Source organism: Candidatus Omnitrophota bacterium (genome assembly GCA_028717245.1).
Lineage (GTDB): Bacteria > Omnitrophota > Gorgyraeia > Gygaellales > Profunditerraquicolaceae > JAGUYA01.
The window spans coordinates 230,686-271,845 of sequence record JAQUOD010000002.1; the positions used below are offsets into that span (position 1 = coordinate 230,686).

The 41,160-nt window shown below is 44.6% G+C and carries 36 protein-coding genes (1 of these 36 only partly in view); 31 read left to right on the plus strand and 5 right to left on the minus strand.

The window, feature by feature from the left end; genetic code table 11:
- Positions 1 to 1,496, plus strand: the 3' portion of a protein-coding gene (locus PHV44_02160; GenBank protein MDD5592087.1) for a hypothetical protein. It extends 127 nt beyond the left edge of the window; the window shows 1,496 of its 1,623 coding nt (coding positions 128-1,623); its start codon lies beyond the left edge, outside the window; the stop codon is at positions 1,494 to 1,496.
- A gap of 63 nt (positions 1,497 to 1,559) precedes the next feature.
- Here the strand turns inward: PHV44_02160 and PHV44_02165 are convergent, their stop codons facing one another.
- Positions 1,560 to 2,042 carry a transposase gene (locus PHV44_02165; GenBank protein MDD5592088.1) on the minus strand — a complete coding sequence of 161 codons (483 nt, stop codon included), beginning with the start codon at positions 2,040 to 2,042 and terminating at the stop codon, positions 1,560 to 1,562.
- A gap of 225 nt (positions 2,043 to 2,267) precedes the next feature.
- Here PHV44_02165 and PHV44_02170 point away from each other — a divergent pair, with 225 nt between their 5' ends.
- From PHV44_02170 to PHV44_02190, 5 genes are all read left to right on the plus strand, one after another.
- Positions 2,268 to 3,503, plus strand: coding sequence for an ROK family transcriptional regulator (locus tag PHV44_02170; GenBank protein ID MDD5592089.1), 1,236 nt, complete (start codon positions 2,268 to 2,270; stop codon positions 3,501 to 3,503).
- Positions 3,504 to 4,616: a hypothetical protein gene (locus PHV44_02175; GenBank protein MDD5592090.1), complete on the plus strand. Its 1,113-nt coding sequence runs from the start codon at positions 3,504 to 3,506 to the stop codon at positions 4,614 to 4,616.
- 2 nt (positions 4,617 to 4,618) lie between these two features.
- Positions 4,619 to 5,647: a LacI family DNA-binding transcriptional regulator gene (locus tag PHV44_02180; GenBank protein ID MDD5592091.1), complete on the plus strand. Its 1,029-nt coding sequence runs from the start codon at positions 4,619 to 4,621 to the stop codon at positions 5,645 to 5,647.
- 174 nt (positions 5,648 to 5,821) lie between these two features.
- Positions 5,822 to 8,116: a vitamin B12-dependent ribonucleotide reductase gene (locus PHV44_02185; GenBank protein ID MDD5592092.1), complete on the plus strand. Its 2,295-nt coding sequence runs from the start codon at positions 5,822 to 5,824 to the stop codon at positions 8,114 to 8,116.
- 53 nt (positions 8,117 to 8,169) lie between these two features.
- Complete coding sequence (locus PHV44_02190; protein ID MDD5592093.1) at positions 8,170 to 9,453, plus strand: alkaline phosphatase family protein; 1,284 nt, start codon at positions 8,170 to 8,172, stop codon at positions 9,451 to 9,453.
- Between the two features lie 55 nt (positions 9,454 to 9,508).
- Here the strand turns inward: PHV44_02190 and PHV44_02195 are convergent, their stop codons facing one another.
- A complete protein-coding gene (locus PHV44_02195) occupies positions 9,509 to 9,985 on the minus strand; it encodes a transposase (GenBank protein MDD5592094.1) in 477 nt (158 codons plus the stop codon).
- 98 nt (positions 9,986 to 10,083) lie between these two features.
- Between PHV44_02195 and mnmG the strand changes: the two genes are divergently transcribed.
- The 24 genes from mnmG to PHV44_02315 all read left to right on the plus strand — a co-directional run bounded on the left by mnmG (position 10,084) and on the right by PHV44_02315 (position 35,308).
- Positions 10,084 to 11,982 (plus strand): tRNA uridine-5-carboxymethylaminomethyl(34) synthesis enzyme MnmG, encoded by a 1,899-nt coding sequence (gene mnmG / locus PHV44_02200; GenBank protein ID MDD5592095.1) that lies wholly within the window; start codon positions 10,084 to 10,086, stop codon positions 11,980 to 11,982.
- The gene (locus PHV44_02205; protein MDD5592096.1) at positions 11,975 to 12,646 is read left to right on the plus strand and encodes a hypothetical protein; all 672 of its coding nucleotides are present in this window, start codon (positions 11,975 to 11,977) and stop codon (positions 12,644 to 12,646) included. The genes mnmG and PHV44_02205 overlap by 8 nt, the downstream gene beginning before the upstream one ends.
- Positions 12,643 to 13,338 (plus strand): response regulator transcription factor, encoded by a 696-nt coding sequence (locus tag PHV44_02210; protein MDD5592097.1) that lies wholly within the window; start codon positions 12,643 to 12,645, stop codon positions 13,336 to 13,338. Before PHV44_02205 ends, PHV44_02210 begins: the two co-directional genes overlap by 4 nt.
- A 66-nt stretch (positions 13,339 to 13,404) precedes the next feature.
- Positions 13,405 to 14,520 (plus strand): ATP-binding protein, encoded by a 1,116-nt coding sequence (locus PHV44_02215; protein ID MDD5592098.1) that lies wholly within the window; start codon positions 13,405 to 13,407, stop codon positions 14,518 to 14,520.
- A gap of 197 nt (positions 14,521 to 14,717) precedes the next feature.
- A complete protein-coding gene (locus tag PHV44_02220) occupies positions 14,718 to 15,371 on the plus strand; it encodes a DUF2490 domain-containing protein (GenBank protein ID MDD5592099.1) in 654 nt (217 codons plus the stop codon).
- Positions 15,372 to 15,502: 131 nt separating this feature from the next.
- The gene (locus PHV44_02225; protein MDD5592100.1) at positions 15,503 to 16,357 is read left to right on the plus strand and encodes a phosphate ABC transporter substrate-binding protein; all 855 of its coding nucleotides are present in this window, start codon (positions 15,503 to 15,505) and stop codon (positions 16,355 to 16,357) included.
- An 87-nt stretch (positions 16,358 to 16,444) separates the two neighbouring features.
- Positions 16,445 to 17,311 (plus strand): phosphate ABC transporter permease subunit PstC, encoded by an 867-nt coding sequence (gene pstC, locus PHV44_02230; GenBank protein ID MDD5592101.1) that lies wholly within the window; start codon positions 16,445 to 16,447, stop codon positions 17,309 to 17,311.
- Positions 17,308 to 18,156, plus strand: coding sequence for a phosphate ABC transporter permease PstA (gene pstA / locus PHV44_02235; protein MDD5592102.1), 849 nt, complete (start codon positions 17,308 to 17,310; stop codon positions 18,154 to 18,156). Before pstC ends, pstA begins: the two co-directional genes overlap by 4 nt.
- Positions 18,150 to 18,896, plus strand: coding sequence for a phosphate ABC transporter ATP-binding protein (locus PHV44_02240; protein MDD5592103.1), 747 nt, complete (start codon positions 18,150 to 18,152; stop codon positions 18,894 to 18,896). The genes pstA and PHV44_02240 overlap by 7 nt, the downstream gene beginning before the upstream one ends.
- Positions 18,897 to 19,030: 134 nt before the next feature.
- Positions 19,031 to 19,834: a phosphate ABC transporter ATP-binding protein PstB gene (pstB, locus tag PHV44_02245; GenBank protein ID MDD5592104.1), complete on the plus strand. Its 804-nt coding sequence runs from the start codon at positions 19,031 to 19,033 to the stop codon at positions 19,832 to 19,834.
- 73 nt (positions 19,835 to 19,907) lie between these two features.
- The gene (phoU, locus tag PHV44_02250; protein ID MDD5592105.1) at positions 19,908 to 20,576 is read left to right on the plus strand and encodes a phosphate signaling complex protein PhoU; all 669 of its coding nucleotides are present in this window, start codon (positions 19,908 to 19,910) and stop codon (positions 20,574 to 20,576) included.
- Positions 20,577 to 20,651: 75 nt separating this feature from the next.
- Positions 20,652 to 21,638, plus strand: coding sequence for an inorganic phosphate transporter (locus PHV44_02255; protein MDD5592106.1), 987 nt, complete (start codon positions 20,652 to 20,654; stop codon positions 21,636 to 21,638).
- A 2-nt stretch (positions 21,639 to 21,640) separates the two neighbouring features.
- Positions 21,641 to 22,309, plus strand: a complete 669-nt coding sequence (locus tag PHV44_02260) for a DUF47 family protein (protein MDD5592107.1) — start codon at positions 21,641 to 21,643, stop codon at positions 22,307 to 22,309.
- 127 nt (positions 22,310 to 22,436) lie between these two features.
- Positions 22,437 to 23,153: an NAD+ synthase gene (locus PHV44_02265; GenBank protein MDD5592108.1), complete on the plus strand. Its 717-nt coding sequence runs from the start codon at positions 22,437 to 22,439 to the stop codon at positions 23,151 to 23,153.
- Positions 23,154 to 23,275: 122 nt separating this feature from the next.
- Positions 23,276 to 23,761: an Lrp/AsnC family transcriptional regulator gene (locus PHV44_02270; GenBank protein MDD5592109.1), complete on the plus strand. Its 486-nt coding sequence runs from the start codon at positions 23,276 to 23,278 to the stop codon at positions 23,759 to 23,761.
- An 87-nt stretch (positions 23,762 to 23,848) separates the two neighbouring features.
- Positions 23,849 to 25,000, plus strand: a complete 1,152-nt coding sequence (locus tag PHV44_02275; protein MDD5592110.1) for an aminotransferase class I/II-fold pyridoxal phosphate-dependent enzyme — start codon at positions 23,849 to 23,851, stop codon at positions 24,998 to 25,000.
- A gap of 4 nt (positions 25,001 to 25,004) precedes the next feature.
- The gene (locus PHV44_02280; protein MDD5592111.1) at positions 25,005 to 26,363 is read left to right on the plus strand and encodes a glutamine synthetase family protein; all 1,359 of its coding nucleotides are present in this window, start codon (positions 25,005 to 25,007) and stop codon (positions 26,361 to 26,363) included.
- On the plus strand, positions 26,363 to 27,094 hold the full coding sequence (locus tag PHV44_02285) for a GAF and ANTAR domain-containing protein (GenBank protein MDD5592112.1): 732 nt from the start codon (positions 26,363 to 26,365) through the stop codon (positions 27,092 to 27,094). Before PHV44_02280 ends, PHV44_02285 begins: the two co-directional genes overlap by 1 nt.
- A gap of 62 nt (positions 27,095 to 27,156) precedes the next feature.
- Positions 27,157 to 28,983 carry a 4-alpha-glucanotransferase gene (gene malQ, locus PHV44_02290; protein MDD5592113.1) on the plus strand — a complete coding sequence of 609 codons (1,827 nt, stop codon included), beginning with the start codon at positions 27,157 to 27,159 and terminating at the stop codon, positions 28,981 to 28,983.
- Between the two features lie 172 nt (positions 28,984 to 29,155).
- Positions 29,156 to 30,493 (plus strand): NADP-specific glutamate dehydrogenase, encoded by a 1,338-nt coding sequence (gdhA, locus tag PHV44_02295; GenBank protein MDD5592114.1) that lies wholly within the window; start codon positions 29,156 to 29,158, stop codon positions 30,491 to 30,493.
- A gap of 451 nt (positions 30,494 to 30,944) precedes the next feature.
- On the plus strand, positions 30,945 to 32,471 hold the full coding sequence (locus PHV44_02300; GenBank protein ID MDD5592115.1) for a DUF1846 domain-containing protein: 1,527 nt from the start codon (positions 30,945 to 30,947) through the stop codon (positions 32,469 to 32,471).
- A gap of 24 nt (positions 32,472 to 32,495) precedes the next feature.
- Complete coding sequence (locus PHV44_02305; protein MDD5592116.1) at positions 32,496 to 33,890, plus strand: MBL fold metallo-hydrolase; 1,395 nt, start codon at positions 32,496 to 32,498, stop codon at positions 33,888 to 33,890.
- Between the two features lie 42 nt (positions 33,891 to 33,932).
- Complete coding sequence (locus PHV44_02310; protein MDD5592117.1) at positions 33,933 to 34,181, plus strand: 50S ribosomal protein L27; 249 nt, start codon at positions 33,933 to 33,935, stop codon at positions 34,179 to 34,181.
- Positions 34,182 to 34,183: 2 nt separating this feature from the next.
- Positions 34,184 to 35,308 carry a M48 family metallopeptidase gene (locus PHV44_02315; GenBank protein MDD5592118.1) on the plus strand — a complete coding sequence of 375 codons (1,125 nt, stop codon included), beginning with the start codon at positions 34,184 to 34,186 and terminating at the stop codon, positions 35,306 to 35,308.
- A 37-nt stretch (positions 35,309 to 35,345) separates the two neighbouring features.
- On the opposite strand, the gene PHV44_02320 is transcribed toward PHV44_02315, so the two are convergent.
- From PHV44_02320 to PHV44_02330, 3 genes are read right to left on the minus strand one after another with little or no spacing between them, the layout of a single operon-like run.
- Positions 35,346 to 36,566 (minus strand): HD domain-containing protein, encoded by a 1,221-nt coding sequence (locus PHV44_02320; GenBank protein MDD5592119.1) that lies wholly within the window; start codon positions 36,564 to 36,566, stop codon positions 35,346 to 35,348.
- Positions 36,567 to 36,568: 2 nt separating this feature from the next.
- On the minus strand, positions 36,569 to 37,714 hold the full coding sequence (gene lpxB / locus PHV44_02325) for a lipid-A-disaccharide synthase (GenBank protein ID MDD5592120.1): 1,146 nt from the start codon (positions 37,712 to 37,714) through the stop codon (positions 36,569 to 36,571).
- Positions 37,690 to 38,619, minus strand: a complete 930-nt coding sequence (locus PHV44_02330) for a Gfo/Idh/MocA family oxidoreductase (protein MDD5592121.1) — start codon at positions 38,617 to 38,619, stop codon at positions 37,690 to 37,692. Before PHV44_02330 ends, lpxB begins: the two co-directional genes overlap by 25 nt.
- 454 nt (positions 38,620 to 39,073) lie before the next feature.
- Here PHV44_02330 and PHV44_02335 point away from each other — a divergent pair, with 454 nt between their 5' ends.
- Positions 39,074 to 40,867: an ABC transporter ATP-binding protein gene (locus PHV44_02335; GenBank protein ID MDD5592122.1), complete on the plus strand. Its 1,794-nt coding sequence runs from the start codon at positions 39,074 to 39,076 to the stop codon at positions 40,865 to 40,867.
- The last annotated feature ends 293 nt before the right edge of the window (positions 40,868 to 41,160 follow it).

Genomic DNA, 41,160 nt, shown 5'->3' on the forward strand with positions numbered 1-41,160 from the left:
TTATTGAAGTGAAAACAAACACGGATTTATACGCGCCCTTTGAGGAATTAAAGAACTTATATTTTCAAGAGAATAAATATTCGGAATTTATAGAATCCTTAGGCCCTTTACTTACGAAAAAAGAGGCCTCAGCGCCCTTCGTAAATTATTACACTGCCTTAAGCCGCTATTCCCAGCTTAAATATTTGGAAGAGACACAGAACTGGGACGAATATTTTAATAAAGGTAATACCTATAGGGATGAACTCAACTTAGGCCTGCAGAATACAATCGCTTCTACGAACGCTAAAGAAGCCTTGAATCTTTATGCTAAGCTTCTCTTGTGGCAGTTCCATAAGGACCAGCAGGATGTTTTTGCGGATGCCGCATTTACTGACTTATTGAATACCGCCTCGGAGTATGCCAAAGATACGCAAAACCCCAAGCCCATAAAAGATGTTGCGGATAAACTTTTAGCCTACGCGGAAAAAAACGAATCCAGGCAGTTGTACCGGCTTTATGTAGAGAAGTTAATCGCTTCGGTTAAGGAAGACAAGGAATTGGAGAATATTGCCTTAGGATTTTATCAGGAAGGTAATTTAGAGTTATCCGAGGCCCTTTTTGATGCTTATATAGAGCGTATCAGTAAAGAATCTCCAAAAGATAGGGTCCTGTTGGCGCTGATAGATATTGCCCGGAAATTTTCCTATCGGGAGGATGGGACAAAAGATGCCGCTTACGCCGAGAAGATATTTGCCAAGATCGAGGAGATAGGCAAAAAGGATGCCTTTAGTGAAGAGCTGAAGTATCTACGCGCTTTCAATGCGCAGACATTAAAGGAATACGCAAAGGCAAAAGATTTTTATCTGGATTTGCTGCAGCGTTATCCTAAGAGCGCTTATGCTGATGAGGCGAATCTCAAGGCGGGCATTATCTCTACCTATATATTAAGGGATATAAAAGCAGGCAGGGATTATTTTAGCATATTGGTGCAGAAGGAGCCATTAGCCCCGGGGGGCATCTTGAGTTTATACCAATTAGGATTACTTAGCCAGTGGGAGAATGATTTAGAAAAGGCCAAGGGTTATTATCGTCAACTGCTTGAGAAAGCAGGCGAGAATTTCCCTGAGACCACGGCATTGGCTAGGGAGAGGCTGAAAGAGATAGAAGAGGCAAAGCCGTTGGAATATAATCTTAAGACGTTCTTAGACCTTTCCTTAAAAGACGAATATAAAATTTTCGATATGACCAAGCTGGATTTAAAGGCATCTTTGGCTAAAGCCAGGAAAGGCCAAGGCATAAACTTCAGCACTAGCACTTATGCTGGCGAAAGCGGCTGCATGCAGGTAGAAATACAATATCTCTGGTCAGGCGAGCTCGGGGCGACACAACCTGCTACGCAGGAGCAGGCATTTGATACTGCCTACAACCAGGCCGGCACTAAAATCATAAGTTTAGTCGTAGCTTCTCCTTCAGGCATTATAGACAGAGGCATCGTAATACTAGACATCGATTAGCACCAGGTGCAAATCTAATCGGGCACCTGGTGCGGAATCAATCTTGTACCTGTCCCTCCCGGATTAAAGAAGAAATAATTGATTGAGAATCCCGTCATCCTTACCTAATACCCGTGCATTATAGCTATTCCACGGATATTCCGAAAGTTGTTTTACCAAACCCGCTTTTAATGGATTTAATTCTATATAGTTTATACATTCGATTAAATAGTTATCTTTAGTGATAATCATACTTTTGAATCTACCTTGCCAGAGATGGCCGACTTCCTCATATTTATTATTAAAATAGAGGGTGTAGGCCCTATTTAAATCGTGCATAAAACTAGATAGCAATAAATGGTCATCCATTTCGCCGAGTAGATGTACGTGGTTAGGCATGAGACAATAAGCATATGCCCGGAAATTATGTTTTCGCTTGAATTTCTTTAAAAGTGAAAGATAAAAAAGATGATCCTCCCGGCATTTAAAGACTTCCCGTTTTTGGTTGCCCCTTGTTATTAAGTGATAGCAGGCATTTTTTATCAAAAGCCTCTTTACGTTACTCATTCCAATCACCTCCTTCTATTATAATAGACGCAGAGATACCGGTTTTCTAACAGAAAAATTATAAAAGGGACAGGTACAATCTTAAATTCGCACCAGGTGCCCGATTGAAATCGCACCAGGTGCGATAATTCTTTCCTTGACTTATATTCCGGTTAGTAGTATAAATAAAGTTTAAGCAAGCATTAAATAAGATAAAAATCCCCGCAGCAATACCAAAAAGATTAGATGTATCCCATCGATTTGCAAAAAAATAATCTTACCGAAAAAGAAAAACGCAGTATTGATATCCTGGAGGCCTTAAGGAGGCGCGGCCCCTTAAGCCGGCCGGATATCTCCAAGGAATTAGGTATCAACGTAGTCACTATCTCCAATTATGTAGACGAATTTATCAGGCGCAAGCTGGTCTTTGAAAAAGAGCTGGATATCTCAGAAGGCGGCCGGCCCCCGGCCCTTTTGGCCTTGAATGCCGAAGGCGGGTATATAATAGGAGTAGGTCTGAACCTGGTGAATATGGTCGGTATTTTAATGGATTTACAGGGCAATATTATTACCAAGACCCAGATTGTCAGGCCTGAGCCTTCGGTTAAAGAAGTCACCGAATGTTTATTGGAGATTATCCGTGAAATCCTGCGGCGTTCCAAGGAATATACCTCTAATATCAAAGGCATAGGCATAGGCCTTGCGGGCCTGGTAAACAAACAAAACGGCTCTATCCATTGGCCGCAAAAAACCGGCCATCATTATACTTATGCGTCGGTGGACGTGCCTATCCTGGACCTGATCCAGAAAGAATTCAGCCTGCCTGTGTTAGTGGAGAACGACGCCACCTGCGCCTGTTTTGGCGAATATTGGCTGAATTTAAAAGGCGTATATAAAAATGTTATCTATATGTTTTCCGGAGTAGGCTGCGGGATCATCATTAACGGAGAAATCTATAGCGGCGCCAAGGGTTATGCCGGGGAGGTCTCTATTTATAATTATAAAGAAGAGGACCTCTTTGAGTGTGCTGAGGCGCGCGGTTGTTTTATGAAGCGTTGGGAGATGGACCTGGGGATCATAGAAGATGTTAAGCTGTTGTTGGCCAAAGAGCACAAATTAGCTAAAGAATTCTTTGAGCTGACCTCCAGCAATATGAATAACGTGGATTTAAAAAGCGTATTTATCGCTAACCGCAGTAATGACGCCATTGCCCGCGCTGCCTTAGACAGGGCAGCCAGGAGGCTGGGGATAAAAGTTGCCTATCTGGTAAATTTATTAAATCCGGAAGTGGTCATGATCGGCGGCGGGTTAGAGGACGCGGGCGAGGAATTTCTCGCCAAGGTCAACCTGACCATAAAGGAGTGGGCCTTTCGGGAGGCGACCGAAGACCTGAAAGTTATTTATTCCCAGTTAAGGGAGAACGCAGTGGCTACAGGCGCAGGCAGCCTCCTGACCCAGAAGGTCTTCGCCGGGATATTGTAAATGAAGATAAAAACTATCCTCATTATTTTAATCGGTTCATTGATTATCAGCCTCTTGATTAACCTGCAGGCTTATATGGCTAAAAAATCCACAGAGATAGAAATAAACGCCTTAAGAAACGAAAACGGAGTATTGTCCGCAAAGATTGACGAAGCGGCCAGGAATCATAAGCAACTCGGGGATAAAATTAGTGCCTTGAGTAACGATTTGGCGCAGGTTTCTCAGGAGAGGGAAAGCCTGAAGAAAGAAAAGGCGGATATTCAGGAACTATATGAAGCAGTTGCTAAAGAAAAAGAAGCGCTGATAGAAAAAATAAAAACCCAGGAGGCCCTTAAAGAAGAGCAAAAGAAGCCATTGTCCTTAAGTGATAAAGATAGTTACTGGGCTGGCATTCTTAAGGCCAAGGCGGATTTAGAAACGCAATTAGAAAAAACATATAGCCAGTTACAAACTGCCCAGGGCGAGAATGAGCGGTTGCGTCAGGAGAAAAAGAACTTAGAGTTGGAACTGGCCAGCCAGAAGGATATAGTTGATTCCATGGCCTTAGAGCTTGTCCAAAAGAATAAGGATAGTTTTCAACTTGAGGAGGCCTTAAAACCGTTAAGAGACAAAAATGAAATCTTGAAATTACAGTTAAGGGCGCTGAATAAAGAACGGAATAAATTAGAGGGGCAGCTTCAAGAGCTGCGGGCAGAAAAGGCTACTATGGACAGACATCCAGAGCCCACCCGTATTGAAAGCCGTGCGGGCAGTACGCCGCCGCCCGCGACAAAAGAATCTGTAGAATTACCGCCTATTATTGTTCGTCTACAGTCAAGCGGCGTATCCGCATCTGCCGCTAGCCCCGATACGCAGATACCTGTGGCGCGCAGCAGGGATAAAGGTAAGGAAGCATATTCAGGGGGGTCGATCCTGACGGTAAACAGAGAGAATAATTTTGTGGTAGTTAATCTCGGCCGCAGCGCCGGCATAGAGGTAGGTAACACCATGCAGGTGTATAGGGGGGCAAGCCCTATTGCTACTATTGAAGTCATCCAGGTGCGCGAAAGCATCTCAGCCTGTAATATAAAAGAGGAAGTTTCGAATCCCCAAGTGGGCGATACAGTCAGGTAAATATGCGGATTAAAAAAGGCCCTTCTAAAACCGTTTCCATAAAAGACGTAGCGCGTATGGCCGGGGTATCTATTACTACCGTCTCGCGCGTCATCAATAAATTCCCTTCGGTTAAAGAAAGTAACCGCATCAGCGTGCTGGAGGCAGTCAAACAGCTTAATTTCCAGCCTTCTGTTTTTGCGCAACGCCTCGCCACCGGTAAGAGCAATGTGGTGGCCTTGGTCATACCGCGTTATGAGGGGATATTTTATTCCTATTATGCCTTGGAGTTGATACGCGGTATCGGCACGCTTTGCGAGGCATTGAAGTTGGATTTATTGCTGCACCTGACCGACGCGCATACCCCGCTGAATTTAAAGGGCGTAGGCGGGATAATCTTTGCCGATATCATCGGTAATAAAAAACAATTTGAAGATACCTTTAATTCCGGGGCACCTTGTATAGTAATCAATAATTATGTGGAAGGACTAGAGGTCGATTGTATTGCTATAGATAATATAGGAGGCGCCCGGGAAGCGGTGGATTATTTAGTTGGCCTGGGCCATAGAAAAATAGCGCATATTACCGGTGACTTAATCACTCAGGCAGCCGCCTGGCGTTTTGAAGGATACAAGCAGGCCTTGGAAAAAAATAAAATTGTATTCCGGCCGGACTATGTATTTAAGACGGATTATTCGCGCGGGCAGGCCAGGCTTGCGGCAGAAAAATTAATCAAGATGGATGAGCCTCCTACTGCGGTATTCATCGCCTCTGATTCCATGGCTCTTGAAGTGATGGCAGTAGCTGCGGAATTAGGCCGTAAGATTCCGCGTGATTTATCCATTGTAGGTTTTGACGATAATCCTTCGGGGCTTTATGGGCCGGTAGCTTTAACCACGGTGAAACAGCCCCTGATTAAAATGGCAGAGGAGAGTGTCAAGGAATTGAACCTTTTGCTCTCCCGTAAAGATAAGCCCCATAAGGCAAAAAAAGTTCTTCTGCCGGCAGAGTTGGTAATCAGAGAATCTTGCCAGGCCCCGGTTTCTGCTTAGAGTTTTTTTAAAGGCCCCGTCGCGTTTAATACAAAATGTTGTATGCCAGTAGCAAACTAATACTATATATTGTATTTTTTTCTTGACAGGCAAATACAAGAGTGTTATATTTTCTTACAGGGTTTTTATTTTTTTAGTCTTAATATTTGATGTAATATGGAGGATAAAATGACGCTGCCACTTTCGGAGAATGCCTTAAAGGTATTGGAGAAAAGATACCTTAGTAAAGACGAAGCGGGAAAGGCCATTGAGACGCCGCAAGGGATGTTTCGCCGCGTCGCCAAGGCCATTGCCGCGGCAGATAAATCTTACGGCAAAAAAGAAGAAGAGGTAGAGGCCCTTGAGGAATCTTTTTACCGTATTATGGCAGCACTGGAATTTATCCCCAATTCACCTTGTTTAATGAATGCGGGAAAGGAATTAGGGCAATTAAGCGCTTGCTTTGTTTTGCCTATTGAAGACTCAATGGATTCTATTTTTGAAAGCCTTAAGGCGACGGCCATGATACACAAGTCAGGAGGCGGGACAGGGTTTTCTTTTTCGCGGCTGCGCCCGAAAAATTCGGTAGTAAGGACAACAGGGGGGATTGCATCCGGGCCAGTTTCCTTTATGAAGGTTTATGACGCGGCAACTGAAGCAGTGAAACAAGGGGGTAGCCGTCGCGGAGCGAATATGGGAATCCTGAGGGTGGACCATCCAGATATCCTGGAATTCATTACCTGCAAGGAAAACGATAAACACATAAATAACTTCAATATCTCGGTCAATATCACCGAAGATTTTATGAAGAAATTGGAAAAGGGCGAAGATTATGACCTGGTTGATCCTCGCACGCAAGAAGTAGTAAAGCGCATTAATACCAAAGATGTATTTGAGCTGATCGTCAAGCAGGCGCATAAGAACGGAGAACCGGGGGTTGTTTTTATCGACCGGATGAATGATTTTAATCCCACGCCAAAATTAGGAAGGTTTGAGTCGACCAATCCCTGCGGTGAACAGAATTTACTTCCTTATGAAAGCTGCGATTTGGGTTCCATAAATTTATCCGTCATGCATAAAAAGGTGGAAGGCCGTTTTGAAATTGATTGGGAGAGGTTAAAGTCAGTCACACATCTATCAGTACATTTCCTGGACAACCTCATTGATGTAAATAAGTTCCCCCTTCAGCAGATTGAAAAGGCCACAAGGCTTACGCGTAAAATAGGCCTTGGGGTTATGGGCTGGGCAAGCCTGTTGATACGTTTAAATATCCCTTATAACAGCGACGAGGCAGTTGCCCTAGGCGAAAAGGTCATGTCATTTATTTTAAACGAGGCAACCAAGAAGTCGCTGGAATTAGGTAAGAGTAAAGGACTTTTTCCTGCCTTTAAGGGGAGTATTTACGATAAAAAAGAAGGCGTGTTGAGGGTGCGTAACGCCACCCTCACCACTATTGCTCCCACAGGTACAATAAGCATAATCGCCGGGCCCTGTTCGTCTGGCATCGAGCCGCTCTTTGCCATATCTTATTACCGTAACGTAATGGATAATGATAAATTAGTTGAGGTTGACCCCTTATTTGAAGAGATTGCCAAAACACGGGGTTTTTACAGCCGCGAACTGATGGAGAAGATTGCCGAGAAATCCTCCCTCCAGGGTATTGAAGGGATTCCCGAAGACGTAAAGAGGATTTTTGTCACGGCGCATGACATCTCTCCTGAATGGCATGTACGCATGCAGGCGGCATTTCAGAAATACGTGCATAATGCCACCTCCAAGACCATAAACTTTCCTCACGAAGCAAAGGCAGAAGAAGTAAAAAAGGCATATCTTTTAGCTTATGAGTTGGGCTGCAAAGGCATAACCATTTACAGGGACAAGAGCCGCGAGGAACAGGTCTTGAATGTCGGCCAAGCGACAGAAAAGCCGCAACAGCAATTGAAAGAGCTCAAAAAAGAGATTGCCCCCCGGCCGCGCCCGGAAGTGATCATGGGCACGACTACCAAAGTGGCTACGGGCTGCGGTAACCTCTATGTGACCATAAACAGCGACGAGACTGGTGCGCCTTTTGAACTTTTTACGCAGATGGGTAAGGCCGGCGGTTGCGCCGCCAGCCAGCTTGAGGCTATCGGCCGTTTAGTTTCCCTGGGTTTTCGTTCCGGCATTGAAGTAAAAGCTATTATCGAGCAGTTACGTAATATCCGTTGTCCCTCGCCTTCCTGGGAAAAGGGGCAGCGTATATTTTCCTGCGCGGACGCTATCGCCCGCGTAGTGGAGAAGAGGCTATTGAACGGCGTGGCGGATATTCCTGTTCCTTTAGAAGAGGCCGCGAATATCGCTATGAAACATTCCCACCATGATGAGATTACGGCCTCCGATGATTTCAGCCTGCACGGAGATATCGTTGGCGTCTGCCCTGATTGCGGAGGCGCGCTGCGTCATGAAGAGGGCTGTGTTAAATGCCATGCCTGCGGATTTTCGAAGTGTTGATATAAAGCCGTAAGTCCTAAGCTGTAAGCTTAAAGCTTTTTAAGTTTACGAATATGAAGAAAATATTATATATTGTTCTCGACGGCCTCGGCGATCTCCCGATTAAGGAGTTGGACAACAAGACCCCGCTTGAGGCGGCCTTAACGCCTAACCTTGACCGACTCACTCAAAAAGGCAGGACTGGGATTGTCTATCCGGTCGCCAAAGGCATTGCCCCGGAATCGGATATCGCGGTAATCAGCCTTTTGGGCTATGATGCCCGTAAATATTATACAGGCAGGGGCCCCTTGGAGGCCTTTGCCGAGGGTTTAAGCATACAGGATGGCAATCTGGCGCTAAGGGTAAATTTCGCTACTGCCGCAGAAGACGGTAAAACCATCAAGGACCGACGGGTAGGGAGGAATTTGACTACAGAGGAGGCTACCAGTTTAGCTAAAGAGATAAATTCTAAAGTTACTCTATCCAGCGCTACCTTTGAATTCAAGAATACCATCGGCCACCGGGGGATTTTAGTCATCAGGGGCGTTCGTTCTAAATTATCCGGATGGATTACCAATACTGACCCGGCATATGAGCGCGAGGGGGTATTCGGCATAGCCAAAGAAAAATTTGAAAATCTTGTCGCAGAGTCTCTTCCTATGCCGGGCTATGAAAATGTAAGCGAGGCAAAGGAAGCAGCCGCGTTGTTAAATGAATTTACGCAGAAATCTCACCCGGTGCTTAACGAATCGGGAGTGAATAAAAAAAGGATCTCCGAGAATAAACTCCCGGCCAATATCATATTATCCCGTGATGCCGGCGACCACCTTCCGCAATTCCCCAAGATAGAAGGCCTTTATAATATAAAATTCGGCTCTTTTGTGCAGATGCCGGTAGAAAAAGGCATTGCCCTTTTAACCGGAATAGAGGTGATAGATGTGCCTTCATCTAGCGGACACTTGGATGTGGATTATCCGGTCTGGGCTAAAGTAGCGCTGGATTCCATCAAAAAATATGGAGGTATCTACGTCCACATCAAGGGCCCTGATGAGCCGGCACACGACGGAGATTTTCAGAAAAAGAAAGAAATCATCGAGGCAATCGATAAATTTTTCTTCGCTAATTTATTACCCAAGTTAGATATGGCCAACACGATTATCGCCGTTACCGCCGACCATTCTACTGTTTGTGCTATCAAGGCCCATTCCAGCGACCCTGTGCCGCTACTAATTTGCGGGGGCAATATCCCTGCCGATGGCAGCTTGAGTTTCTCGGAGAAGACAGCCCGGCTTGGTTCCATAGGGGAACTACGCGGCCAGGAAATTATACCCCTCCTTGTAAAATTCGCTCAAACTTAATCAGGGACGGTTCTCAAACTAACCTAAAAGTGTCCCCCTCCCGCAGAGATATTGTCTAGAGAAGAGGAATATCGTCTAAAAACAGACTATTTTTTAGCCTAAAAACATAGCTGCTCCAGCGATATCCGTTTATGTTTGCAGTTATAGACGCCCTCAAAGGATTAGTTTCTATATAGTTTATACATGCTAAAAAATAACCATCTTTATGTATAATTTTACTTTTATATCTGTCCTGCCAGAGATGACCAACTGTTTTATATCTGTAATTGAAATATAAGGTATAGCTCAAATTTAAGCCACGCATAATCTTATTTAATAGGAACGGATTTTCAACCTCGATAATAAGATGCACGTGGTTAGGCATTAAACAAAAACAATATAGTTTAAATTTATATCGTCTTTTGTATTTAATTAATATGTTTAAGTATTTTTCGTAATCTTGAGGGTTCCTAAAAACCGATTGTTTTTGATTACCCCTTGTGATAATATGATAACAGCTATTCTCTATAGTTATTCTTGCTGTTCGTGGCATATTTCTCACCTCCCAATATAATAGACGCATAAAGTATAAATTTCTAACATAAAAAGGGGACACTTTTAACCGCAATTGAGAACCGTCCCTAATAGAAAATGGATAATTATGACGTCATCGTTATCGGTGCAGGGCACGCGGGCATAGAAGCAGCCTTAGCTTGCGCACGCATGGGCGCTAAGACGCTGATTTTAACCTTAAAGCGCGATACCATAGGCCTGATGAGCTGTAATCCCGCTATCGGCGGCGTGGGCAAGGGCCAGCTGGTGAAAGAAGCCGATGCCTTGGGCGCAGAGATGGCCAAGGCAGCTGATGCCTGCGGGATACAGTTTCGCATACTCAATGCCTCTAAAGGCGCGGCAGTGCAGTCATCGCGCGCGCAGATAGACCGCAATAAATATAAGCAGTATATGCAAAAGTTGCTCCAGGGCCAGGAGAATCTTTTTATAAAGGAGGCGGAGGCGAGCAGTTTAATCGTGGAGGGTAATTTTGTAAGAGGAGTACTCACGAATAAGAATGAAGAGATTAATTCTTCTACTGTGATTATTTGTCCGGGGACTTTTTTGGACGGTTTAATACACATAGGCCTGAATCATTTTAGCGCAGGCAGGATTGATGAGCCCGCGGCATCCGGCTTGGCAAAAAACTTAAAAGAATTAGGGTTTAATTTACTCAGGTTCAAGACCGGCACCTGCCCGCGTTTAGATAAAAACACCATAAATTTTTCTCAATTAACCGTTCAGCAAGGCGATAGCCCGGCGCGCCCCTTTTCTTTTTCTACTAAAGAAATAACCCAAAGACAGATCCCCTGCCACATCACTTACACCAATAATAATACCCATAAGATTATCCGGGATAATCTGGATGAGTCTCCTCTATATACCGGCATAATTAAAGCTACAGGCGTAAGGTACTGCCCGTCAATTGAAGATAAGGTGGTTAAATTCAGCGATAAGCAGAGGCACCAGGTATTTTTAGAACCGGAAGGTTATGAAAGCGATGAAGTCTACCCCAATGGTTTAGCCACGAGCCTGCCTGAGGAAGCGCAGCTTAAGATTTTACATTCCATAGGGGGTTTAGAAAATGTCAGAGTAATTAAGTTCGGCTATGGCATAGAGCATACGGTAGTTGAGCCCACGCAACTTTATCCTACCCTAGAAACAAAGTTGATTAAGAACCTGTATCTTGCCGGACAGATAAACGGCACTACCGGTTACGAAGAAGCCGCAGCCCAGGGGTTGGTAGCGGGTATAAATGCTGCTTTGCGGGTAAAAAATAAAGAGCCGCTGATTTTAGACCGTGCCTCAAGTTATATCGGGGTATTAATTGACGATTTGACTACCAAAGGCACAAACGAGCCCTATCGGATGTTTACCTCGCGCGTAGAATACCGCCTCATTTTACGCGAAGACAACGCGGATTTACGCCTGAGGAAGACAGGCTATGATTTAGGCCTGGTGAGTAAGGCGGATTACGAAAAATCCCAGGAGAAAGAGCAGGCTATAAAGCAGGCGGTTAATTTATTAAAGACGCATTACCTTAAGCCTACGCCGCAGGTTAATAACCGTCTTGCGGATTTAAAGACTTCGCCTATAAGAAAGGTAGTCAGCCTGGAGGAAATTTTAAAAAGGCCAGAGATAAGTTTCAAGGACTTAGAGGGTCTTGATGGGATGGGGCTGGATATCCAGGAATCTGCTTTGCGTCAGGCAGAAATAGAGGTAAAATATGCTGGGTTTATCCAGAGGCAATTAAGTGAGGTAGAGCGCTTTAAGAACCTTGAGAAGATAAGAATACCCCGGGATTTAGATTATGGTAATATTTGCGGCCTTTCGCGGGAGATAAAAGAAAAGTTGCATAATCTTAAACCGATTAACCTGGGTCAGGCCTCGCGGATTTCCGGAGTAACCCCGGTAGCCATTTCCCTTTTGATGGTATATTTGAAAAAGATCAGCCTACGCCTGCCTAGGGCTAAAGCCCGGGGTTTGCCAAATGTATAAAAATTACCTGATGACAAAACGGTTTTGCCGTAGCCTGGGCGTAGATTTATTTGGCGTGGCGGATATTTCTAAGATAAAGGATGAGTTCGCGCTTTCAAAAAAGGTTTTAGATAAGTTTGACCGGGCGATCTGTATGGGGGTGAGGTTATCCGCAGGTATATTGGAAGAAATAACGCAGGCGCCCACGCGTTTATATTTCCACCACTATCGCACAGCCAATGCCTTTATGGATCAGGCAGCGTTTAAAGTTTGTAATTGGATACAGTCTAAGGGTTATCTGGCCATACCCATACCCGCCTCTCAGATTTTAGATTGGCAGAATCAGAAGGCCCACCTTTCACATAAGAGGCTGGGTGTTTTAGCCGGCCTAGGCTGGATAGGCAGAAACAACCTCTTGGTAAATAAAAAATTGGGCAGCCAGTTCCGTTTAGTTTCCATCCTGACGGATATGCCCTTAAAAGCAGATAAGCCGCTTAAACAGGATTGCGGGCCTTGCCGGCTTTGTATTACGGTTTGCCCTTGCGCTGCCATAAAAGATAATCCTGCGGATTTTGACTATTTGAAATGCTTTGAAAAATTAAAAGAATTCCAAAAACAGCATTTAGTTGACCAGTATGTCTGCGGGGTGTGCGTGAACGCCTGCCAGGGGGTTGAAAAAAAATGAAAGAGAAAATCCTGATTGTGGAAGACGAGAGAGATATCGTCAAGATGCTGGAGTATAATCTTAAGAAAGAAGGATTTAGGACCATATCGGTTTATGACGGAGAAGATGCTTTAGATTCGGCAAACAGGGAGCACCCTGACCTTATTCTTTTGGATTTAATGCTGCCCGGGATGGATGGCCTTGAGGTCTGCAAGGCGCTAAAGAAAGAGATTAAGACCGCATCTATACCCATTATTATGCTTACGGCTAAGAGCCAGGAATCGGATAAGGTAGTAGGGTTGGAATTAGGCGCCGACGATTATATTACCAAACCCTTTAGCCCCAGGGAGCTGATTGCCCGGATTAAGGCAGTCTTACGCCGGGTGAAAGACAAGGAAAAGCCGCCTGAGGCCTTGAAAATCGGAGATTTAAGTATTGATTTTTCCAAGATTCAGGTAAGCGTAAAAGGAAAACCGGTAGAATTGACTTCCAAAGAATTCGAACTTTTGCGGGTACTTATAAAAGCTAAAGGTAGATTTCTCTCCCGAGATTATCTTTTAGATACTATCTGGGGTTTTGACCATGCCATAGAGATAGAGACCCGTACAGTAGATGTGCATATCAGGACGCTACGCAAAAAATTAAAAAGCGAGGCCAGGCGGATTATTACCGTAAAGAATTACGGCTACAGATTTGAAGCAGAAGAGGACTAAAGCTAAAATATGACCCATTCGACTTTCGCTTTAGGGTCATCCTGAGCGACCGGAGGGAGCAGAAGGATGATATTTTTTAAGCGCAACCGATACCTTAAATTAATCGAAGGCTTAAACGCCAAGATTACGGCGTTAAATGAAAAAATCCATAAATTAGAAAGCGAAAACAGCCAGATGCAGGCCATCTTAAGCAGCATGGCAGAGGGGGTTATCGCTGTTGATAAGGAATCAAGGATCCTTTCTATCAATCCCGCGATAGAGAAAATATTTAATATTATAAAGAAAGACGCCGGAGGGAAATTTTTTCTTGAGGTCATCCGCAATAACGACATTTCGGAAATTATAAATAACGTTCTAAAGAAAGGGGAATTTATATCAAAAGAACTAAATCTGGTCTGGCCCATCCAGAAAGTTTTTCAGATTAATGCTTCGCCTCTCTTTGAAAATGCTGCTGTAAACGGATGTTTAGTAGTCTTACACGATATTACCGAGATAAGGAAACTAGAGAAGATGCGCTCGGATTTTGTGGCAAACGTATCGCATGAACTCAAAACCCCGCTTACCTCCATAAAGGGTTTTGTGGAGACCCTTCTTGAGGGTGCGTTAGAAGACAAAAAGAATAGCCGTCATTTTTTAGAGATCATCCAGGAGCACGCCAACCGGCTGAATATCCTTATTAGAGACCTGCTGGATTTATCGTACCTTGAATCCCAAGAGGCGCAATTACATAAAGAAGAAATCAATCTTAAAGATTTGACCGACGACATCTTAGCCGGGTTTAAATCACAATTAAAAAAGGGCCCTATCAAAGCCGAGAATAACTTACCCGCTGGCTTATCAGTAAAAGCAGATAAAGATAAAATCGGGCAAGTCCTGACTAATCTTATTGATAATGCCATAAAGTTTAACCGCGAAAACGGCACAATCAAAATTTATGAGCAGGATTCAGCGGATAAAATAAAAATTGTTGTAGAAGACTCCGGTACCGGCATTCCCCCTAAAGATATCCCCCGTATTTTTGAGCGTTTTTACCGCGTAGATAAAGCGCGCTCGCGCGAACTCGGCGGCACGGGCCTGGGGCTATCCATCGTAAAGCATATTGTAGAATTACACGGCGGTTCAGTCGGCGTAGAAAGTACCGAAGGCTTAGGCTCCGGGTTCTTCTTTACCCTCCCCAAGTAAACCCTTTATTTAACCCCCCCCCAATAATTTTACCTACTTTTTACTTATCCTATAAGTTTATTTAACGCCCTTAGTTTATACTTCTTTTAGAAATCAAAAGAAAGGAGGTTAAATATTACTTGAGTTGAGTCTATTATATGCAGTTTGTATTTTAGGCGGTTTAAAGGAAAAGTATCATTCTAAAAAGGAGTATAACGATGAAGAAAGAAATTCTTGCGGCGGTTGGATTAAGCCTAATGATAGCCGGGCCGGTTTACGCTTACGATGACGGAGATTTTCAGCTATGGCATACCGAGAACCAGGAATTTAAGGCCAGCAAGGAATCAAAGGTAACCTTAGAAGAAGAATTCCGCTGGGGCGACGATGCCAGTGATTTCTATTATCAGCATTATGACGCGGGGTTTGTTTATAGTTTGAATAAGAGTTTGGACTTGGGGTTAAATTATCGGCAGGTTTATGAAAAGAAGGGTAGTAAATTTAAAGAAGAAAACCGGCCCCATATAAATGCTACCCTGAAGTGGGATTTAGCGGGATTCAAATTTGATGACCGTAACCGCTTTGAGTACAGGCATTTCAACTACCAGACAGATTACGGCCGCTACCGTAACAAGTTCAACGTAAAATTTCCCTGGAAATTTACCAAAATAGCAATCCAGCCGTATCTCGCGGATGAAATATTCTTAAACTTCAAATACAAGGCATTTAGCCGTAATCGGTTCTACGCTGGCTTTAGCATGGCTTTTACACAGAACGTTAAAGCAGAGGTCTATTATTTACTCCAAAGCAACAGGAGTTCGGATAGATGGACCGATGCCAATGCATTGGGTACGAAGCTAAAAATAGCCTTTTAATTTTTTCCGCTAAGGGCGGGATCCCGCCTTCTCTAAATAGCCTTACGGGAAAATTTTACACAGATTTTACATTATTCTCACACGGATATAATATGGATAAGATATCCTTTATTTAAAAATAGGGAGGAAATATGCTGAAAAAAATATTTATCATTTTATCCGTAATCATGTTCTTAAGGCCCGCCTTTGCTGCTATACAGAAAAATTCCATACAAATAAAAGGCTCTGATACGATGGTTAATTTAGGCCAGGCCTGGGCTGAAAAATATATGGAGAAAAACGCAGGCGATTTCGTGGCAATTACCGGGGGAGGTTCAGGCACAGGGTTCTCCAGCCTCATCAGTAATACCTGCGATATTGCCATGAGTTCAAGAAACATCAAAGAGAAGGAAATCGCTCTCGCTAAACAAAAAGGTATAAACCCGGATGAAATTAAGGTAGCGCTGGACGGTTTGGCAGTGGTAGTAAACCCGGCTAACCCGGTGAATAGGCTTACCACAGATCAGCTTGCCGGGATTTTTACCGGTAAAATTATCAACTGGAAAGATGTAGGCGGGCAAGAGAAGAAGATCGTCATCCTTTCGCGCGAGGTCAATTCCGGCACGCACGTTTATTTTAAAGAGCATGTTTTAAGAAGGAATGATCCGAATTCCAAAGAGGAGTTTTCCCCTGCCGCATTGTTATTATCTTCTTCGCAGGCCATTGCCGATGAAGTAGCGGGTAACCCCGCGGCAGTTGGTTATTACGGTATGGGTTATATCTCTAGCGGACAGAAAGCCATTGCAGTCGCAAAAGATGAGAAGTCCGGATATGTGGCGCCTACTATAGAAAATGTAATAAGCGGTAAATACCCGATATCCCGGCCGTTGTTTCTTTATACCAATGGGCGAGGAGAGGGGTTGGTTAAGAAGTTTATAGATTTCTGTCTTTCAGAAGAAGGCCAGGCAATTGTTTTGAAGACAGACTTCGTTCCTATAAGCAGGTAATCCGATAGGTATGCGTAAATTAAAAGAATTCATCCCCCTTCGCTAAAGCTTCGGGGGATTTCACTGAATAACAACATATTGTGTCCAATGCGTAAAATTAAGGAGTTCATTATCGAGAAGCTCATTCTACTCTGCGGCATTGCTTCAATATTTTTTGTGGTATTGATATTCCTGTTCCTGTTGAAAGAGGGGCTTGCGGTTTTTAAAACCGTAAGCCCTTTTCATTTTCTTTGCGGTAAAAACTGGTATCCCATTTCAGAGCCGGCGCAATTAGGGATACTCCCTTTGATACTTGGTTCGTTGTTGGTTACCTTTGGCGCTGCAATTATTTCTGTTCCGATTGGTGTCGCCTGCGCAGTTTATATCGCTGAGATAGCGCCCGTAAAAATTAAAGAGGCCCTTAAATCGGGGATCGAGTTGTTAGCTGCTATACCAAGCGTGGTCCTGGGATTCATCGGCATGGTGACGCTTGTGCCGTGGGTAAAGAATGTCTTTAATTTGCCTACCGGCCTGACTGCCTTATCCGGTTCAATAATGTTGGCATTTATGGCTATGCCTACGATAGTTTCTATCGCCGAAGATGCGCTTTATTCTATACCGAAAACTTATAAGGAAGGCGCCCTGGCATTAGGGGCAACGCAGTGGCAGGCAATATGGCGGGTGATGTTACCGGCGGCATCTTCAGGCATTCTGGCAGCGGTAATGCTGGGGATCGGCAGGGTTATCGGCGAAACTATGGCAGTGATGATGATTACGGGAAATGCCGCAGTTATCCCGCAGAGTATTTTAGCCCCGGTGAGGACTTTAACTGCTACCATTGCCGCTGAGATGGGTGAGGCGGTAGTGGGGAGTGAACATTATTTTGCTTTATTTGCTATTGGCATAGTTTTATTTATCATCAGTTTTGCCATTAACGTAACCGCAGATTTAGCTCTACATAGAAGGCAAGAATGAGGAACTCCCATAGAGTACAAAATATCGCCTTTTTCTTTTTATTCCTGGCAACCCTTTTAATAGTCGTGCCTGTGGGGTTAATTATAGTCATTATTATTCAAAAAGGCCTGCCTGCTATAAGCTGGCAGTTCCTTTCGGATATACCGCGCCAGGGTATGCGTAGCGGAGGGATATTCCCGGCAATCGTAGGCACAATATATTTAGTTTTGGGCGCGATTATCTTTGCCCTGCCCGTTGGATTGCTGGCAGCTATATATTTAAGCGAATACGCCAAAGATAATCTTCTCACCCGGATGATTAAGCTGGCGATTGTTAATTTAGCAGGTGTGCCTTCGGTGGTTTACGGCCTTTTTGGCCTGGCGTTATTCGTAGTCTTCTTTAAATTCGGGGTCTCGGTTCTTTCGGGTTCATTGACCTTGGGGATTATGATCCTGCCGATAATTATCACCACTTCGCGCGAGGCCCTAGAAAGCGTTCCGCATTCTTTCCGTGAAGTAAGTTTATCCTTGGGTGCTAGTAAATGGCAGACCATCAGGCACATTGTTTTACCTAATGCCATCCCCGGCATATTAACCGGGACCATCCTGGGCTTGGGCAGGGCTGCCGGTGAGACTGCGCCTATTCTTTTTACCGTGGCAGCTTTTTATCTGCCGCAACTACCAAAGTCTATTTTTGAGCAAGCCATGGCGTTACCTTATCACCTGTATGTTATTTCAACTCAAGTGCCTAATGTGGATGAGAAGGTAAGATATGGCACTGCCCTGGTTTTGTTAACCCTGGTTCTGCTTATGAATCTACTTGCGATAATTATACGTTATCAATTCAGAAAGAAAAAGAGATGGTAAAGCTTGAGATACACGACCTCAATATATGGTTTGGTTCATTGCACGCCATAAAACAGGCGAACATGGAGATCCAATCTAATGAGATCCTGAGTATAATAGGGCCGGCGAATAGCGGTAAGACTACTCTCTTAAGGGCTTTGAACCGCCTGAATGATCTTAATGCGAATTATAGGATGGACGGGGCAGTAGAATTTGAAAGAGAGGATATCCGCAGGTTCGATATAGAATTATTGCGCCGTAAAATAGGTATGGTATTCGCCTTGCCATTACCGCTTCCTTTATCCATATTTGACAATGTGGCATATGGGATAAGGATGCACGGGGAAAGAAATAAGAAAAGGCTGGAAGAAAAAGTCCGGGAGGCATTACGGCAGGCGTATCTTTTTGAAGAAGTGAAAGGGAGGCTGGATGAGTCAGCCTTTAAACTTTCGGGAGGCCAACAGCAGCGCCTGTGTATTGCAAGGACACTGGCAGTTGAACCTGAGATAATCTTGTTTGATGAACCATGCTCGGGCCTTGACCCTATTTCTACGGCGAAAGTAGAAGACGCTATGATTAAACTAAAAGAGAAATATACCATAATCCTGGTGACTAATAACGTTAAACAGGCAGCGAGAGTAGGAAATAGAACGGCATTTTTCTTAAACGGCGAGCTTATTGAAATAGATAAGACCGAAAGAATTTTTACTGCTCCTTCTGATAAGAGGACCGAGGGTTATATTTTAGGAAAGTTCGGATAATGAGGGCGTAAAGTGTAAAGCGCCTGCCTGCCGGCAGGCAGGAAAAGCGTAGAACTAAAACGCAAAGTTTAAAACATTTTTAAGTTTTACACTTCAACTTTACGCCTTGCGCTTTGAGTTTTACGTTAAAATATATGTACAAAATAGTCACTAAAAATCTGAATCTCTGGTATAGCGGGTTTCATGCTTTAAAGAATGTAGACTCGGTATTTAAGGAAGATAAGATTACAGCTATTATCGGTCCTTCGGGCTGTGGAAAATCAACTCTGCTCAGGGTTTTTAACCGGATGAATGATTTGATTGAAGGCGTACGTACTTCAGGCGAAGTTTTAATTGATGGCACAGATATTATTGATTCTCCCGCTATTGTTCCTAATACGCTTGCCGGATCCCGCCAAAAGCGGGAAAAAATAGATTTGGTTGTCCTGCGCAAGAAAGTGGGCATGGTATTCCAGAGGCCTAACCCTTTTCCTCTCTCAATTTACGAGAACATTGTTTTTGGAGAGAGAATTCACGCTGACTCTATCAGCAGGGATAAATTAGATGAAATTGTAGAGGAGAGTTTAAGGTCAGTCCTCTTGTGGAAGGAATTAAAAGATAAGCTCCGTAAGCCGGCATTAGGGTTATCATTAGAACAGAAGCAGAGGCTTTGTATTGCCCGCCTCATAGCCGTTAAACCCGGCATATTATTGATGGATGAACCCTGTTCTGCCCTGGACCCCCAGGCTACCGCCAGGATCGAAGAATTAATGCGTGAGCTTAGGAATAATTATACTATAATAATAGTTACCCATAATATGCAGCAGGCAGCGCGCGTTTCTGATGAAACGGGGTTTATGCTTTTAGGCGAATTGATAGAGTCCGGCAGGACCGAAGATATTTTTACCAATCCCAAAGACAGGCGCACCGAGGATTATATTACGGGGAGGTACGGATAATCCCTCGCCGCAATTTGTAATAGATGGTGGCTCGGGATGAAATTCCAGATAATAAAAGAAAGGGGAAATTTCAATGGAAAGGTACTTTGACGAAGAATTAAAAGAATTACGCGAAGAAATCTTAAGGATGGGCGTTTTGACTCAGGAGGCAATCTACAAGTCCATAGAGGCCTTAAAAAATCGTGATAAAAATGAGGCCCAGGAAGTCATTGATAAAGACGCTAAGATAGACGGGCTGGAGCTTCTGGTTGATGAGCGCTGCATTGACCTGATTGCCCGGCATCAGCCTATGGCCGGAGACTTGAGGTTTATTACTACCGGTATGAAAATAAATGCTGAACTTGAACGGATGGCGGATTTGGCCGTTGATATCGCCCAGCGGGTGATAGAACTGGTAGATAAGCCGTTATTAAAACCGTTACTTGATATACCTAAATTATCCGGTATCGCCCAGAATATGGTATGTGATTCTATAGACGCCTTTTTAAAAAAGGACGCAGAACTCGCCAAGAAAGTGGTACTTTCCGATTCAGAGGCGGATAGATTACGCGATTTAGTCCAGGGCGAATTGATTAATGACTATATGGCGCATGATGCCAAAACCGTAGACCGCGCAGTGCCGTTGTTATTAATCGCCCGTTATCTGGAGCGCATATGCGACCACGCTACTAATATTGCCGAAGATGTTATTTATCTGGCTAAAGGGCAAGTAGTAAAACATCATCCTGAAGAGTTAAACTAGAATTCTCTCCCTTTACTTATCCTGCCTTAAGTGTTATAATTCAACTAATAAAATTTACTAAACCAATACGGATAAATGTATCTGTTATTAGTTTCGTTTGCCATATTAATGGGCCTTGCCGTAGGCTGGTCAATCGGCGCTAATGATGCCGCCAATTCCCTGGGCACGGCAGTCGGCTCAAAAGTCCTCACCCTAAAGCAGGCGATTATTTTAATTACCATATTCGGTTTCCTGGGTGCTTTCTTGCAGGGGTCTTATGTTACCAAGACCATCGGCAAGGGTATTGTGCCGATGGCTGAGTTAGGTAAGAACTTAGCGCTCTATTTAGCGTTAGTATCTACCTTTGCTGCTTGCGCCTGGGTGGTGCTGGCGACATACTGGAAGATGCCCATTTCTACCAGCCACTCTATCGTGGGCGCAGTCGCAGGCGCGGGCCTGGCAATAGGCGCGCCGATTAGATGGAAAGTACTTTTAGATATATTTATCTGCTGGGTTTTTACTCCTGTAGGCGCAGCTATCTTAGGTTATATTTTCTACCGGATTTTTAAAAATATTTTTTACCGGATTATCCCCCGCAAATATATAAAGATAACCATGGCAGCGTTGATTACCGTGAGCGGTTGTTATGTGGCTTATTCCTGGGGGGCAAATGATGTGGCTAACGCTACAGGCGTGATGGTAGGCGCGGGAATATTATCGCCGCATATCAGCGTAATGTTAGGGGGCGTTGCGATTGTCTTAGGTATTGTTACCTGGGGATATAAAGTTATCGAGACCATAGGCACGCAGATAACCCGCCTTTTACCGATTATGGCTTTTTCGGTGCAGTTAGCCAGCGCCATCAACGTGCATATTTACACGGTTTTCGGCATACCGGTTTCTACCAGCCACTCTATCGTGGGCGCTATTTTCGGGGTAGGGTTAGTCAGGGGTGTGCGGGTTTTAAATGTCCGCATTATGCGCGAGATAATCATCTGTTGGCTGGCGACGCCTTTTATTTCCGGTATCATTAGTTTTCTAGTGCTTAAAGGGATAATGGTTTTTGTAAAAATAGGAGGTTAAAGATGAAAGAGATAAGAAATATACTAGGTTGGTTAGGCATGGCAGAGGAACAGTCCATATTACTGGATGCCCAGAAGCACGTTGAAGAAACTTACAAGACCGTGGCGTATTTCTCCGACGCGGTTGAGGCTTTTATCCAGGGGGATTTAGCCGCTAAGGCAAAAGCCATAGAGAGCGTCAGGGAGAGTGAGCATCAGGCAGATATATTAAGGTCAAAGATGGTGGATGAACTTTCCGAAGGGCTCCTGCTTCCGCCGGATAGGGAAGACCTGATGCATTTCGTCAAAGGCCTGGATAAAATTGCCGACTGGACCAACGGCGCAGCCAGGATCCTGGGGTTCATTGAGCAGAAACTACCGGAAAATATCTTAGGCAATATCTCCTCAGCCACAGCGTTAATCTTTGCTTCCATCTCCAAACTAAAAGAGGCTATTCAGTCTATCAGCAAGAATGATCTGAAGAAGGCGCTTGAAGATTGCCAGGCTGTGGACCACATTGAACATGACGCTGATGACCAGAAAAAGCTCCTCATTGAGACAATCATCCATGCCAAGCTTGAGCCGGCTACGCTTTTATTGTGCTACCAGTTAGCCGAATACTTAGAAGGGGTAACGGATAAAATAGAAGACGCAGCGGATTTCATCAAGGTCTTGGCCATTAAGTCAAAATAAGATAGGGACGGTTCTTTAAGCCAAAGCAAGAAGTGCCCCTTTTTAGGGACACTTCTCCGATTGTATTGAGAACCGTCCCTAATGTTTTCTTGACCCTGTATTCTTTAAATGATATAATTCAAGCCATATGAAAAAGAAGATTATTTCCTGGCTGAAAAAGCAATTAAAAGATTCAGGCGCAAAGGGTATGGTGATGGGCCTTTCCGGCGGCCTGGATTCAGCAGTAGTAGCGGCCTTGGCAAAAGAAGCAGTCGGTAAGAAGGGGGTTTTGGCCCTGCTTTTACCTTGTCATAGCCAGGCGCAGGATTTAAAAGACGCGCGCTTGGTGGCTAAGTGGATGGGCATTAAGACTAAGACCATTGACCTGACTAAGGTATACGATAATCTGTGGAAAATCCTGCCTCAGGCAGGCGGGCTGCCCTTAGCGAATCTGAGGCCGCGTTTACGCATGACAATTTTATATTATTTTGCCAATAAATTTAATTATCTGGTTTGCGGCACAGGGAATAAATCGGAACTTGCGGCGGGGTACTTTACAAAATACGGAGATGGCGGCGTAGATATATTACCCATAGGGGATTTATTAAAGACACAGGTGAGGAAATTAGCCGGGGAATTCGGGATTCCTCTGTCTATAATCAGTAAACCGCCTACTGCAGGGCTTTGGCCCGGCCAGACTGACGAAGGCGAAATGGGCATAACCTACCCGGAATTAGACGATATATTAGAGCGCCTTGAGCATAAAAGAAGACAGGCGCTTCCGGCAAGTAAAGTGAATAAGGTCCAAGATATGGTTAAACGTTCCCAACATAAGAGGCAGGGGCCTCGTATATGCTATGTTTAGAGCTAAGTTAGTGTCATTGTGTCAAGTATCAATGTATCAAAGAAAAAGCTTAAAAGATAACACTTTGACACTATGACACTTTGATACCCTGATACTATGTAACTTTTAAAATGGAGGCGAAAATGGATGAGATATTAGAGATATTACAGAAGGACGCGCGCACCACGGCGGAAGATATTGCCAAGATGCTCAAAAAGAGTCCTCAGAAAATAAAGGAAGCCATAAAGAAATATGAGAAAGAAGGGGTGATATTAAAGTATAAGACAGTAATTAACAGAGAGTTAATCAAGGATACGAATTCCGAGGTCCGCGCCCTGATAGAAGTCAATATTGCCCCGCAGAAAGACGTAGGTTTTGATAAGGTTGCCGAACGGATATATTCGTTTCCCGAAGTTTCCAGTTGTTATCTGATTTCCGGCACCTATGATTTATTATTGATTGTCGAAGGCCCTGACCTGCATACTGTTTCCCGATTTATAGCGGAAAAACTGGCTCCATTAGAGAATATCAAGGGGACAACCACGCATTTCCTCTTAAAAAAATACAAGGAAGACGGCGTGATTTTAAAACATAGAGAAGAGAATAAAAGAATAGCAATATCGTATTAGTTTATTGAGTTTATAGAGTTCGTTGAGTTTGTTGAGTTTTGGGTTTAACTCAATAACACAATAAACTCAAGTAACGCAATAACGAAAATGATTTCCCAAAAAGTCAAAAATATGCAGCCTTCCGGCATCCGGGCATTCTTTGATTTGGTGCTCGGGATGAAGGATGTGATCTCTTTGGGGGTGGGGGAGCCGGATTTTGTGACTCCCTGGCAGATCCGCGAAGCAGGCATATATTCTTTGGAGGAGGGTTTTACCTCCTATACCTCCAACAAAGGGCTCTATAAATTAAGACTAAGCGTAAGCCGTTATCTGAAAAACCGGTATGGCCTCAACTATTGCCCTGACGAAGAAATCCTGATTACCGTGGGGGTAAGCGAGGCTTTTGATCTGGCTTTGCGGGCAATCATCAACCCGGGAGATAAAATTTTAATCCCCAGTCCTTGTTACGTTTCTTACGGCCCGCTTACGGAATTAGCCGGCGGGCTGCCCGTCTATATAGATACTCAAGGCGGAGGGTTTAAACTTACGCCCCGGGCTTTGGAAAAATCTATCGATAAAAAAACTAAAGGCATAATCCTGAACTATCCCGTAAACCCCACGGGTGTTTCCTATACAAAAAAAGAATTAGAGGAGATTAAAAAGGTTATCCTTAAAAATAAATTGTTCTGTATATCCGATGAGATTTACGCGGACCTGACCTATGATTTTGAGCATACACCGTTTCCTACCCTATCCGGGGCAAAAGAAAATACGCTTTATCTAAGCGGTTTCTCCAAAAGTTACGCCATGACCGGATGGAGGGTAGGTTATGCCTGCGGGCCGAAGGATATCATCGCTGCTATGACTAAAATTCATCAGTACACTATTATGTGCGTCTCCATCACCAGCCAGATGGCTGCCTGCGAGGCGCTGCAGACAGGCAGGAAATCCGTAGAAGAAATGAAACGCGAATACAAGAGGCGCAGGGAATTTATCTGCGAGGGTTTAAATAAGCTGGGATTAGGCTGCCGCAAGCCCGACGGCGCATTCTATGTATTCACCTCCATAAAGAAGACAGGCCTGGATTGCCTGGCTTTCGCAGAGAGGCTGCTTAAAGAACAAAAAGTAGCGGTAGTCCCGGGGACGGCTTTTGGAGAGCACTATAAAGATTATGTCCGTATATCCTATGCCTCCAGTTTTGATAACCTCAAAGAGGCGCTTTTGCGGTTGGATAATTTTTTAAAAAAGATAGGGAGATAATAAAATGAGACCCAAGACAAAATCAGAATTAATGAAATTAGTAAAAGAACAAAAAGTGAGGTACATCAGGTTGTGGTTTACCGATGTATTGGGATTCCTCAAAGGTTTTACCATAACCGTGGATGAACTGCCGCGGGCCTTAGGGGATGGCATGGGTTTTGACGGCTCCTCTATCGAGGGGTTTGCCCGCATAGAAGAATCAGACATGATCGCCCGGCCCGATATCTCTACCTTTGCTATTTTGCCCTGGGAGTCAAAGGAGCAGCCGGTAGCGAGGATGTTTTGCGATATCTACATGCCCGACGGTAAACCTTTTGTCGGCGATCCCCGCTATGTCTTAAAAAGGAATTTGGATAAGGCTAAGAAGATGGGGTTTACCTATTATGTGGGGCCGGAACTGGAATATTTTTATTTTAATAACCCCAAGAATGCCATTGTTTTGGATAGGGGCGGATATTTTGATTTAACACCCTTAGATGTGGCCCAGGGCGTAAGGAATGAAACTGTGAGCGCCTTAGAGGATTTAGGTATCATTGTGGAATACAGCCATCATGAAGTAGCTTCCAGCCAGCATGAGATTGACTTAAGATACTCCGATGCCCTGTCTATGGCGGATAATGTGATGACCTACCGGCTGGTAGCTAAGGAGATTGCTCAAGGTAAGGGCCTGCATGCTTCGTTTATGCCTAAGCCGATTTACGGGATAAACGGTTCGGGTATGCATACGCACCAGTCATTATTCTCCGCCAAAGGCGGATCCGCCTCCGGCGGAAAGGGCGAAACTAATGCCTTTTTTGAAAAAAAAGATAAGTTCCATCTTTCTGAAATTGCTAAACAATTTATCGGCGGATTGCTAAAATATAGCACGGAGATAACCTCCATAACCAGCCAGTGGGTCAATTCTTACAAGCGCCTGGTGCCCGGATACGAAGCTCCGGTTTATATCTGCTGGGCGCAGATGAACCGTTCAGCTTTAATCAGGGTGCCGATGTATAAGCCCGGGAAAGAGAAATCTACGCGCATAGAATACCGTTCTCCCGATCCGGCGTGTAACCCTTATTTGGCTTTTTCCGTGATGTTAGCGGCAGGCCTTGAGGGCATTGAAAAAAAATGCGCCTTACCGGAACCGGCCAATGACAATATTTATCATATGACTGACGAACAGAGGGAGCGTGCCAAGATTAAGTCTTTGCCGGAAGACCTTCTTGAGGCAATCAAGATCACGGAGAAATCGGAATTAGTGAAGAAGGCATTAGGCGAGGAGCTTTTTCATTTCTTTATCCGCAACAAAAAATTAGAATGGGATGAATATAAGCAGCAGGTTACCCAATACGAAATAGACAAATACCTGCCTATACTGTAATGCCAAAGGCGAAAAAGAGCGAAAATTACAAAATTTATCTGAAGCAGATTGAGGCCCTGGCCAAGGTAGCCAACCTGATCACTTCCGGGCTCTATTTAGAGGAACTCCTGCGTTTAGTGGTCCAGGTTACCGCCGAAATAATGAATTCCAAAATTTCCTCTCTTATGCTCTTTGACCCGTTCAAGAAAGAATTGGTGGTCAGGGCTACGCAATCTATTTCTGAGGCCTACAATAAAAAACCCAATGTCAAATTAGGAGAAGGTATTGCCGGTATAGTTGCGCGGGATAATAAGGCTATCTGTGTATTAGATGTCAAAGAAGATGAGCGCTATCTAAATAGAGATATTGCCGTAAAAGAGGGGCTCTGTTCTTTGGCCAGCGTCCCTTTAGCAGTAAAGGCCAGGGTGATAGGCGTACTGAATTGCTATACCTCCAGAAAACATAAATTTACCAAGCCCGAGTTAGATGTCTTGACTGCTTTGGCTAATCAGGCAGCCGTGGCCATTGAAAACGCGGAATTAGACCTGCGGGCGCGCAGCGCCGAAGAGGCGTTAACCACGCGTAAACTTATTGAGCGGGCCAAAGATATTCTTTCGCAGGAAGCAAAGGTCTTGCCCTCTGAGGCTTATCGCTTAATCCAGAAACAGAGCATGGATAGCCGTAAATCCATGCGCGAAATTGCCGAGGCCATAATTCTGGCTAAAGATGTAAAAGAACCAAAACTCAAATGATTTAATGCAAAGTCTGCCTTCAATTTCAAACCTCTACGATCCTCCTTTAAGAACGGCATAAGATGCCTGAAGAAAATTTAAAAGAATACCTGATTAAAACCCCCGCGCAAGATAAATGGAAAAGAATCGGCACGCAAAAGAGGGCAGGCATATTAGCCCCTTTGTTTTGCGTTTATTCTAAAAAGAGCGCGGGTATAGGCGAATTCAGGGATTTAAAACTCTTGATAGATTGGGCGAAATTAACCGGTAATTCCATTATTCAGCTTTTGCCCTTGAATGAAGTCGGCCCTCTTTTTTGCCCCTATGATTCCTTAAGTTCTTTTGCCCTTGAACCGGCATACCTGTCTTTAGAGGTTATTCTCAGCAGAAATAAAAATTCTTTCAGAACAAAAATTAATCAACTTAAAGAGGAATTCCCGGCAGGCAGGCCATATCTGGATTACCGTATCAAAAAGAGGAAAATAGGGTTACTCCGGGAGATATTCCTTGCCGGAGAAGAGCCCGCTTCCAAAGACTTAGAAAAATTCAGGCGGGATAATGATTATTGGATTGATGATTTCGTTCTATTTAAAGCCCTTAAGGATTATCATGGGGGTAAGCCCTGGTATGAATGGGAGGCGCGCTATAAAGACCGCGATGTCGCGGCCCTTAAGGAATTCTTCGAAGCGCACTCTAAGGAAATTACTTTTCAAATCTGGCTGCAGTGGCAGGCATCTAAGCAGTTTAAAGAGGTAAGAAAATACGCCGAGGTGAAAAAAATCCTGTTAAAAGGGGACCTGCCTTTTCTTGTTTCCAGGGATAGCGCGGATGTCTGGCAACACCGGCGATTTTTTAAATTAGGGTTTGCCGCAGGCGCTCCGCCGGATATGTATTGCGCTAAGGGCCAGCGCTGGGGTGTACCTACCTATAATTGGGATGAGGTAGCCGCAGATGATTACAGGTATTTAAAAGAGAAACTTAAATTCGCCCAGCAATTTTATGACATATTGCGCATAGACCATGTCGTGGGCTTATTCCGTATCTGGAGTATCCCTTATCAGGAGCCTTTAGAGAACCAGGGCCTAAACGGTTTTTTTGACTTGCCTGATGAGAATAAATGGGAGCAACAGGGCAGAAATATTTTATCGGTTATGCTCAATAATACCAGGATGCTTTTATGCGCGGAAGATTTAGGGATAATACCCGATATGTGTAAAAAGACATTAAGAGAATTAGGCATACCCGGTAATGATGTCCAACGCTGGACTAAAGATTGGAAGATAAAGCACGATTTTCTCCTGCCGCAGGATTACCGTGTTCTTTCCGTGGCCATGCTCTCTACCCATGATACGACTAACTGGGCTGCCTGGTGGGAGAACGAAGCCGGGACAGTGGATGCGGAACTCTTTAAAAGGAAATGCGCTGAGCGTGGGGTAGATTATAACTCTGTAAAAGATAAATTATTTGATTTGGCGCGTTCGGGGCACGCTAGATTACGCTGGTTAGATAGTATCAATTCAAGCGATATTCTGACAGCCGTTCTAGGCAAAAAGAGAGAGGAAATCGGGGATTTTATAGATATCTATGATAATACTTACCGTGAAAAAGAAAAACTCTTTCAACGTTTGGGTTTACCCGGGCCGATGCCGGATAAGGTAGGTGCGGATATTATCAAAGCCGCGTTAAAAATAACCCTTGGCTCAAGCGCGATATTCTGCATAGAGTTGATACTAGACTGGATGTATCTAGCCGGCATACTTAAGGGAGAACCCTATCAATACCGCATAAACACACCCGGCACAATCAGCGTAAAGAACTGGTCTCTGGTTATTCCTCTGCCGCTTGAAGATTTAATCAAACATAAGGTTACGAAAGAGATCAGGAGTATGGTTATCGTTTCCCGCAGGTAGAAAAATTATTTGACAAAATTTATTTTGCTGATATTATGTATGATAATATTCAATTTGTGAGAAAGACAATGGTGTCTTTCCTTTTATAAAAGGGGAGGCGCCATTTTATTTTTATGTTCCTTGCCTGAAAATTAAGCAGTATCTGGATAAAACATAATCAAAAGGAGGGAAAATGTCTAAGAAAATCGAAGAGTTTATGGCAGGAGTAACTGCAAGAGATTCCGGCCAGCCGGAATTCCATCAGGCAGTGCGGGAGGTGGCAGAATCAGTGATGCCTTTTATTGAAAAGAACCCCAAATATGAAAAAGCCAAAGTTTTAGAGAGGATGGTAGAGCCGGAGCGCGTAATTATGTTCCGCGTGCCCTGGTTAGATGATAGGGGCGAGATTCAGGTGAACAGAGGCTACCGTATTGAAATGAATAGCGCTATCGGCCCTTATAAAGGCGGCCTGCGTTTTCATCCCAGCGTAAACTTGAGTATTTTGAAATTTTTGGCATTTGAACAGGTCTTTAAGAATAGCCTGACTACTTTACCTATGGGCGGTGGAAAAGGCGGCTCTGACTTCGACCCTAAGGGTAAATCCGATAACGAAGTAATGAGGTTCTGCCAGAGTTTTATGACCGAACTTTTTAGGCATATCGGAGCGGATACGGATGTGCCTGCCGGCGATATCGGCGTGGGCGGCCGCGAGATCGGATTCCTGTTCGGGCAATACAAAAGGTTACGTAACGAGTTTACCGGCGTGCTTACCGGCAAGGGCCTGAGCTGGGGCGGAAGCCTTATTCGCCCTGAGGCTACTGGTTATGGCTGCGTTTATTTTGTCCAGGAGATGCTTAAGACAAAGGGAGAGTCTCTAAAAGGAAAGGTCTGCGCTGTTTCCGGTTCCGGTAATGTTGCCCAATACACTGTGGAAAAACTGATTGATTTAGGGGCAAAGGTAGTAACACTCTCTGATTCCAATGGTTACATTCAGGATAAGGGCGGAATCGACAAAAAGGAATTGGCCTGTATTATGGAACTGAAGAATGTTAAGCGCGGCCGCATCAAAGAATGCGCCAAGGAGTTTAAGTGCGAATATTTTGAAGGCAAGAAACCCTGGGCTGTAAAATGCGACGTAGCTTTCCCCTGCGCTACCCAGAATGAGATTGATGAGAACGATGCCAAGATGCTGGTGAAGAATGGCTGTATTGCCGTTGGCGAGGGCGCAAATATGCCGACTACTCCGGAAGGAGTGGAGGTATTTCAAAAGGCCAAGATTTTATATGCTCCGGGCAAAGCGTCTAATGCCGGAGGTGTGGCAACTTCTGGCCTGGAGATGACCCAGAACAGCATGCGTTTATCCTGGGGGCGTGAAGAAGTGGATAGCAGGCTGCACGATATTATGATTGCTATCCATGAACAGTGCGTTAAATATGGTAAAGAAACCAGCTACATCGACTACGTAAAGGGCGCAAATATCGCCGGGTTTGTAAAAGTAGCTGATGCTATGCTCGAGCAGGGGTTGGTATAAGTATAGCGGCCTGTCTTGGCTTGCTTTAAATGAATCTGTCAATTTTCTCGCTCAAGTCGGTTTTGCCCTATCGGGCACGCCAAAGGTCTTTCGTGAACTCGGCAGCTGCGGAACTCGCCCGTCGGCTTTCGCCAGGACGGGCTCAAACATCCTCGCTGTCCGAATGCTTCCGCGTTCGGATTCCCTCGTTCACTCAAGCTGCTTTGGCTAAAACCTCCATTTGCTCGAAAACCGCCAGATTCATTTGTTGTAAATTGACATATTTATTTTTAGCGGGTGGCGCGGGGATGCCTCGAGGAAAATTTGACGAGAGGCACCCCGTGACAGGACCCGCTACCTCATAAGATAGAAATGCGAGAAAGCAAGACAAGGCAGCCGCTAAGAGTGTTATTGAGTCATTTACAAATTTCAATCTGCGTATTATAATATAGATGATAATGATAAGGAGTATATGGTTAAGAGAGTAGGTTTTGATAATGAGAAGTACCTCAAAGAGCAGACTGCCGCGATTTCAGATAGGGTAAAAAAGTTCGATAATAAATTATATCTGGAATTTGGCGGAAAGCTCTGTTTTGATTATCACGCCGCGCGCGTCCTGCCCGGATATGACCCCAATGTCAAAATAAGGCTATTGCAGTTATTAAAGGATAAAATAGATATTGTCCTGTGTATCTATGCCGGAGACATTGAGAAAGGAAGGGTAAGGGGGGATTTCGGGATAACTTACGATGTTGCTACTTTAAAGTTAATCGATGATTTGAGAAAATGGGGGCTGGATATTGTTGCGGTGGTAATCACGCGTTTTACCAACCAGCCCACGGCAGTTATCTTTAAGAATAAATTAGAACGCCGGGGCGTAAAGGTCTATCTGCATTACCCTATAGAAGGATATCCTGCCAATATAGATTTAGTGACTAGCGAGGAGGGTTTCGGTAAAAACGAATATATAGAAACCCAAAAGCCGATTGTTATAGTAACCGGCCCGGGCCCGGGGAGCGGGAAACTGGCTACCTGCCTCTCGCAGTTATACCAGGAGCACAAGCGCAGGGTAAACGCCGGCTACGCAAAATTTGAAACTTTTCCTATTTGGAATATCCCGCTCAAACATCCGGTTAACGTTGCCTATGAAGCAGCCACCGCCGACATACAGGATTTTAATTTAGTAGATCCTTTTCATCTGAATACTTATAGCGAAACCGCTATAAATTATAACCGTGACGTAGAGAGTTTTCCTATACTGAAATTGATCCTGGGCAAGATTTTCGATAAAGGCGCGCAGGTACCTATGTATAATTCGCCTACGGATATGGGGGTTAACCGTGCGGGTTTCGGTATTGTGGATGATGCCATAGTGCAGGAGGCGGCAAAACAGGAATTAATCCGCAGGTATTTCAGGTATAACTCAGAATATGTTTTGGGCATAGAAAAGAAAGAGACAGTAGACAGGGTGATGCTTTTGATGGAAGAGCTAGGCGTTAAGATTACGGACCGCTCTGTCGTAGAACCGGCCAGGGTTGCTGCTGAAGAGGCAGAAGCCAAAGCTCAGGGCAATGCCGGCATATATTGCGGGGCTGCCATAGAGTTAAAAGACGGCCGGATTATCACCGGTAAAAATTCCCACCTGATGCATGCTGCTTCAAGCCTGATATTGAACGCCACAAAGGTCCTGGCCAATATTCCCGACGAAATACTCCTGCTTTCTCCGCATATCATAAACCAGATCTCCAAGTTAAAAGAAGGGATCTTAAATGCCGAATCCGAGAGTTTGGATTTAGAGGAGACTTTAATTGCCCTCTCCATCAGCGCCACCACCAACCATACCGCAGAATTAGCCATGAAAAAGCTGGTAGAATTAAAAGGCTGCGAAGTGCACACAACGCACATCCCTACCCCCGGAGATGAGGTCGGCTTAAAAAGGTTAGGCGTGAACTTGACTACCGACGGTAAATTTTCGTCCCGTAATCTCTTCGTAACTTAATAGCTAAAATCGGGAATATCAAAAGTGCCTATAACCATAAAATTTTTAGGCGGAGTAAGGACCGTTACGGGCTCAAGCCACTTAGCCTCAACAGATAAGGCCGAGGTCCTTATTGATGCCGGGCTCTTCCATGGGCATCGCGATGCCTTTTATCGGGTGAATACTACTTTCAACTATAATCCGCGCAAAATAAATGCCCTGGTTTTATCCCACGCCCACATTGACCATTGCGGCAACATACCCAGCTTGATAAAGCAGGGCCTGCGCTGCAGGATATATACTACATCTGCTACCCGGGATTTAGCCAGGTTGATGCTGGAAGATTCAGGCAAAATCCAGGAAGAAGATGTCCGTTATGTCAATAAAATCAATAAAAGGCTGGGGTTGCCTTTACGCAAACCTCTTTACACCCGCAAAGAAGCATTAAAAGCCATGTCCAGATTCAGGGCCATTTCTTATGCGCAAAAATTTTGCGTGGCAGGAGATATCTTTGTTACTTTTTATGACGCCGGGCACATTTTAGGTTCAAGCATTATCGTCCTGGATATAAAAGACGGCGCAAAGGCCGTGAGGTTAGGTTATGCCGTGGACTTAGGCAGGAAGAATTTGCCTTTGCTTAATGACCCGGTAGTGCCGCCGGGGTTAGATTATTTGATTCTGGAGAGCACTTACGGCGGCAGGCTCCATGCGCCCATAGAGCAGGCAAGGGCCAGGCTCAAAGATGCGATTAACGGCACTGTGGGGCGTAAAGGAAAAATCCTTATTCCCGCCTTTACCCTTGAACGCACGCAAGAAGTCATCTATTTTTTAAACGAACTCTTAAAAGAGAAAGCTATAGCGCCTATACCCGTGTATGTGGATAGCCCTCTGGCCCTGGGTATAACCGATTTATTCAAATACCACTCTTCTTACCTGAATGAACAGACCCGTCAGGATATGCGTCAGGGTAATAATCCCTTTGAATTCCTGAACCTTAAATTTATCCGCGACCAGAATGAATCAAAGGCATTGAATAACGATAAGCGGCCGATGATTATCATTGCCGGTTCGGGTATGTGCGAATCCGGGAGGATCCTGCACCACTTAAAGAACAATATCGAGGATTCCCGCAATACCATTTTGGTCGTAGGTTATATGGCAGCCGATACCCTGGGTAAAAAAATTGTAGATAAGGCGCGTTTTGTGCATATATTCGGGGTGGAATATGAACTCAATGCCGAGGTGATAGTCATTAATGCCTTCTCCGGCCATGCCGATAAAAACGGGTTAGTGGATTTTGTTTCGCGCTGCCTTCCTTTAAAGCGGATATTTTTAGTCCACGCTGACCCCGGCCAATCTCAGGCCCTATTTGAGATACTTACCCAACAGGGGCTGGCTGCTTATCTTCCCGAAAAGAACGAAGAAATCTTGCTTAATTAAGGATTGTGTGGTAATATTAGCGGAATTAAATAGGAGGACACAATGGCAGGCGGAAAATCAACGCCCAAGAAAGATAAGGCGCTTAAGGTATCCGGAGGAAAAATAGTCAAGACAGGCGAAATCCTGGCCAGGGGAATTAATACTTATAAGGCAGGCCAGAACGTCAGGGGAAGGGGTACACTTTTTGCCCTCTGCCCGGGGAAAATTCATTTTACGAAAAAAAAGACCAGTCACGGCAGGCCCCGGACCTTTATCAATATCATGCCGGTTAACGAAAAATCCGTTAAATAGACGTGTCCGGCCCAGGTGATGATAATCTTTTAAATAAGGCCAAGAGATATTCTTCCCTCAAGTATAGCCTGGCCCTTTTGGATATAGTTTATGTTATCGCGCTACTTTTAATATTTTTAGGGCTGGGCATATCCAAGGGCCTGGCAGAGACGCTCAGCAATTTTACTCAGAGTCAATATATCGTCGTCCCGCTCTTTATCCTCATAGTCTCACTTGCCTATTATCTGCTTAGCTTTCCTTTAAATTTTTATTCCTCGTATATACTGGAACATAAATTTTCCCTCTCCCGGCAGAAATTAGGGGATTGGTTCCTGGATCAGGCCAAGGCAGGCATTATTTCTTATCTCATCGGCCTCATCTTTATTTCTGTATTGTATTATGTATTGAAGTGTTATGTCTTTAGCTGGTGGTGGATTATTTCTTTTATCTGGATATTCTTCAGCCTGATTTTAGCCAGGCTTACGCCTGTTGTGATTATACCTTTATTTTTCAAATATAAGAAACTCTCAGACGATAATCTCCGGCAGCGGATTCTACGCCTGGCAGATAAGATGAGAATCAGAGGGCTTGATGTCTTTGAGATAGACTTCAGTAAAAAAACGCAAAAAGCAAATGCTGCTTTTGTCGGAGTCGGCAGGACAAAACGGGTGATATTGGCGGATACGTTAAGGGATAAATATAGCCCTGATGAAATTGAGGTTATCCTGGCGCATGAATTCGCGCATTACAGGTTAAGGCACCTGCTTAAGCTTATTCTGGTCAGTTCTTTAGCTACGCTGCTGACATTTTATTTTATATTTAAAACCAGTAATTATCTCCTGGGCCTGTTTGGTTTATCTTCCTTATTGGATATTGCGGCACTGCCGGTTATTTTTCTCTATTGGATTATATTCGGGATAATCACGCAGCCCTTGAATAACTATATCAGCCGCAGATTAGAAAGGAATGCGGATGCCCTGGCGTTAGAAACGACCGGATTAAAAGAGGCCTTTATTTCTACTATGGATAAACTCTGTGAACAGAATCTTGCCGATAGAAAACCCCACCCGCTGATCAAGTTTTTTTTCTTTGACCACCCGCCCATCGATGAACGCATAACTCTTGCAAAGGGACAGGTACAATCTTAGTTTTGCACCAGGTGCCCGATTGGATTTGCACCAGGTGCTAAAGGCCGAGGTTTTTGAATAAGGGGATGGAGATTTTAGCAATCTCAGGGTCAAACTGCTGTCCGGCGAGCCTCTTGATTTCCTGGCAGGCTTCGCTAGGAGTAAGGGAGGTGCGGTAAGGCCGGTTTGAGGTCATGGCATCAAAGGCGTCGCAGACAACCAGGATCCTGGCGCCTAAGGGTGCCTCGTTACCTTTTAGCCCTTGAGGATAACCTGAACCGTTAAAGTATTCATGGTGGTCTGAAGCAATCTCCACAATTTCTTTTAAGCTGGGCAGCATCCCCATAATCTTACGGGTATGCGAGGCGTGTTTTTTAACTTCCAGGAATTCCTTCTCGGTAAGTTTCGTAGGCTTATTCATGATGTAACGGGAGATATTGATTTTGCCGATATCGTGTATAAGCCCTGCCCATTTTATCCGGGTTACTTCATCGTGTTCCAGTCTCATAGCTAAGGCAATCGCCAGGGCATAGCGCGAAACGCGCAGTGAATGCCCGGCAGAATAGGGGTGGCGCATATCGATAATCTGCGCCACAAACTCCAGGGTTTTGCCGATGGCATCAATTTTAAAAGGTATGGGGATAAGCCCAACCGCAGCGCTCGTTTTCTTAAAGATTGAATCTGTGTTACGCCGGCCGGTTATTTGATGGAATAGCCTGTCCTCTTTCAATGCCTTTAATCCGGCGTCGAATAAATCCTGAGAATACTCTTTCCCGATATTTAAAGAAAGCTTATCCTCCATCTTTTTTAAATTACGGTAGCGGCCTGTCTGCAGGAGGATATCTATAGCATCACCCATCCTGATTATCTGGGAACCGAGAGGAATATATTTCTTTATTTTTGCCCGGGGGTAACCTGCGCCGTTTATCCATTCGTGATGGTCAAGGATTAGCCTTGCTATTTCATTCATCTGGGGGATATTGGATACCAGCTGCGCGCCGATGATAGGATGAGACAAAAGTATATTCCTGCTCGTCTTATCCTTACGTTTGAGATAATGGATTATATGAAAGGGAAACCCCACTCCGCCGATATCATGCAGGAGGCTGGCATAGAAGACGCATTTTAAAAGGCGGGTATCCGTTTTTTTACGGGCGAGCTTTGCCGATATTATGGCGACGCGCCAGGCATGATAGATATTTTTTTTGCCTTCAATGTTGGTTACATAAGAAATAGTGTTGATTAATTCGCTTACGGTTTTAGTGGGGTCTATCTTCATTTTTACCTAAGCATTTCAGCAACTATCTGCGCTGCTTTCATGCTTGCTCCTTTTTCTCCGAGAGAGGCAGCGACATAAGACAGGCCTTCCCGTATCCGGCTTAATTTTTCCTTATCCTTCAGGGTTTTAATTATATAACCGGCGATTCTGCGGGGCCGGGCATTATATTGTATAAATTCTTCGATGATTTTCTCTCCTTTAACTACATTGACTAAACCTATGTAAGGTATCCTGATTTTCATCCTCAAATAGGCCCAGGTGGGGAAGGAGACCTTGTATAAAATTACCATCGGTATTCCCAGTATGGCTGTTTCCAAGGTAGCGGTCCCTGAGGCAACCAGGGCAAAATCCGAAGCTGCTAAGCCGTCGTAAGCCCTGCCCGAAACCAGCCGTAGCGTCAGCGCCTTATGGCGGAGAAGCATTTTTTTAAATAAATCTTCTTTTACCGTCGTAGACCTGAGGATTAAAAATTGGGTATTGCCCCCCATGCCCTTAGAAATCAAAGCGGCACTATCCAGCATTACCGGTAGGAGCGCCTTGACTTCTTTTTCCCTTGAGCCGGGCAGGAGCGCCAGAGTGAGGCGATTTGAATCTAGATTGAGTTCTCTAAAAAGTTCTTCCCTGTTCACCTTAGGCCTGACAATATCCAGCAAGGGGTGGCCAACGAAGGATACCGGTATGTTATGTTTTTGGTAAAGCGCCTCTTCAAATTTAAAGACCACCAGCATTCTTTTTACCAATTTTCCGATAATCTCTATCCTATTTTCACCCCAGGCCCAGACCTGGGGGCTGATATAGTAGATAATAGGTATATTTCTTTTTTTTAGTTCTCCTGCCAGGCGCAGGTTAAAACCCGGATAATCCACCAGTATGGCCAAGTCGGGCCTTACTTTATCTACTTCCCTGAGTATCCCGCAGAAGACCTCGCGGAATTCCTTAAGGTTTTTCAGGACCTCAAAGAACCCCACTACTGCCAAATCCACCAGATTAAAATACAGGTTTACCCCTTCTTTTTTTAAGGCCTCACCGCCCAGGCCGAAGAAATTCAACTGCGGGTAAATATTTTTTAGGGCTTTCACCAGGCACGAGGCGTGCAGGTCTCCTGATGCCTCGCCTGCGACGATCAGGATATTCTTTGGGTTTTCCATATTTGTTTGGAGATTTCAAAGGCGACTCTCAACGCTTCTCTGGCTACCTCGCCGGAAACAAGCGGCACTCTGTTTTGCGCTACGCAGTCGATAAAAGCGGAGAGTTCTTTTTTCAGGGGTTGTTCTTTTTCTATGGGCAGGGCTTCTTTAGAAATAGAGGAATCCGTTTTTTTATAGACAAAGGCCTCTTCGTTCTTGTAATCCAGGGATATGTAGGTATTCTTAAAGAAAATGCGGATTTTACGCATCGCTTCATCGGAGACGCGGCTGGCAGTCAAATTACACACGCAGCCATTCTTAAAGGTAAGGCGGGCATTGGCAATATCCTCAAGCGGGGTCAGGACCGGGATGCCTACTGCCTCAATTTTCTTTATCTGCGAATTCACCAGCCCCAGGACGATATCTATATCGTGGATCATCAGGTCTAAGACTACGCCTATATCCAGGGACCGGCGGGGAAAGGGGCTCAGCCTGTGGCATTCAATAAACTGGGGGTCTTTGATGAGCTTGAGGGTGGCGGCAAAGGCAGAGTTAAATCTCTCCACATGGCCAACCTGCAGGATGAGCTTATTTCTCCGGGCCAGACTGATTAGGGAATCAGCTTCCTTGAGGTTAGTAGTAAAGGGTTTTTCAACCAGGGTATGTATCTTATGCCTGAGGAAGTCTGAAGCTATTTTATGATGCTCTTTAGTGGGTGCTGCAATACTTACGGCATCAACCTTGCCAAAGAGCTCCTGATAATCGGCATAGCCGGGGACATTGAGATTGGAGGATATTTCCTCCAGCCGCGCCTTATCCGTATCGCAGACCGCTGCCAGAGAACAGGATTCAATTTCGCGGTAGAGCTTGGCATGTATACTGCCCAGATGCCCCACTCCTACAACCCCAACTTTTATTCTATCCATAGTAAATATATTTTCTTTAGCGGGTCCTGTCTTGGGTAGTTTTTCGCAGCACCGCTCGATTTTCCCCACCGAGGAAAATCTCGCTTGGAGTTTATGCTCACTCTCACTGATTATCTAAATAGCGGGTGAACCTTGGCCGTTCGCATAAACTACATGCTGTTCAAAACCACCCAAGCCACCCGCTAAAAAGATATTTTGCTGAGGGGTTTGGGAGCGTGCATTAGAAATTGTTCGGCAAAAGTCTGCAAGGGATTACGAGTTGCTGGAGTGTTGCCTGCCTTACGTAAGTCTACTGGCGGAAGCGACGAGTAAACCGAAGCAGACGGCGAACAATTTCAGCACGCGAGCAAAGCCCGCAGCAAAAATCATACAAAAATCATAGCAAATCGCTCGACAAAAGTCAATGAATATGATATATTATTGCTTCAAGTTTGTAGATAGAAAGGGAATCAAAATGCAGAATTACCGCAGGTTATTTAAGTTCGCCAGGCCATATTATGGGCTGCTTCTTGTTTCAGGGTTATTTATGGGCGTGGTTACGTTGCTGGACGTCTTCCGTTTAAGCGCCATTGTCCCTATTGTAGACAGGGTCTTTACCAATAGGGCCATAACTTTTACCCACGGTAAATTGCCCGCCTTTTTAGAGAATATTTTAAACCACTTAAATGCCATTACGCCGTTACAGGTGCTCTACGTGTTGTTAATTGTAGTGCCTATAGCGCTTTTTATCAGGGCTATTTTTGAGTTTTTGCAGTCCTATATTATGTCTGACGTGGGCCAGAAGGTCATCCGGGACGTCAGGAACCTCATTTACGATAAATTGCAGAGTTTATCCCTGGATTATTTCACCCAGAAAAGAAGCGGGGAATTAATCTCGCGTATTACCAATGACGTCAAGCTTATAGAAAACGCCGTATCTTATGCGCTTACGGATATTATCTATCAGTCTTCGCAGGTCGCCTGCTTTGCGTTTCTGACCTTTTTTATCAACTGGCGGATGGCCTTGATTTCTATTATTGTCTTGCCTTTGGTAGCTATCCCCATTGTAGTAGTAGGTAAAGTATTGCGAAACTTAAGTAAGCGTTCCCAGGAAAAGATGGCGGATATAAATTCCCTTTTAGTAGAAACATTCGGGGGGGTGAGGATTATCCGGGCATTCTGCGCCGAGGCCAGGGAAATCGCCAAATTCAAAAAACAGAATCATGATTATTACCGCCTGGCCATGAAATCTATCAAGCGGATGCTTATTTTAGGCATTACTACGGAGTTAATCGGCGTGGCCATGGCGCTCTTTATTATATACTATAGCGGCAGGCAGGTTATCGAAGGCAGGATTTCTTTCGGCGCGTTTGCTTTATTTATGGCTGCCTTACTTTCTTTAATCCGGCCTTTTAAAAAATTAAGCCAGGTTAGTTCTATTATGCAGCAGGCAATGGCAGCGAGTACGCGTATCTACGAGGTATTAGATACGCCCCCCAGCATTGAAGATAAAGCGGATGCGCAGGAGCTTTCTGTTTTTAAAAACAGCATAGTTTACGAAGGCGTTTATTTTAGTTATGGGAACCAGGAGATTTTAAAAGGAATAAACCTGCGGATAAGCATGGGGGAGATCCTGGCTGTAGTCGGCCCCAGCGGCGTAGGGAAGACGACATTAGTAGACCTCATCCCGCGTTTCTATGACCCCCAAAAAGGCAGGATTCTTGTTGACGGCATAGATATAAAGGAGTTGACACTTAAATCCCTGCGCAGGCAGATAGGTATGGTGACGCAGGAAATCATACTCTTTAACGATACGATAAAAGCCAATATCCTCTATGGTAAGCCGGATGCCTCCGAGAGTGAAATAGAGCAGGCAGCCAGGCAGGCATATGCGCACGATTTTATCCGGAAATTACCTAATGGTTACGAAACAGCCATCGGCGATAGGGGGATGAAGCTTTCCGGAGGAGAACGCCAGAGGATAGCTATTGCCCGGGCACTCTTAAAGAATCCGCCTATTTTAATCCTCGATGAGGCGACTTCCCAGTTGGATTCTGAGTCAGAACGCTTGGTGCAGGAGGCCTTGGACCGGCTTATGCAGGGCCGCACGGTATTTGTAATCGCGCACCGGCTCTCTACGGTGAGGAACGCCCACAGGATAATCGTCCTAGATAGGGGCATGATTGTCCAGGAAGGCAGGCATAGTGAGCTCTTGGAAAGGGATGGCCTGTACAAGAAGCTTTACGAGCTGCAGGAGATAGAAAAATAAATGAAGCCATCCGCCGTAGGCGGATAAGGCTGAATTTACCCCGCCCTTTTGGCAAGGCGGGCAATCGTAGTAGAACCTGTCCAAAAGAGCGGGGTTAATTCGCAGACGGCTTCGCCTACAGCTTACGTCGTTTATACTCCGTAAGCTGTCTGCTCATTAAAAATAGTGTAATCGCAATACAATAATGTCCGCTTTTAGCAAAGCAAAAATGTCCTGTTCCAAAGTTGCTATAATGATCCTTTCCAAAGGAGGATCATATGGCAGGAAAGGACATTATAATGGCTACGCAGGAG

Bases quoted from the DNA above. Each gene is read 5' to 3' on its own strand.
- PHV44_02165 (MDD5592088.1), bottom strand. From the start codon at position 2,042: ATGAGTAACGTAAAGAGGCTTTTGATAAAAAATGCCTGCTATCACTTA.
- PHV44_02170 (MDD5592089.1), top strand. From the start codon at position 2,268: ATGTATCCCATCGATTTGCAAAAAAATAATCTTACCGAAAAAGAAAAA.
- PHV44_02175 (MDD5592090.1), top strand. From the start codon at position 3,504: ATGAAGATAAAAACTATCCTCATTATTTTAATCGGTTCATTGATTATC.
- PHV44_02180 (MDD5592091.1), top strand. From the start codon at position 4,619: ATGCGGATTAAAAAAGGCCCTTCTAAAACCGTTTCCATAAAAGACGTA.
- PHV44_02190 (MDD5592093.1), top strand. From the start codon at position 8,170: ATGAAGAAAATATTATATATTGTTCTCGACGGCCTCGGCGATCTCCCG.
- PHV44_02195 (MDD5592094.1), bottom strand. From the start codon at position 9,985: ATGCCACGAACAGCAAGAATAACTATAGAGAATAGCTGTTATCATATT.
- mnmG (MDD5592095.1), top strand. From the start codon at position 10,084: ATGGATAATTATGACGTCATCGTTATCGGTGCAGGGCACGCGGGCATA.
- PHV44_02205 (MDD5592096.1), top strand. From the start codon at position 11,975: ATGTATAAAAATTACCTGATGACAAAACGGTTTTGCCGTAGCCTGGGC.
- PHV44_02210 (MDD5592097.1), top strand. From the start codon at position 12,643: ATGAAAGAGAAAATCCTGATTGTGGAAGACGAGAGAGATATCGTCAAG.
- PHV44_02215 (MDD5592098.1), top strand. From the start codon at position 13,405: ATGATATTTTTTAAGCGCAACCGATACCTTAAATTAATCGAAGGCTTA.
- PHV44_02220 (MDD5592099.1), top strand. From the start codon at position 14,718: ATGAAGAAAGAAATTCTTGCGGCGGTTGGATTAAGCCTAATGATAGCC.
- PHV44_02225 (MDD5592100.1), top strand. From the start codon at position 15,503: ATGCTGAAAAAAATATTTATCATTTTATCCGTAATCATGTTCTTAAGG.
- pstC (MDD5592101.1), top strand. From the start codon at position 16,445: ATGCGTAAAATTAAGGAGTTCATTATCGAGAAGCTCATTCTACTCTGC.
- pstA (MDD5592102.1), top strand. From the start codon at position 17,308: ATGAGGAACTCCCATAGAGTACAAAATATCGCCTTTTTCTTTTTATTC.
- PHV44_02240 (MDD5592103.1), top strand. From the start codon at position 18,150: ATGGTAAAGCTTGAGATACACGACCTCAATATATGGTTTGGTTCATTG.
- pstB (MDD5592104.1), top strand. From the start codon at position 19,031: ATGTACAAAATAGTCACTAAAAATCTGAATCTCTGGTATAGCGGGTTT.
- phoU (MDD5592105.1), top strand. From the start codon at position 19,908: ATGGAAAGGTACTTTGACGAAGAATTAAAAGAATTACGCGAAGAAATC.
- PHV44_02255 (MDD5592106.1), top strand. From the start codon at position 20,652: ATGTATCTGTTATTAGTTTCGTTTGCCATATTAATGGGCCTTGCCGTA.
- PHV44_02260 (MDD5592107.1), top strand. From the start codon at position 21,641: ATGAAAGAGATAAGAAATATACTAGGTTGGTTAGGCATGGCAGAGGAA.
- PHV44_02265 (MDD5592108.1), top strand. From the start codon at position 22,437: ATGAAAAAGAAGATTATTTCCTGGCTGAAAAAGCAATTAAAAGATTCA.
- PHV44_02270 (MDD5592109.1), top strand. From the start codon at position 23,276: ATGGATGAGATATTAGAGATATTACAGAAGGACGCGCGCACCACGGCG.
- PHV44_02275 (MDD5592110.1), top strand. From the start codon at position 23,849: ATGATTTCCCAAAAAGTCAAAAATATGCAGCCTTCCGGCATCCGGGCA.
- PHV44_02280 (MDD5592111.1), top strand. From the start codon at position 25,005: ATGAGACCCAAGACAAAATCAGAATTAATGAAATTAGTAAAAGAACAA.
- PHV44_02285 (MDD5592112.1), top strand. From the start codon at position 26,363: ATGCCAAAGGCGAAAAAGAGCGAAAATTACAAAATTTATCTGAAGCAG.
- malQ (MDD5592113.1), top strand. From the start codon at position 27,157: ATGCCTGAAGAAAATTTAAAAGAATACCTGATTAAAACCCCCGCGCAA.
- gdhA (MDD5592114.1), top strand. From the start codon at position 29,156: ATGTCTAAGAAAATCGAAGAGTTTATGGCAGGAGTAACTGCAAGAGAT.
- PHV44_02300 (MDD5592115.1), top strand. From the start codon at position 30,945: ATGGTTAAGAGAGTAGGTTTTGATAATGAGAAGTACCTCAAAGAGCAG.
- PHV44_02310 (MDD5592117.1), top strand. From the start codon at position 33,933: ATGGCAGGCGGAAAATCAACGCCCAAGAAAGATAAGGCGCTTAAGGTA.
- PHV44_02320 (MDD5592119.1), bottom strand. From the start codon at position 36,566: ATGAAGATAGACCCCACTAAAACCGTAAGCGAATTAATCAACACTATT.
- lpxB (MDD5592120.1), bottom strand. From the start codon at position 37,714: ATGGAAAACCCAAAGAATATCCTGATCGTCGCAGGCGAGGCATCAGGA.
- PHV44_02330 (MDD5592121.1), bottom strand. From the start codon at position 38,619: ATGGATAGAATAAAAGTTGGGGTTGTAGGAGTGGGGCATCTGGGCAGT.
- PHV44_02335 (MDD5592122.1), top strand. From the start codon at position 39,074: ATGCAGAATTACCGCAGGTTATTTAAGTTCGCCAGGCCATATTATGGG.